We start from the raw sequence: 42,002 nt of genomic DNA on the forward strand, positions 1-42,002 counted from the left end.
GGACGGCGGTGGCTAGCGCCAGCAACTGTGGCAGCGTGCGCACCTCCACCATTCCACCACCGGTCACCGCGTGCAGTGCGACCCGTTCGTGGGCGTCGAGGATGTCGACGTCGCCGATCGGGGTCTCTGGCGCCGCGGTGACCGCATCGACGATCCGGACCAGGCGATCGGCGAACGAGGCCACCATGTTCTCGTCGAAGATGTCAGTTGCATACCCGAGTGCCGCACTGATGCCCGCCGGAATGCCGTCGTCGCCGGTGTTCTCCCGCAACGTCAACTGCAGGTCGAAGTTGATCGTGTCGAATGCGAGGTCGAGCGGTTCGACGTGCAGACCCGGCAACTCCACCTCGGGACGCTCGGTGTTCTGGAATTCGAGCATCACCTGGAACAAGGGTGCGTAGGCCGTCGAACGAGAGGGACGCAAACTCTCCACCACACGTTCGAACGGAACGTCGGCGTGCGTGAACGCCCCGAGATCGGTTTCCCGGACCTCCGCGAGGAGTTCAGTGAACGTACGGGCGCCGTCGACGCGCGTACGGAGTACGAGGGTGTTCACGAACATGCCCACCATGTCGTCGAGTTCAACTTCACCGCGCCCCGCGATCGGCGTACCAACGGCGATGTCGTCCGACGAACTCAGCCGCGCCAACAGGACCGTCAATGCGGCATGCAACACCATGAACACCGTCGACCCGTGCCTGCGAGCCGCCTGCACGACGCTCTGGTGGAGTTCTGGACCGATCTCGAACGCGACCCGCCCACCGCGCAGGGTCCGTTCCGAAGGTCGAGGACGGTCCGTCGGCAAGTCCAGCACCTCGGGCAGGTCGGCTAGAGTCGTGGTCCAGTAGGCGATCTGATGCGCCAGCGGCGAAGCATCGTCACTCTCGTTGCCGAGCCAGTCCCGTTGCCACAGGGTGTAATCGGCGTACTGCACCGGAAGCGGGGACCAGTCGGGCGCCGATCCACGATGCCGGGCGGTGTACGCGGATAGGAGGTCCCTGGCCAAGGGTGTCATCGAAAAGCCGTCTGCCGCGATGTGGTGCACAACCACAGCCAGCACGTGTTCACTCTCGCCAACCGCGAACAGACGGGCCCGCACAGGCGCCTGAGTGGTCACGTCGAACCCTGCCGACCGCAAGCGATCGACCTCGGTGTGAAGATCTTCCGGGGCAACCGCATGCCGATCGAGAACCGGGGTCGCATCGCCACTCGGGAGGATCACCTGCCGTGGACCTCGATCGGTCAGCGGGAAAATGGTGCGAAGGGACTCGTGGCGCTCGACTACGTCGGCGGCGGCCGCCCGCAACGCCTGTGCGTCGAGTGTTCCAACCAAACGCAGCGCGATCGCGACGTTGTATGCCGCACTGGTCGTGTCGAATTGATTGATGAACCACATTCGCTGCTGTGCGAGCGAGACGGGGACCACCCGCGACGGCTCCCTCGGGGACGGAGACGGTCGGGACCAGTCCTGCGATTCCCGGGCCTCGGCGCGGGTGGCCAGTGCGGCGACGGTCGGGGCATCGAACACATCACGCACCCCGAGGCGGTCACCGACGGCTGCATTGACGCGGGCTACGAGTCGAGTCGCGGTCAGCGAGTTCCCGCCGAGCGCGAAGAAACTGTCGTTCGCTCCTACCCGGGGGATGCCGAGCAGATCGGCGAACACTGCGGCGACGATCTCCTCCACCGGGTTCCGCGGGGCGACAAAACCGACCGTAGACATGCCGAAGTCCGGTTCTGGTAGAGCTTTCCGGTCAAGTTTTCCGTTGACCGTCAGGGGCAGTGTGTCAAGGACCACCACGGCTGTCGGCACCATGTACGAGGGCACCGTCGCCCCGATCTCGTCGAGGACCGCCACCGCATCGACGTCGGCGCCCGACTCCGGGACCACATAGCCCACCAACCGGTCGCCGTCCCGATCCCCGCCGCGGATTGTCACCACCGACTGTGCGACTCCCGTGCACCCGGATAGGGCCGCCTCTATTTCGCCCAACTCCACCCGAAATCCGCGCAACTGCACCTGGAAATCACTGCGGCCCATGTATTCTAGACGACCTTCCGCGCCCCACCGAACGATGTCGCCCGACCGGTACATCCGCGCGCCTGCCCCGTTACCGGCGAAGGGATCGGCAACGAAACGTGCAGCGGTAGACCCGAACCGGCCGATATAGCCGCGGGCTGCCTGATCGCCCGACACGTACAGATCGCCCACCACTCCGGGCGGCACCGGATGCAACCTTTCATCGAGAACGTATAACCGCAGGCCAGGGAGTCCACCGCCGATAACCGACCCCGGCATCGACGACGCCAGCGCGCGGTCGAGAGCGAAGAAGCTGACATGCACAGTGGTCTCGGTGATGCCGTACATGTTCACCAGTACGGGGGAGCGGTCGTCGTGGCGGGCATACCACCGCTCCAACTGCCCGAGGTCGAGAGCCTCACCACCGAAGATAACGTACCGCAACGACAATGCCGTCCCGTCTCGGTTCTCGACAGCACTCGCCGCCCGATCGGCCTCGATCAACTGGTAGAAGGCAGTGGGGGTCTGGCTCAACACCGTCACCTTTTCCCGGCGGAGCAGCGCAAGGAAGGAGTCCGGTGACCGGGCCGTGTAGTAGTCGACCACCACGAGCCGGCCCCCGTGCGCCAGGGCGCCCCACAGTTCCCAGACTGAGAAGTCGAAAGCGTACGAGTGGAAGAGTGTCCACACATCGGACGAGTCGAACCCGAACCGCTCACGGGTGTTCGCCAGCAACGTGACGACACTCCGGTGGGATACCTGCACGCCCTTCGGCCGACCGGTGGACCCCGACGTGAATATCACGTACGCAACGGCGTCCGCTCGCAGCGGACGCAACCGGTCCGAGTCGGTCACCGGCAGCCCGGAGAACGCCGCCACCGCTCGATCAATTTCCGGGTCGTCGATCACCACCACCGGAATCCCGTCCGGCGCCAGCGCCGCATACTCCGCGCTCGCGACTGCGCATACTGGTTGCGCGTCCTCGAACATCGCCGCCACGCGCTCGGCGGGATAGCCGGTATCAACCGGCACGTATCCGCCGCCGGCGGCGAGCACCGCCAGCAACGTCACAACCAGGCTCGGCGTGCGGTCCATCATTACCGCGACCAGCGACTCGGTTCCCACTCCGTGCGCGATCAGCAACCGCGCCAACCGGTTCGTTCGTTCGTTCAACTCCCGGTAGGTCAGCGTCTCGTCGCCGCACACCACCGCTGTGGCGTCCGGGTTCTGCGCGGCCACCTTCGCGAACAACTCGACCAATGTCCGTTCTCCGGCCGTGACCCCCTCACGGTTCCATCGGGACAACAGCAGGTCGCGCTCGCTCGCGCCGAGGACGGCGATGTCCCCCACCACGACCGTTGGGTCGTCGGCAACCGCCCGGAGCACCCTGACGAAGCGGTCCCGAAGTCCCTCCACCGTCGCGTGGTCCCACACATCCGTTGCGTACAGGAAGGACGCTGACATTCCAGCGGCAGAACCTTTTCCGTCGTAGTTTTCCGCCAACGACAGCTGCAGGTCGAACTTGGCGACACCTGGATCGACGTCGACTGCCTCGACGGTTAGGCCAGGCAGTTCGAGATGTGCACGCACGGTGTTCTGAAACTCGATAAGCACCTGAAACAACGGTGAGTGAGATGTCGACCGACCTGGGGCCAACTCGTCGACGACACTCTCGAAAGGGACGTCGGTGTGCGCGAACGCGCCAAGGTCGGTATCGCGCGCCTGCGCCAGAACGTCGGTGAACGCCGAAGCGGACTGCACCCGGGTGCGCAGCACCAAAGTGTTGACGAACATACCCACGAGATCGTCCAGCGCCGCCTCACCGCGACCCGCGATCGGTGTACCCACAGCCACGTCGCCCGATCCGGACATCCTGGACAGCAGAACGGCCATCGCCGCATGCATCACAATGAACAGCGTCGCGTTGTGCCCCCGCGCGAGGGCCAGTAGTTTCCGATGCAGAACAGAATCGATCCTGAACGGCACGGGCGCACCGTGGAGCGACCGGGTAGCTGGCCGGCGCCGGTCCAACGGCAGGCCGCTGACCTCGGGGAGGTCCGCCAGAGCATTGCGCCAGTAGCCCAGTTGCCGAGACATGAGGCTATCCGGGTCGTCTGGGCTGCCGAGGAGTCGACGTTGCCACACGCTGTAGTCTGCATACTGCACCGACAGGGGTTCCCAGTTCGGTTCGGTGCCCGACTGGCGCGCCGAGTAGGCCACCATCAAGTCGCGGGCCAGTGGCATGAGGGACGCCCCGTCAGCCGAGATGTGGTGCACCACGATCACGAGCACATGTTCGTCCGGGCCGCTCCACAGCAGCGCGGCCCGAACGGGAACGGCCACGCTCACGTCGAACCCGTCCGCGAGTAGCCGCGCGATCCGGTCGTTCAGCGACTCGTCCCCGTCGACGTGCGGAGTCAGGTCGGGAACCACCTGCCGCGCATCGAGAACCAATTGACACGGGCCATCCTCTGTCGCGGGATAGACGGTACGCAACGATTCGTGCCGCTCGATGACGTCACCTACCGCCGCCTGCAATGTCTCCGCGTTCAGCGGACCGATGAGACGAACGGTCATGGGGATGTTGTAGGCCACCGACGATGTGTCGAACTGATCAATGAACCACATCCGCTGCTGCGCAAGCGACAAGGGCACCCGGTCAGGCCGCTCACCCGCGACGAGCGGCAGCCGGTCCCCGAGATGGGGACCCTGTTGTCGGATGTAGGTCGCCAACAATTCTGCAGTGGGCGCCTCGAACAGCGCCCGCACGCCCGCTCCCGATCCGAGTGACGCGTTGACGCGTGCAATCACCCGCGTCGCCACCAGCGAGTTTCCGCCGAGATCGAAGAAACTATCGTCGACGCTGATCCTCTCCACCCCGAGCACCTCGGTGAAGACCTGGATGATCGACTCCTCGACAGAGTCGGCGGGTGCCCGGAACGGAGCTTCATCGGACAGGAACTTCGGTTCCGGCAACGCTTCCCGGTCCAGTTTCCCGACCGGGTTGAGCGGAAATTCGTCCAGTACCACGATCACCGCGGGCACCATGTAGGCAGGAAACCTGTTCCGTGCCTGCCGCCGCAATTCGGCCGCCTCGACCGGCTGACCGTTCGCCGGGACGACATAGGAGACCAGGACGGTGTCGCCCGCGGGTCCCGGTCTCCCGATCGTGACGGCATGACGCACTTCCGGTTGCTTCTGCAGCATCGCGTCGATCTCGCCCAGCTCGATCCGGAAGCCACGCACCTTCACCTGGAAGTCGCTGCGCCGCAGGTACTCGAGAGTGCGATCGGCGCGCCACCGCACGATGTCGCCCGTCCGGTACATCCGTCCCCGACCGTACGGGTCGGCCACGAACCGTCCCGCGGTCAGACCGGGCCTCCGGTGATACCCGCGGGCCACGGCCCCACCCGCGATGTACAGCTCGCCAGGAACGCCGAGGGGCACCGGGTGGAGCCGGTCGTCCAGCACAACTTCCTCGACGCCACGGATCGGCCCCCCGAGTGTGATGGGGTCTTCCGGGGTCATCGGGGCGCTGATATTCGCCATGATGGTGGTCTCGGTGGGACCGTACGCGTTGTACAACCGACGTCCCGGAGCCCACCGATCCACCAACTCCGGTGGGCAGGCCTCGCCACCCACGACGACGTCGAGAAAGTGCTCGAGCGCATCAGGCGGGATCGTACCCAGGGCCGCGGTGGTGACGAAACCGTGGGTGACCCGTTCGGTGCGCAGCAAGTCAGCCAGGTCGGGACCGCCGTAAGCCGACGGCGGCACGACCACCATCGTGGCCCCGACACCAAACGCCTGCAGGTACTCGAACATCGACGCATCGAAGCTGGGGGTCGAAAAGTGCAGAGTTCGCGACGATCTCGTAGCCCCGAAACGTTCCTGCTGATCCTTCGCGAACTTGTCCAACCCACGGTGAGTGACGGTCACGCCCTTCGGTTGTCCGGTCGAACCCGACGTGTAGATCAGATACGCCGCATTGTCGAGGTGCAACGACCGGACGCGATCTTCGTCGGTGAGTGGCGCAACGGACTGTGTGGCGCACGCCGCCCGAAAGTCGGGGTCGTCCAGGACGGTCCACGGTATCGAGTCGCGGAGGTTGCCGCGCAGCGACTGCTCCGTCAATCCCAATGCGGCACCGGAATCATCGAGCATGTAGTCGATCCGGTCGCTCGGATAATTTGGGTCGACAGGCACGAAGGCAGCCCCGGTCTTCGCGACTGCCCACACCGACGCGACCGAGCGGAACGAACGCGGCAGTGCCAATGCGACAAAGGATTCTGGCCCCACACCACGCTCGATCAGCAGTCGCGCGACCTGCGTGGACCACCGGTCCAGATCGCCGTAAGAAATCTCCTCCCCCTGCCGGGACAGCGCAGTCGCCCCCGGATCGAGCGCTGCGGCGCTCGAGAAGAGATCCGGCAGGGTGCGCGCGGAGCGGCCTGACCCTCCGCGTACCGGTGTCAGCGCGGACCTTTCCGCGTCGGACAGGATCGGGATGTCCCCGATTCGAACATCCGGTTCCGCTGCTATCGCATCGAGTATGCGCCGGAAACGCTCTATCGAAGCACGGATAGCCTTGGCGCTAAACAAGTCTGCGGCGAAAATGAGTTCGATGGTCACACCCACCGGCTGACCCGAATCGTCTACCGTTTCAGTCATGGACACGTACACGTCGAGTCCGGATACGGGCGGACCGCGCGTGCCGGCCGCGCGTGTATCGAGAAGTACCTGGATGATCGGCGCGTAGGCGTCCGACCTCGAGACATCGAGCTCGCGCACCAACCGCTCGAACGGAACACCCGTGTGCGCCTGGGCTTCGGTGGCGACAGTATGAACGTGCATCAGGAATTCGCGGAACGACGCGTGGCCCGAATACCGGGTGCGGACCACCACCACGTCCGTGCGGTCGCCCCCGTCGACAGTCGTTCCGACGGCGATGTCGTCGCTCCCGGTCACCCGGCCCAGCAGAATCGACAACGCCGCCAAAAACACGGCGTCGGTGGTGGTGCCGGCCTCTTCGGCGACCGCGGTGATGCGGCGGTGCAACGCACCCGGCAGCATCACGGACACCCGATCGCTCGCCGGAGACAACCGCGCAGGCCGCGGCCGCTCGGTCGGTAGCGGCAAGAAATCGGGCAAGCCGGCGAGTTGCTGCCGCCAATACTCGACCTCGGCCGCCTCTCGCAGCAGTCGTTCACCCGTGCGGGCGCTGATCTGGTGAATGCCGTCCAACCGTGCGCGCGGGTCGGCGGTGGCCAGTTCCTCGAGCAGTGCGACGAACTGGCTATGGTGACCATCCAAGTCCGAGTCGTCGTACCGATTCGGATTCGCACGGAAGTCGACGTAGAGCCTTTCAGGTGTGCCGCTCTGATAGACGTTGATCAGTAAATCCTCGACGGGCCCGGACGTCACGATGTTGAACTCGCCCACTAGCGAACCCAACGTCACTGTCTGATGGAAAAGCATGACGTTGACCATGGGCCCGTTCAGTTCGGCACCTCTGCCCTCGCCTACGTCACGCCGGATGTCGTCGAGACTGCACCGCTGGTGGCGCAGCGCACCAACGAGTTCACGTTGCACCCGCGACACAAGGTCTTCGACCGTGTCGTCGGGGTCGACATGCACGGCGAGCGGAGCAACATTGACCATCATCCCGCCGGAGTTTCGCAGCAACACGGTCGTTCGCGCAGACACCGGAATAGTAACGAGCACATCGGATTTACCGGTCATGCGGGACAGGTAGCACGCAAAGGCCGCGATGATGGTGGCGGCCGAACTCGCGGCCGCCGCGGCGTCGGAGAGCGGGGTGCTCACTACCTTGCTTGTCGCGAGAGCAGGCGCCGGGGGGCCACCCAGACTCGAACCGGCGAGACCTTCGACCCTGCTCGCCCAGTACTCGCGGTCCGTGGCAAACCGCGCCGAGGATCGATATTCGCGATCCAACTCGTATAATTTTCGAAGATCCGCCGGCCGGTCCGCGTCCGGTTCGCGGCCCTGAATCTCGGCCGTGTAGCGGTGGGCGACGCTCCGCAGCATCGTCATCGCACCATAACCGTCCAGAGCAACATGGTGAATCCTGCTGTACCACAGATAATGAGAGTCTCCAACGCACAGGATCGTGGTCTCGACGAGACGATCCACCGCGAGGTCCAGCGGTCGCACGTAGTCGGAGTCCATCCAGGCATGCGCGGACGCGACGGGATCTTCCTCACCTCGAAGGTCAATGAAGGCGATGGATGTGTCCGTATCATGGTCGACGTACTGGAAAGGCTGCCCGTCCACGTCAACCACTTTCAGGAACGGCGACTGGAACTCGCGGCCGACCGCTACGGTCGACTCACGCAGCAGGTCGACGTCGAGATCTCCGTTCAGTTCCACATACTGCGCGACGGAGATCGGGACCTGAGGATCGAGTTGCTGGGCGAACCAGATGGCCCGTTGCGCAGCAGAAAGAGGGAAGCGCTCCACGCCTCCCTTACCCGAACCAACCGTTTGCTTCGATTTGGCGGGTGCCACATTCTTTCCTTTCGGAAAGGTATCCCCGACAGGATAAGCGTGCGCTGCGAGTCAGCCGAGACAGGCGAATACCGGGGGTTGCGTAATTCCCCCGCCCCTTCGGTAAGTCACTGCCTAACTCGAGCGCACACCTGATATCGTCCTTCCACTGCCCTTGCAGTAAATTGGGCCAACTGCTTAGAGTATCCGCCAATCTGGTCGCTGGCGTCCAGCGAACTGCAGTCTCAGAGCCACGCAATGGATACTGAACCTCATGACCGAGCGCGTGTACGGCCCTGGCCCCGACCCCACAGACTTCCGCGTCCACGTCGTGTCACAGGCCATCCGGCTATTCGCCGAGAACGGGTACGAAGCGACCACTGTCGAGCAGATCGCGTCGGCAGCTGGTGTGTCGCGTCGTACATTCTTCCGCCAATTCCGCTCGAAGGAGGACGTGATCTTCGCCGATCACGAATCGTTGTTGCAGCAGGCCTCGGACTCCCTGTCTTCGGAGTCCGACGACCCGTGGGCGGCGGTGTGCGAGACTGCGAGCCTTGTGTTCGACCGGTTCCGTGAGAACCGCGAACTGTCGGCCCGCCGGTACCATGTGGTGCAACGCGTCCCCGCCCTGCGCGACCGGGAGATCGTCACCGGCGACCGCTACGAACGGTCTTTCGTCGACTACCTACGCGGCGCCGCTCCCACCGAACCGGTGCTGAAGGTGATCGGATTTGCGGCCGCCGTCACTGCGTGCCACAACTTCCTGCTCCGGAACATGATCAGGGGCGATCCCGGCGCCACGGCCGACGAACTCGAGCGCGCCCTGCTCGACGTGCGTCGAACGTTTGGAGTGGCCCCCGGTGCGCCGATGCAGGACAGGGACGCCGTGCTGGTCGTATCGTATCCACCCGGCACCCCTGTCGAAGAGATCACCGGACAGATCACGACACAGTTGTCCGAGCGTCGCGGATGAGCGGACCGGTGACTACGACCACCCTGGACTGGCACTCAGTGCCGTGGTTGACTGCTCTGTACTGGCGGCGGTATGCCGACTACACGCTTGCAGCTCGCCTGAGCGAGAGCAGAATCTGGCACGTAGTGCCAGTCAGGCTCGGTGTCGCCGAGACTGAACAACAAGACTGAACAAGGAGCGCCCCATGGCCGGAAATCCGGACTTCGATCTGTTCAAGCTCGGTGACGAGCACGACGAACTACGGTCCGCGATCCGCGCGCTCTCCGAGAAGGAGATCGCGCCCTACGCGAAGGAAGTGGACGAGGACGCCCGCTTCCCTGAGGAAGCCCTCACCGCCCTGGTTAACTCAGGGTTCAATGCCATCCACGTACCCGAGCAGTACGACGGCCAAGGCGCCGATTCCGTCGCCACCTGCATCGTCATCGAAGAGGTCGCTCGCGTGTGCGGATCCTCCTCGCTGATCCCCGCCGTGAATAAACTCGGCACCATGGGCCTGATCCTCAACGGCTCCGAAGAACTCAAGCAGCAGGTCCTTCCGCAGCTGGCTTCCGGCGAGGCGATGGCGTCGTACGCGCTGTCCGAGCGCGAGGCCGGTTCCGACGCCGCGAGCATGCGCACCCGGGCTAAGGCCGAGGGTGACGACTGGATCCTCAACGGCTCCAAGTGCTGGATCACCAATGGCGGCAAGTCCAGCTGGTACACCGTCATGGCGGTGACCGACGTCGACAAGGGCGCCAACGGCATTTCCTCCTTCATGGTCCACGAAAGCGACGAAGGATTCGTCGTAGGACCGAAGGAGAAGAAGCTCGGCATCAAGGGTTCGCCTACCGCCGAACTCTACTTCGAGAACTGCAAGATCCCCGGCGACCGCATCATCGGCGAACCGGGCACCGGCTTCAAGACCGCGCTGCAGACTCTCGACCACACCCGGCCCACCATCGGCGCGCAGGCCGTTGGTCTCGCTCAGGGTGCGCTCGACGCCGCCATCGCCTACACCAAGGACCGCAAGCAGTTCGGCAAGTCCATCAGCGACTTCCAGGCTGTTCAGTTCATGCTCGCCGACATGGCGATGAAGGTCGAGGCAGCACGGCTGATGGTCTACACGTCCGCCGCCCGCGCCGAGCGTGGCGAGAAGAACCTCGGGTTCATCTCCGCCGCCGCCAAGTGCTTCGCGTCTGACGTCGCGATGGAAGTCACCACCGACGCCGTACAATTGTTCGGCGGCGCCGGCTACACCACCGACTTCCCCGTCGAGCGCATGATGCGTGACGCCAAAATCACCCAGATCTACGAAGGAACCAACCAGATTCAGCGCGTCGTGATGTCGCGTGCGCTCTTGAAGTAGTCGCATCGCAAGTAGCGCATCAGGCAAATTGCGGGTTAGAAGGAGAATCGTGGAGCTAGTAGGTGTGATCGGCGGCGGCACGATGGGTGCCGGCATCGCCGAGGTATGTATCAAGGCGGGGAGTTCAGTCCTCATCCTCGAGACCAGGCCGGACTTCGCCGAGGCAGCGCAGGCGCGGATCGAGAAGTCCCTGGCCCGTGGCGTCAAGGCCGGGAAAATCGAGCAGGCCAACGCGGACGCGGCACTAGCCCGCGTGCGGGTCACCCTCGACATCGAGGAATTTGCGGACCGTGACCTCGTGATCGAGGCTGCACCGGAGATCGAGTCCCTCAAGGTCGACCTCTTCCAAAAGCTCGACAAGATCGTCAAACCGTCGGCCATCCTGGCGTCCAACACTTCGTCCATCCCGCTGATCAAGATGGCCAACGCCACGCAGCGGCCCGGGCAGGTCGTAGGTGTCCACTTCTTCAATCCGGTGCCGGTGATGCCGCTGGTGGAGATAGTGGTCAGCCTCGTCACGTCGGAGGAGACCGTCGCCGCGGTCACCGATTACGCGAAGAACACGCTTGGCAAGAAGACGGTGCGCGCAGGCGATCGCGCGGGCTTCATCGTGAATGCACTGCTCATTCCGTATCTCACATCGGCCGTTCGGATGCTCGAGTCGGGTTATGCGACCGCCGAGGACATCGACGAGGCTATGAAGGGTGGCTGCGGCTACCCGATGGGCCCGCTGACGTTGATCGACACCGTCGGTCTCGACATCACCCTCGCGGCTGCGGAGTCGTTGTACGCGGAGTTCGCCGAGCCGCACTACGCTCCACCGACGCTGCTCAAGCGCAAGGTGGACGCCGGACACCTTGGGAAGAAGAGCGGCAAGGGCTTCTACGACTACAACTGATCCAGTACCACTGCTATGCCGTGACGGCGTCGGAGGTGAACCGGGTTGCCCTGGTCCGAGAGTGTGATGTGGCCGCCCAGCCCTCGGTGGGTGGGCGGCCACATCACATGCGTGGAGACCAGGTCAGGACGGCCAGTCGATACTGCCCAAACTCCCCCAAGGGGCGGACGGCTCGGCTGTGATGTCGAGAGTGACATCGAGGACCGCGTCGTCACCGACACCGTTGGATGCGGTCACCGTGAAGGTGTACGTCCCGGCGGTGGTCGGGGTACCGGACAGGACACCCTGCTCGGTCAACGTCAGGCCGTCGGGCAGCGCACCCGCTGTGACTGCGGTGGTGGGGGCGGGTTCTCCGGTGAGGCTGAAGGTGTACTCGAAGGGCTGGCCCTCGACCCCGGCCGGCGGTGTGCCGGTGATTGCAGATGGTGTCTTGCCGATCGCAATCACCGATACCGTCTTGTCGCCAAAGTTGGCACTGTAGGCGTGGGTGCCGTCCTTGGTGATCGCCAGCCCGTACGGTTCCGAGCCCACGGGGACGGTGCCGGTGACGGCGTTGGTGGCGGTGTCGATCACCGATACCGAACCGCTTTCCCGGTTGGTGATGTAGGCGTAGGCGCCATCCCCGGTGATCGCGACCCCGAACGGAGCCTCGCCGACCGGAACGGTGGCGGTGACCGCGTTGGTGGCGGTGTCGATCACCGACACCGAGTCGCTCCACATATTGACGATGTAAGCGCGGGCGCCGTCCGGGGTGATCGCCACCCCACGGGGCTGCGCGCCGACCGGAACGGTGGCGGTGACCGCGTTGGTGGCGGTGTCGATCACCGACACCGATTCGCCCGAGAAGTTGGTGATGTAGGCGTGGGTGCCGTCCGGGGTGATCGCCACCCCGTCCGGATTCGTGCCGACTGGGACGGTGGCGGTGACCGCGTTGGTGGCGGTGTCGATCACCGACACCGATTCGCCGAAAAAGTTGGCAGTGTAGGCGCGGGTGCCGTCCGGGGTGATCGCCACACCGTGAGGTCCCGGGTCGACCCGGATGGTGTCGGTGACCGCGTTGGTGGCGGTGTCGATCACCGACACCGAGTTCCCGTTGGCGACGTAGGCGTGGGCCGCGTCCGGGGTGATTGCCACCGCCAACGGTCCCTCGCGGACCGGGATGGTGGCGACGACTGTGTCTGCGGTTGCCGGCGCGACAGCAGAGGTGAACAGGAGTGTGGCTGCGGCGAGAACGGTACCGCCGAGTGCCGCCGATGCCCGCGGAAGTCTGGCGAGCGAGCGTGGCCGATCAGTGGTGGCCATCTATGGTGTGCCCCTTCCTGCAGAATCCGCACCTGCGGCGCGGAGTGGCCACGAGAGGCAACCACAATCGGAACATAACTCACATCTGTCCCAATTGTCCCAAATTGGAACTATCTGGCGGATAGCGGATTCCGTACACAGCAACATAATTCGAGCAGTTCGAGCATGTGAGGGAACGCCCGTGAGGACTGGGGAACACGACGAGCCCGCCGGTGACAGTCGGCCGACTGCAGACGAAGGGACATTCACGCTGATGGTCATCGGAGAGATCTTCACGGTCAGGATCCGGCCGGACAACACGTCCGACTACACATGGGAATCCGGACCGAATAAGGCGTACGGCTTCTCCAGTTCGCGGCGCGTTGCCGGCGACCCATCCGCGGCGTGCCCCGCACCTACCGTGGACGAGCACCGAGAGTCGATCCGCGACTTTCTCGGTCTGATCAACCCTGAGACGGGTTACATCGGAGATTGAGTCGTCCTGATGGAAGCCCGGGAACATCAGACGCGGCCGATGTTTCATGCGACCAGTACGTCAGGAACGCTCTCCATAGACTCGGAACAGGACTTCTACCGCTTGACCGCATACCCCATGTACGAGTTGGCCGTACTCCTGATCTGCCCGAAGTCGAGTCGGCGGCTCAACTCTCCGTAGCTGAGGCGACTGCCGCCCACCCGTACGAGGTCGAGCAGCCGGAGAGGATTTTTCGATCGCGGCCCGAGTCCGACAATCTGGCCGAGTCGTAGACCGTGACGCTCCATTGCCGACGCCAGTTCCGCGGGCCGGACGAACATCGACCATTCGTGAATGGGTGTGTCGAACACCCTGGTCAGCCGCCACTCCTGAAGGATCTTGATCGCCACGAGCTTGCTGATGAACGTGCGGTTGACGGTGTCGAAGAGGTAGAGACCGCCGGGCTTCAGGGCACGTGAGGTCTCGGCGATCACAGCCTCGAGATCCGATACGTGCTCGAGGACGTCGCAGCAGTAGGCGACGTCGAATGTGGCGTCCGGGACTGGCAACCGTTCCCCCGCACCGATCCGGTACTCGATCTCGAGTGCCGAGGCGGCGGCGTGGCGGCGGGCGGTATCAACCGACACCGGCGACGGGTCGACACCGACCACCCGACACCCGATGCGGGTGAACTCCTCCGCAAGGAACCCACCGCCCGAACCTATATCGAGGGCTCGGAGGCCTGTGAAATCGGGGCCCGTGTAGTTGCGGCCGGCGAAATCACGGCCGGTGCGTTCGCCGAGCACCTTGCGGAAGTACGCGAAGCGCCCCGGGGTCATGCTTCCGTGCAGCAGGTTCAGTGGGTTGTCTTCGTCCCACCACGACTCACCAACGCGGTTGTATACGTCGTTGTCGATTCCCACAGGACCACCTCTGTCCGTCGAGCGTCTACATGATCGACAGCATGCCCTCTACTGCGCGCGCGTCACGTCTTAAGGATCCGGAGCTATCAAGGGTTGCGGTACTTCCTGCGCCAACTCGTCCAGCGTTGGCATCTCGCCCAACGGCAGCAACTCGCCCAACTCCAACTCGTCCAACTGTGGCAAGTCCTTGTGGAGGACGAAGCTGCCAATCGGGATGTCGTTGATGTAGAAACTGCCCTCGTAGGATCCGTCTGGTTTCAGAGTGAACCGGTCGGTCAGGAAACTCAGGCCCGCTGGACTGTAGTCGGTGACAATTTCACCGTTCACGTCCCGAAAGGTCATACCGAAGAGATATGGGAAGTCCCCATTGAAGTTGTCTATCACCGTTCCGTACCCGAAGGTCTTTCCCTTCCAGATCAGGTCGGCGAAGGGAAGGTCGGAAAATCCCTGATACGTTCCGAGGGGCAGTGCGGTCGCAATCGGAATTGCGGCCGGATCTGTGACCACCGATTCGAACGGCATTGGGACGGAGTCTCCCGCGACCGGTCCGAATGGCATCGGGCCCAGGTCTACCGTGAGCGGCCCGGACTGCACCGGGTCCGGATCCGCCACGGCTGTCCCAGTACCGACGAAACACAAGCCCCCCGCTGCAACGGCTCCGAGGGCGACCTTGCGCATCATGTCCATGAGTTCTCCGTCTATCGCGGTATGGATGGCGGAAGTGTCGCACAATCCGGAACCCCACGGTGTCCAGAAGCGATCTCTGAGACGCTTTCGTATCCTGTTTGGGTGGCAGCTTCAGATACCGACCATACAAGCGTTCGGGTCGACAGCTGGATCTGGGCGGTCCGACTGTTCAAGACTCGGTCGGCTGCGGCTGCGGCGTGCCGTTCGGGCCATGTGCGTGTCAACGGCACCACCGCTAAACCCGCGCAACCCGTCAAGATCGGCGATGACGTGCGAATCCGTGCCGCCGGGACCGAGCGCATCGTGGCCGTCACCCGTCCGATCGCCAAGCGCGTGGGAGCGGGAGTGGCCGTCGAATGTTTCACCGACAACACACCACCGCCCCCGCCACGCGAAGTGCTGGAGTCACTTCCCCGACGCGATCGCGGAGCAGGCCGGCCCACCAAACGGGAACGCCGAGAGATGGACCGGCTCCGCGGTCTGTGACGATGGACCGCGGTGCGGTCGGTGACACTGGACAGCGGTGCGGTCGGTGACACTGGACAGCGGTGCGGTCGGTGACACTGGACAGCGGTGCGGTCGGTGACGATGGACCGCGGTGCGGTCGGTGACTCAGGCCGGCGCGTGGCTCAGGATGTGCAGCGCTGACGGGACCGCCTCGATCGTCACCGGTAGGGGCCCGACCCTGTCGCCGTCCGCGTAGGCGGTGATGTCGTCGCACTGCAACCGCACACTGCGCGAACGGTAGGTCTGCACGTCGGGCAGCTCCACATGCGTGCCCTTGTAGACCCGCGGGAACAGCCGAATCAGCCTCGATCGACGACCGTACTCGACGACCGTGACATCGAGCAGACCGTCAGTCTTGTCCGCGTTCGGGCAGATCTGCATTCCGCCACCGTACGAGCGGCCGTTGCCGACGGCGACGAGCGTGGCGTCGACCTTCACCGTCTCCTCGTCCAACTCGATCTCGTAATGCAGGGGCTTGAGCTTCGTGAGTTCCACGAGCATCGCCAGGTTGTACCGCATCGGCCCCTTCGGCCACGACATCCGGTTGGCCCGATCCGTGCACAGCGAATCGAAACCGCTGGCAATGATGGTGCCCGCCCACACGACCGAACCATCGGTGAGCGTGATCCGGGCGAGGTCGGATTCCTGCACCTCACCGTCGGCGATCACATCCGCCGCAGCGGCGGGGTCGTCGACGGGGATACCGAACTCACGCGCATGGTCGTTGCCCGTCCCTGCCGGGATCAGCCCGATCGGCACCCCGGACTGTGCGGCCGCCTGCAACCCGATGCTGATCGCACCGTCGCCGCCCACCACGACGAGTGCGTCGGTGCCCTCATCGATGGCCCGCCGGGCCAGTGTGCGGGCATGATCGGCGTCCGTCCCGATGATTTCGGTGACCGCGACTCCCCGCTCACGCAGGCGCGCGACGCCCTTGCGACCGGCGGTCGGTCCGTTGCCGTGCCCGGCCAGCGGGTTGATCAGGACGGTGACCTTCTCGATCGCCTTCTGTTCGCTCATGGAATCAACTTGCCCGGGTTGAGGATTCCCGCAGGATCGACGGCGTTCTTGACCGCACGCAGGACCGTGACGCCCAGGTCGCCGATCTCGTCCCGCATCCACGGGCGGTGATCGACGCCGACCGCATGGTGGTGGGTGATCGTTCCGCCGGCGGCGATGATCGCGTCACCGGCGGCGGTCTTGGCCTTGCTCCACTGGGCGATCGGGTCGTCGTTCTGCGCGCACACGATGGTGAAGTACAGCGACGCACCCGTCGCGTACGTGTGCGAGATGTGGCACAACACCAGCGGCGGGGTCCCCTGCCCGGACAACGACTCGGTCAACGCCGTCGTGACCGCGGCACGCAACGTCGCGAGGTTGCCCCAGCGAGTTGCCGTTTCGAGGGTCTCGGCCAGCGCACCCGCATCGAGCAGGGCGTCGCGCAGGTAGGGGGCGTCGTAACGGCCGTGTTCCCAACCGTTTCCGGGTTCCTCGCCGAGCGAGGTCGCACCGTTGGCCTGCAGGACGGTGCGGGCCTCGGCCACCCGCTCCGCGGTGTGTTCGGCAGTGCCCTCGAACGTGGTGATCGCCAGGCAGCCGCCGGTGACGGTCTCATCGCCGATCTTGTCGTGGGTGGCGAGGTTGACGCCCGTCTCGGCCTCGTCGGACAGTCGCAGCACGGTCGGCACCGCGCCTTCCTGCCGGAGGGCGCGCAGTGCTGCCGCGCCGGTCTCGAAGTCGGGGAAGCGCCACCCCTCGCGGACAACGGACTCCGGGACCGGGTGCACCTGCACGCGGACCTGGGTGATGACGCCGAGGGTTCCCTCGGATCCGACGAACAACTCGCCGAGGTCCGGACCCGCGGCGGACGCCGGTGCACGCCCGGTGTCGAGAATGCCTGCGGGGGTCACCACCCGCAGACCCTGCACCATGTCTTCGAACCGGCCGTAACCTGCGGAAGCCTGGCCCGAGGAGCGGGTTGCTGCGAATCCGCCGATGGTCGCGAACATGAAACTCTGCGGGAAATGCCCCAGCGAGAAGCCGCGTGCGCCGAGTAGTTCCTCTGCGGCCGGGCCGGACAGTCCCGCCCCCAGGGTCGCGATTCCGGAGTCGATGTCGAGGTCGATCAGCGAGTCGAACCTGCGTAGGTCCAGCGAGAGGACTGCGTCGAACTTCTCACGCACCGGGTCGAGTCCGCCCACAACGCTGGTACCGCCGCCGAACGGCACGACGGCGATCGAGTTGTCGGCGCAGTATCCGAGGATCTCGGTGACTTCTGCCTCGGTACCCGGGGTGACCACGACGTCGGGGGCGTTCTGCGTTTCGGTGCTGCGACGACGCAGCATGTCGAGCGTGCTCTTACCACCGGCCCTCAACAGTCGATCATCGTGTTCGGTGCTGCAGAACTTCTCGCCGACAATCCCGGCGAGCGCCGCAAGTTGCCCTTCGGATACCGCGCTCGGAGCCAGGACCACGTTTGCTGCTACGCGGTCGGGAGTCTCCCGAATCGTGACCCCGAGGGCTTGCCGTAGCAGGCCCTTGATGCCGTCCGAGAGAACCTTGCGCTTCTCCGGTGCGCCCCAGGCATCCCACTTCATCGGGGGTGCGGTCAGGACGGCTTGATCTTCGGATCGCTCATTGCTCATGCGTTGTAGTGTTACACATCGTGCAAGAGTGTAACTAGGCCCTCCAGCGACCGCTGCGTTCTCGCCACACCTGACGAATAGGCCGCAACACCACTCCCATCTGCTTGCGCACCTTCCTTCGCGTCACGAGCACCCCCACGATCGCCACGCCCCAGACCGGGTACTGCACCAGCCATGCCACACGGAATGCGTCGAATGAATATCCGCCCATCACCTCGAGGATGATGCCCATCGCTTGAATCACCAGCAACGACGCAAGGAACCCGCCGATATTGACCATTCCCTGAGCGGTTCCCATGCTGGTGTTGGGATTGAACATGCGGGCATAGTCGAATCCGATCATCGAACCCGGGCCACCCACCGAGATCACCATCACCAGGAGCACCAGCAACCAACTCGGCGCCGGACCCGGTAGCGCCAGCACAATGGTCCACATCACCGCGCTGCTGATGATGATCGACAGCACCAGATACGAACGGCGCATCGGAAAGCGGCCACTGAGAATGCCGATGACCGGGCCCGCGACAATCGCCGACAGTACTGACAGCGTGAGCAGTGAACCCGCTTCCGCCGGGGACAGTCCTTGCGCCGATCTCAGGTACGGGATGCCCCACAGCAGGGCGAAGGTTGTCGTCGAGAACTGCGTTCCCATGTGGGTGAAGAATCCGAGCCTGGTGCCGGGCCGCCCCCACACCAGGCGGATCTGCTTGCCCACCTCCCGCAATCCCGCGGGTGCGGCGACTGGCTCGAGTCCGGGCGGGGCGTTCCGGATGACGGTCAGGGACAGTACGAAGGCCAGCATCCCCAGTGACGCCGCGCTGCCGTATGCGAAACTCCAACCCGGCCCGTTCAACAACAGCATCAGCGGCAAGGCCGACAGGATCTGGCCGAGTTGGCCGAAGATTCCGGTCAGCTGCGATACGAGCGGGACCCGTCGCGGCGCAAACCACTGCGGCACCAGACGCAGCACCGAGATGAATGTCAGCGCATCGCCAACCCCGACGAGAACACGGGCGGCGTACGCAAGCGGCAACGATTCGGTGAATGCGAGCATCATCTGCGCTGATGCCATGATCAGCGCGCCCGACGCGATCATGGCCCGCGAACCGTACCGATCCAGCAGCGCGCCGGCCGGGATCTGCATCCCTGCGTACACCACTATCTGCAAGACGACGAAACCCGACAGCACGCTCGGACTGATCGAGAATCGTTCCGCGGCCACCAGACCGGACACACCGAATGAGGTGCGCTGCAGCACGGCCACGATATACGCGGCGACACCGACACCCCACACCAACCACACTCTGTTCATCGCAGATCAAATTACCCCCCAACAGGGGTTTTCCGCTGGTTGAGATCACTCCCGACGGCGCGCGCGCCGATACAGATCGACTGGACGGTCACTGGCGGTGAGGTCTTCATCTTGTGTCCGGCGTGGAGGTTCGCGCCTACTCTGGGACGCATGACTATTCCGGATCCAAAGCCCCGCAGCCGCGACGTTACCGACGGACTCGAGAAGACCGCTGCGCGCGGAATGCTCCGTGCGGTAGGCATGGGCGACGACGACTGGGGTAAATCACAGATCGGCGTCGCCTCGTCCTGGAACGAGATCACACCCTGCAACCTGTCCCTGGACCGGCTTGCAAAGGCCGTCAAAGACGGCGTCCACGCCGCCGGCGGCTACCCCCTCGAATTCGGCACCATCTCCGTCTCCGACGGCATCTCGATGGGCCACGAGGGCATGCACTTCTCGCTGGTGTCACGAGAGGTGATCGCCGACAGCGTCGAGACGGTGATGCAAGCCGAGCGCCTCGACGGGTCCGTGCTGCTGGCGGGCTGCGACAAGTCGTTGCCCGGCATGCTGATGGCAGCGGCCCGCCTCGATCTCGCGAGTGTGTTCCTCTACGCCGGTTCGATCCTGCCTGGCGTCGCGAAGATGTCCGACGGCACCGAGCGTGATGTCACCATCATCGATGCGTTCGAAGCGGTCGGTGCCTGCGCTCGCGGTCTGATGAGTCGCGAGGACGTCGACGCCATCGAACGTGCGATCTGTCCCGGCGAGGGCGCCTGCGGCGGGATGTACACCGCGAATACCATGGCCAGCGCCGCCGAGGCGCTCGGGATGTCACTACCGGGCAGCGCGTCTCCGCCCGCGACCGACCGCCGCCGTGACGGATTCGCGAGGCGCAGCGGTGAGGCCGTCGTCGAACTCCTCCGCCGTGGCATCACCGCCCGGGATGTCCTCACCAAGGAAGCGTTCGAGAACGCCATCGCCGTCGTCATGGCGTTCGGCGGATCCACCAACGCCGTCCTGCACCTGCTGGCTATCGCCCACGAGGCCGAGGTGGAACTGACACTCGACGACTTCTCACGGGTCGGTTCCCGCGTCCCACACCTGGCGGACGTCAAACCGTTCGGCAAGCACGTGATGCAGGACGTCGACCACATCGGCGGCGTCCCCGTCGTCATGAAAGCTTTGCTCGACGCCGGATTGATGCACGGCGACTGCCTCACCGTCACCGGCAAGACCATGGCCGAGAACCTGTCTGATATCACACCGCCCGACCCCGACGGCAAGGTGCTGCGCGCGATGAGTTCACCGATCCACCCCACCGGGGGAATCACGATCCTGAAGGGTTCCCTCGCCCCGGGTGGCGCGGTCGTGAAGTCCGCCGGCTTCGATTCCGACGTCTTCACCGGCACCGCCCGCGTCTTCGAACGCGAACGGGCCGCTATGGACGCTCTCGAAGACGGCACCATCACGAGCGGCGACGTCGTCGTGATCCGCTATGAAGGACCCAAGGGTGGTCCCGGCATGCGCGAGATGCTCGCGATCACCGGTGCGATCAAGGGCGCCGAACTGGGTAAGGACGTGCTCCTACTGACCGACGGACGCTTCTCCGGCGGCACCACCGGCCTCTGCGTCGGGCACGTCGCGCCGGAGGCGGTCGACGGTGGCCCGATTGCGTTCGTCCAGGACGGGGACCAGATCCGGTTGGACGTCAGCAAGGGCACACTGGACATACTCGTCGACGAAGAAGAGTTCGCTGCTCGTCAAAACGGATGGGAACCCCTTCCCCCGCACTACACCCGCGGCGTCCTCGCCAAATACACGAAACTCGTCGGCTCCGCCTCGTCCGGCGCGGTCTGCGGTTAGGCGCCATACAGGAAAAGCAAACGAGTCCTCTGGAAGCAAGTGGCGCACGGAACTGTCGTTCCGTGCGCCATGGAGAGGAGCCATACGCGGGTGTAGCGCTGTGGATCGTCGAACAACGGGATTGTCGAACAGCGTCAGTGGAATTCAGTCGAACCGATGGAGAACAGCACCCCTAGACGGGCTGGAATCCCGCTCCGGGACCGCCGTTCGCGTTCATGTCATTGACGATCGCGCTCAACGTGGTACCGATCTCCGGGCCGATACACGGTGCGGCCAGGTATGCATTGACCATGGCCACCAGCGTCGTCCCGACCACCATCGGCGCACCCGAGTCGCCCTCGATCACGCAGGCCTGGGTCCATGTTTCGTGCGATTGCAAGAGATCGCCGTAGACGATACCGCAGGTGTTACCCGTGGTCCGGCCTTCCTTACACGCAATCTGAGGGAAGGTCGCCGGAGCACCGATCTCGGTAATAGTGACGCCGCCAACGCTGTTCACCGGGGTGACCTTCGCTGGATCGAACTGGATCACCGCATAGTCGAGAGCGGGATTGGAGACGACGAACTGACCGACGACGCCGCTGTCCGGATTCGCCTCCGACACGACTTGCGCACCCACCTCACCACAGTGCCCCGCTGTCAAGCCGACGAGCCGACCCGAATTGTCGTGACCGATGGTGGTGAGTGAACAGAGCAGTTCGTCATTCACCACGAGCCCCGAACCGCCGCCCATAACAGCGGCCGGAGCTGCTACTGAGGACCCAACTGCGACGAAACCAAGAATTCCCGCCGTCACTGCGACAACCGCTGCGAATCGCTTCAACATTTTCAAACCTTCCAGGAATGAGCCCCGACGGCCGCGTGCCTCCCTCTCAGAATCCCACCCTACGCAAGGCTGGTGCGGCGGAATGGCGATGTAGAATTACCAACTTGATGACTATCCGGTGATCACTCGCCGGTGCCGAGCGCCTCCAGCGCTTTGCGAGCGTCCTCCAGTTGCCGGCTCAACTCGTCCACACGGGCCGCGGCGAGGTTGCGCGCCGCGACGATGACTGACTCCACTGCCTCGATCGCCGAATCTTCTCCGAGTTCTCGAACTGCACGCTCGACGGCTTCCGGCGAGACGGGAATCGCCTTGCCTGGTCTCTTCGCTCCGGTCGCGACGGTGACGCTCCAGTCGTTGTCGGTGCCGGCGTGAATGGTCACGCTCAGTCCCGCGGGTACCTTCTTGCCGGTGCGTCGCGATGGTGCCGCGGCGGGGTTCGGAACGGCGGCTGGGTGAGGTGTCGCGGCGGTCTTGACTGTGGGCTCCTTTGGAGCGGCGGGCGGTCCGGGCTCGATCTCCTGATGCACGACCGGCGCTGCCACGGCCTCGGGCTTGGGCGCCGGAATTCGTCTCATCAGAAGCTCCTCTGCTTCGAAAGGAAGCTCGTCGTCCACCCCCTTAGGTCGAATCACTATCGTATTGCCTTGCACTGAAATGACTTTCGCCGAGGCTCCAGCCTCTAGCGCAAGGCTGGGCATAGCCTCGCGCAGATACACGGTTGCCCGCTTGCCTTCCTCGATCGCGGCAGTGAGGGCCTCGAGATTCTCCGCGGTCAGGTGATCCGGTGCGGCGGCATCGGAACGTCTACGGGGCGGCATTCGATGTCCTTTCTGGGTTGTCTCTTGATTGCGCTCGTAAGCCTCGCAACTCTTGCACACTGTGCCGACGTTTCCGGCGCTACCCGTCGAGCATCCACGCGCCACGCCGATGACAGCCCCCGATCGAACCTTGCCCTTGCGTCCGCCGTCACAGTAGCGTTGAGTATCAGTTACTTGCCGTCACATTCACTGGACCGCCCCAGCCATTGATCGAGAGGTAGTCATGAAAGCACCGATTGTCGTCTCCGATCGGGAAGAGACCGCCACTCGCCTATTGGCGTCGCCAGCTCGCAAGTCCTACGACCCGATGGTCGAGGTCGATTGGGAAGCACCCATTCCCGATGACAAGTTCGGCCTCACCCCCGAGTGGAGCACGCTGTACGGCACCGCACTGTGGGAAGAGATGACCGACGAGCAGAAGGTCGAACCCACCAAGCACGAGGCCGCCAGCATCTCGAGCGTTGGCCTGTGGTTCGAAATCCTGCTGATGCAAATGCTCCTGCGCGACGTCTATGGCCGCGATAAGCATTCCCGCCACGTCCAGTTCGCCCTCACCGAGGTGGCCGACGAGTGTCGTCACTCCGTAATGTTCGCGCGCGCCGGGGAACGGCTCGGCATGCCGAGTTACGGCCCCCACCCAATGATCCATAAGCTAGGACGCATCTGGGGTGGATTTTTCAAGGGTGCAAACGCTTACGCCAGCGTGATGGCCGCCGAGGAGATCCTCGACATGATGCAGCGCGATTTCATGAAAGACGAGCGCGTTCAGCCCCTCACGCGCACGGTGAGCAGGATCCATATTGTCGAAGAAGCCCGCCACATCCGCTTCGCCCGAGAGGAAGTGGGCCGCCGAATCGAGGGCGCCGGTTGGGTGAGACTCCAGATCGAACGGCTCAACACCGCCGCGGTCGTGTACATCGTCATGAAGAGCATGATTCGCAGCGAGGTCTACGAGAACGCAGGTCTCGACCCGAAGCGGGCCATCGCCGAGGCCAGGAGCAACCGGCACTACAAGGACACCGTTCGTACGTCCGGTTCCAAGCTCATGCAGTTCCTCGACAGCGTCGGTCTCGTCGGTGGCCCATCGAAGCGCCTCTACCAGAGAGTCCACCTCCTCTGAATCGCCCCACTACCGCGCAGGTGGGACACCCGGGCTGAGGTGCCGCTCAGGTTTACGCCCTCTTGCCGCAAGTGTCCCCGGAACGGCGGAAGCCCTCACAATGGCACTACCCCATGTAGATGAGAATCGGCTGCTCGAAGGAGAACACGGTGAGAGAACCACACGTCGTTGCAATCAACGGTAATTCGCCGCAGGCGGACGAAACCGCCTGGGTAGCGCCCACCGCGGCGGTGATCGGTGCCACGACGATCGGCGCGGAGGCCAGTATCTGGTATGGCGCCGTCCTTCGCGCGGATTGCGATTCGATCACTCTCGGCGAAGGCAGCAACATCCAGGACGGAGTGGCGGTACACGTCGACCGGGGATTTCCCGTCACGGTCGGCCGGGGGGTCAGCGTCGGACACAACGCGGTCCTTCACGGGTGCACCGTGGAGGACGGCGCACTCGTAGGCATGGGGGCGACAATTCTCAATGGCGCGGTAGTCGGCGAGGGGGCACTTGTCGCGGCCGGTGCACTGGTACTCGAGGGCACGCGGATTCCAGCTCGTTCGCTTGCCGCTGGTGTGCCGGCGAAGGTGCGTCGAGACCTGACCGACGACGAGGTGGCCCACAACGCCGATAACGCGTCGGTGTACCGTGAACTGGCACAGCAACATCGGTCGGCAGAGGTCATCACCTTCAATGCCCCGTGAGCGGAATTCCCTGCTTCCTCACTCGGGTCGCACGCCGCACAAGTGGCGTGCGGCGGCGACCTGCGAGCATGACTAGCGCGCCTGTGGGGACATGCGAGTACTCACAGCGATGCGATTCCAGGCGTTGATCGTGAGCACCAGCGAGATGAGCTGGGCCAACTCCGTCTCGTCAAAATATTCCTGGGCCCCCTCGTACACCGAGTCGGGGACGAATCCGTCAGTCAAGACGGTGATTGCCTCGGCGAGTGCGAACGCTGCCCGCTCCTTCTCTGTGTAGAGGCCTTGCGCCTCCTCCCAGGCATTGAGCAGGAATAACTTCTGTTCACTGACGCCGATCTTGCGTGCGCCGGCGGTGTGCATGTCGATACACCAGGCGCAGTGATTGATCTGGGAGCAACGGGTGAGTACCAACTCGACCAGTTCCGGCTCGAGCCCCTGCCTCGCTGCAGCGTCGAGAGCGATCATTGCCTTATAGACGGCCGGGGCGTTGCGTGCGAGATCGACTCGGGTCTTGCGCTCTGTGGTGGTCATGCCCGAACACTAGGCGCCTAGTAGCCCAACTTCATGGTTCAATTCGATCATGGAACCTTGGGCCAATTCGGGTTTGGGACGCGACCTCCACCTCGATCTGACCGTGTCCGGCGGCGCCCGTTCGTCCGGCGTACGCGCACATCTGGTTTCCGCACTGCGCGAGTCGATTCGGTCGGGACGGCTTGCCGCCGGCACCACTCTGCCGGCCTCACGCACGCTTGCCGTGGACCTCGGCATCGCCCGAAACACGGTCGCCGAGGCGTATTCCGAACTCGTAGCCGAGGGTTGGCTCACCGCCCGGCAGGGATCTGGAACCCGGGTCGCCGACCGCGCCGGCCAGCCCTCACACGGACCGCGCGCCCACACCACCTCGTCGCCCGGTCCGGCACTGAGCCTGGCGCCGGGTTCGCCCGATGTCGGCGAGTTTCCCCGTACCGCCTGGATTGCATCCGCCCGCCGCGCTCTCAGCGCGGCGCCCAACGAGGCGTTTGGGCACGGCGACCCGCGGGGCAGGATCGAACTCCGTCGCGCTCTGGCCGAGTATCTTTCGCGCGCAAGAGGGGTACGTACCGATCCCGAGCACATCGTGGTCAGCGCGAGTTCCGGGCACGGACTTTGGCTGCTCGCCCGCTCCCTGAAGGGGGCGTTCGCGGTCGAGGAGTACGGGCTACATCTGCATCGTGAACTCCTCTGCGATGCCGGCGTCGTCACCATCCCGATGGAACTCGATAGCCGCGGTGCGCGACCCCCCGATGTCGGGGGACGGCGCCCGTCCGCGGCGCTCCTCACCCCGGCTCATCAATTCCCCACGGGAGGTCCGCTCCACCACAGCAGGAGAACGGCTTTCGTGGAATGGGCGCGCACCACGGGTGGAATCGTGATCGAGGATGACTACGACGGCGAGTTCCGCTACGACCGCCAACCCATCGGGGCCCTGCAAGGCCTGGCGCCCGAACAAGTGGTTTACCTGGGCACCGCAACCAAGTCCCTCTCCCCTGCAATCCGCGTGGGCTGGATGGTGTTGCCGGAAAATCTGATCGACGGCATCCTCGCGGTCAAGGGCATCTACGAGAGATGGGTCAGTGCCACGGATCAACTCACGCTGGCAGACTTCGCCGAGAGTGGTGCGTTCGACCGGCATGTCCGCAGGATGCGCACTTCGTATCGCCGGAGACGCGACACCCTGGTCGCGACCCTCGCCGAACAGGCACCGCACGTGCACGTCACCGGAATCGCGGCGGGTTTGCATGCCGTCCTCGAACTACCTGAAGGAACGGAGACTGCCACGGTAGCTCGGGCGACCGCACTCGGACTCGAGGTCCTGGGCCTGCGCACGTTCCGACACCCGGATGCGGTCACAAATCGGGTCGATGGTCTCGTCGTCGGTTACGGCACACCGTCGTCGAGCCTGTTCGCTGAAACGATCGACGTTCTGTGCCAGGCACTTCCCACCCCCCACTCACCGATTCCCTAGATCATGGCCCGCATCATCCCCCGCGGTTCGCCCCCGAGTTGAGTAAGAGCGCTCGCGTGGTTGGTGGGGCCGGGCACATGGACCGCGTGAGCCAGACCGGCGTGCGCGTCACGCCAGAACCGCTGCATCGGTGTGCTGTAGTGCAGCGCGGCGCCCCCGGCGCGCGCGAAGATCTCGTCCACCGCACGCACCGCACGCCACGCGGCGGCGATCTGGGTTCGTCGGCCGATCGCACGCTCCTCGAACGATATCTCCTTGCCCGCGTCTACCTTGTCGTAGAACCGGTCCGCGGTCTCGATGAGGGATACCCGCGACGCATTGATCTCGGCGGCCGACTCCCCGATCGCACTCAATACGTACGGGTCTTCCTTGATCTTCTGGCCGGTGATCGCCACGCGATCCCTCTGCACAGCGATGTGGCACGCGAGCGCACCCTCGGCGATGCCGATGACGGCAGCCGTGATGCCCAGCGGAAACATGCAGGAGTACGGCATGTTGAACAGCGGTTCCGGCCTTCCCGCCTCCTTCTGAGCGCGTCCGTCCATCACCTTCGACGCATCCAACGTCCGGTAGTTCGGGATGAAGGCCCCGTCGACGATTAGATCCTTGCTTCCCGTTCCGCGCAGACCGATGACGTCCCATGAGTCCTCCACGATCTGGTAATCGGTGCGCGGCAGGATCACGTGCAACGAAGACGGCGGCACGGCGACGCCACCCTCACCGTCGCCGACCATCGCCCCCAGGAACGCCCACTGGCAGTGGTCGGTGCCCGAGGAGAAGGACCATCGCCCCGTCAGAACGTAGCCACCGTCGACTGGGGTCGCGATACCCATCGGTGCGTACGGCGATGCCATCCATGTGTCGTAGTTCTCACCCCAAATCTCGTCCTGCACCTGCGGATTAGCGAAGGCTAGTTCCCATGGGTGCACGCCGACGATCCCAGCAACCCAACCGCTTGCACCGTCGAGCGCCGAAATTCCCATGACGGTTTCGGCGAACTCATGAGGATGCGCCTCGGAGCCGCCGTAGAGCTTGGGCTGCAACAGTCGGATCGCCCCGGACTCGCGCAGAAGTCCCGCAGCGGTATCGGTGAGCCTGCAGGCAGCCTCGGATCGGCCTGCTTGCCCGCGAATCTCTTCGGCGACACCCTCGATCCTGTCGAGAACCTGACCCATCGGGACTCCCTTTCACCGAAAGTGGAACACGTTCTAGACAATATAGCTCCAAGAAAAGGGTTCCAAGACGAACCGGTTACCGCAACTTGAAAGTTTGTATCGCCTAACTCTATAGTCCGGAGAGACGAATCATCTGGCAGACCCGCGCGATCACGATCAGGAGACCAGTGAGTATCGAGGCCCCCAGTCCCCTCCTCCCTCGCCGCACCACGCGCAAGGGCAGTTTGCGCGGGATCGCGCTGCTCGGACCCGCCTTCGTGGCGTCCATCGCCTACGTCGACCCCGGAAATGTGGCTGCCAACCTCACTGCGGGTGCGAAGTACGGATATCTGCTCGTCTGGGTCCTCGTCCTCGCCAATGCCATGGCTGTGCTGGTGCAGTACCTGTCCGCCAAGCTCGGACTGGTCACCGGCAAGTCGCTGCCCCAGATGCTGGGAACACGCATGCGGACCGGCAACCGACGCGCGTTCTGGCTACAGGCAGAGGCGATGGCGATCGCCACCGACCTCGCCGAGGTGATCGGCGGCGCTATCGCACTCAACCTCCTGTTCGGAGTTCCCCTCTTCCTCGGAGGCCTGATCACCGGGGTCGTGTCGATGGGCATCCTCTCCATCCAGAACCGGCGCGGTCAGCGAACATTCGAGTTCGTGGTGATCGGACTCCTACTGATCATCACCATCGGGTTCCTCACCGGCCTCGCGTATACGGATGTCTCGGGTCCGGGCGCGCTTGCCGGCCTGATGCCGCGCTTCGAAGGTACCGAGACGGTGCTTCTGGCCGCGAGCATGCTCGGCGCCACGGTGATGCCGCACGCGATCTACCTGCACTCCGCACTCGCCCGCGACCGACACGGACACCACCCCGAGGGCCCCCGTCTCTCGCGACTGCTGCGGGCGACGAAGTGGGACGTGGTAGGTGCCCTGATCGTGGCGGGCGCAGTGAACATCGGCATGCTGCTCCTCGCCGCCTCCGCGCTCCGCGGCATTCCCGGCACCGACTCCATCGAAGGCGCACACGCCGCCATCGAGAACTCGCTCGGCCCCACGGTCGCGGTCGTGTTCGCCATCGGCCTGCTGGCTTCGGGTCTCGCCTCCACGTCTATCGGTTGCGCCGCGGGGTCCGAGATCATGTACGGCCTACTGTCGATACGGATCCCGCTGCTGCTGCGCCGCGTGGTCACCCTCATTCCCGCGCTAATCGTGCTGGCGATCGGCGTCGATCCGACCTTCGCGCTCGTCCTCAGCCAGGTGGTACTGAGTCTGTGCATCCCGTTCGCCGTGATTCCGCTCGTACGGATGACGTCGAGTCGTGATCTGATGGGCGTCCACACCAACGCAGCGGCCACCACGATCGCCGCCTGGGTAACTGCCGGGCTGATCGTCATCCTCAACGGGTCGCTGCTCTGGTTGACGTTCGCCGGCTGATCACTCGCGCCGGTGGCTATCCGCGACCGGAATCCGGAGGGAAGCCGCCGGTGGCGATGGGTCCCCACTCCTCGATGGTGATCCGGATCAAGCTCTTGTTCTGCTTGCGCATGGCGTCGCGGTACTCGTCCCAGTCCGGGTGTTCACCGGAGATTCCGCGGAAGTACTCCACCAAAGGCTCGAGCGCTTCCGGCATGTCCAGCACCTCCCCGGTACCGTCGATCTGCACGTAGGCGCCGCCGAACTCGTCCGAGAGGACGCACACGCTCACGGCCGGATCGTGCCGCACGTTGGCGGCCTTGGCGCGCTGCGGGTAGGTCGAGACGACGATCCGGCCTTCCTGGTCGAGCCCCGACGTAACCGGGGAGATCTGCAACCCTCCCGCGCGCTTCCGGGTGATCAGCACGCTTTCGTGGCGCGGACGGACGAAGTCGAGCAGCTCTTCCCTCGTTGCACGATCAGCGGTGGCGATGGCCATGGTCTTACCTCTCCTCTTCTGCGAATCCCAGTCGAAGATCTCTCCGACTCAGCCTATGCTCAACGCAGTCATCAGAGGTCTGAGGACTGTGTTAACGTCGCGGAATGCCCCCACATCACAGCCTCCGGAGCGGCCCACTTGTGCCTCAACTCGAAGATCTGCTCACCGAGTGGATCAGTGCGGGCAAGTGGCCCCTGGGCACTCGCATCCCCAGCGAAGCAGAACTGGCTGCCGAACTGGGCGTCGGCCGATCGTCCGTGCGCGAAGCGGTCCGACTCCTCGCCCGCGACGGTCTACTCGACGTGCGGCACGGTGTGGGCACGTTCGTGGCGCGCCCACCCACAGCCGGTGCTGGTCTCGAGCAACTACTGCGCCGCGCGCGACTCCTCGAGGTGTACGAGGTACGGCGCGCCCTGGAGATCGAGGCGGCCCGGCTGGCGGCAGAACGCGCACGCCCCGAAGACCTTCGTCGGCTCCGGGCAATGCTGGCCGCCCGCCACTACAGCACTGAGGAGGCCACCGCGGTGTTCGTAGCGGCAGACCTCGACTTCCACGCGACGGTCGTGAACATCGCGGGCAACTCGATCCTCTCTGCCCTATTCGAATCGGTCCGGCCCGAGTTGGTGGAGGCGCTCGCCGAACTGGTCGATCACGAACCCGCGCGGCCCGACACCGGGTGCGCTCACGACGATCTCCTGCGGGCCCTGGAAGCAGGCGACGTCGAGGCGGCCGTCGCCGCCACCGCCGCCAACCTCGATCCCGTCATGATGCTGCTGCGGAAAGGTGAAGCCCAGTGACCACCACCGATTCGGTCGTCAGCGCCGAACACGTCGACCTCGTGCGGAGCGGACGGTATCTACTCAGCGATGTGACACTCCGCATCGAACGAGGCCAGCACTGGGTGCTCCTCGGCGCGAACGGGGCAGGCAAGAGCACGCTGCTGAGCATGCTCGGTGCCTTCGCTCATCCGACACACGGAATCATTCACGTACTAGGTCACCGACTCGGTCGAGTGGATATGAGGGAGTTGCGCGCCCGCATCGGTCACGTGAACCCCCGGCACACGGTCCAGCGGCCCCTGACGGTGCGCGATGTGGTGCTCACCGGCCTCACCAATACTCCCGAATTCGTTCCCCGCTGGTCGCCCACCAAAGAGCAGGTCGCCCGCGCCGATGAACTGATCACCTCGCTTGGAATGCATGATCGCTCAGATGCTCTGTGGCCGAACTTATCTCAAGGCGAACGCGGCCGCGCCCTGATCGCTCGCGCACTGGTCGCCGAGCCCCAACTCCTCCTGCTCGACGAGCCCGCCACTGGACTGGATCTGGCTGCGCGCGAACAACTCCTCACCGCACTGGATGAATTACGAGTCCGCCTCCCGAATCTCGCCAGCATCCTCGTCACACACCACCTCGAGGAGATCCCGATGACCACCACCCACGCGGTCCTCGTCCGCGACGGTCGGGTGATCGCGCACGGTGAGGTGTCGGATGTCCTCACCACGGCACACATCAGCGAGTGCTTCGACCACCCCATCGAAATCACCCGGCAGCGCGGCCGATGGGGCGCGCAGACGCAGGTGCCCGAAACGGTGGGATGATGCCTACTGGCGCATTCGGCAAGGGGCGATCATCCTCAGCCGCACCCCACTCCACGGTGCCGTCCTCATCGTCACCGCGACGGCGTTCCGCGGCCTGTCATGACCGTTCCAGCCAGTCCTAGCCCCCGATGACCGGCGGCGAGAATTCGCACGCGGCAACGGGGTAGCTCGGGTCCAGCGCGTTGAGTACGTGGCTGAGAGCGAGCCTGTCGAACGCCAGCGAAAGGTGATCGGACAAGTTCTGCGGGCATTCGTCCTGCAACAGAATGTTCACGACGTTCGGGCCTGTGAGAAACGCCAACGTATAGGGCGCGACGATCTCGTCGTACCGAGTGGCGATCACGGTGTACGAGACGCCGGGCATCGTTTCGCCGCCCGCGTTCAATTGGTTCAGGAAGTCGGAGCGCTCCGACTGCTCGAACCCCGCGGTACCAAACGCCTCGTTGGCTCCGGGGATCTGTCCGAGCGCCTCCGACGAACCGGGGTGATTCGATGGTGCGAGCGCGATCAACTTGTCCACCGACGTCGCTCCACCGAGATTCTTCAAGTAGTAGCGGGGCATCGAACCGCCCTGCGAATGCCCGACGATGTCCACTTTCGGGGCACCTGTCGCCGACTTCACTCGTTCGACGAAGTCGGCCAACTGGGAGGCCGAACCCTCCATCGAACCGGTCGCGCCGGCTTTGCTCGCGCCCGGTAGACCGACGTAGTTCGCGTCGAACTCCTGACCGAAGTTGAGGGCGAACACGCAGTACCCGTTGTTCGTCAACAGCGGGGACAGCGTCGCCCAGTTGATCGTCATGTTCGCCAGGGTGCCGTGCGTCAACACTACGGGCCGCGGGTGGGCCTCCGTGGGGCGGCAGGACCAGTCGTTCGCGCCGGGCGGATCCGAATCCGGGTTCACCACCGCCGTCCCCAGCGCCGGGAGCGAGGAATAGGACACCGGCAACGGCGCGGGATCAGCACTCGCCTGAGCACCCCCGACACTCAGCGCCACCGTGGCGACCGCTGCCACGACCGCCGACAACCGACCCGATTTCTTCCACCGCATCCGGCTACTCCCTCACGCCTCGGTCCAGCCATCGGCCACAGTTGCGCCGCCGAGCACAATAACAGGAGGAAGAGAAGACCAACCTACGGGACGGCCGTCGGCGAGCGGGTTTTAAATCGCCACACACCGTCGGGGTGAATGATGTTGCTAAAGAATAGGTGCTAGGGGCAGCAATTCGGATCCAGGACGAATCGAAGAGCCTCGAGCGCATCGGGTTGCGCCCGGTAGTAGACATTCATTCCGCGCCGGGTCGGGATCACCATGCCCGCCTTCTTGAGTTGCCCCAAATGATGGCTGATCGTCGACTCCGACAGACCGAGTCCATCGGCGAGATCGCACGTACAGACTTCCCCATCGCTGGTGCAGAGCAGGATCGACATCAGCTTGATCCGTACCGGATCGGCGAGGGCCTTCAGCCGAACCGCTACCTCGAGGGCTGCGCCATCTGAAATCGGCCCCGATGCGACGGGGGTGCAGCAAATCGGTGCGGTCGCGTCGATCAGGGGCAGGGTCTTGGGCATGCACCTATTCTGCCTACCTTCTTGACATACGTCAAAAAGGTAGTGCATAGTCGAGGAGTAATTCAACATATGTCGAATAGGTGGAGGTTCTCATGTCACGCGTACAGCTCGCCCTCAACGTCGACGACCTCGGTCAGGCCGTCGAGTTCTACTCGAAGCTTTTTGGCACGGCACCTGCGAAGGTCAAGGAGGGATACGCCAATTTCGCGATCGCCGAACCGCCGCTCAAGCTCGTCCTCTTCGAAAATCCAGGAACCGGCGGCACCATCAATCACCTCGGAGTCGAGGTCGACTCCAGCCAGACGGTGCACAAGGAGATCGCCAGGTTGAGCGACGAAGGGCTCTTCACCGCAGAAGAGATCGGCACCACCTGTTGCTTTGCCACCCAGGACAAAGTGTGGGTCACCGGTCCTGCGGGTGAGAAATGGGAGGTTTACACGGTGCTGGCCGACAGCGACACGTTCGGCACGGCAGCGGCAGCGGCAGCGGCAGATGAGCAGGACTCCCCGGCCGCGTGCTGCGGTTCATCCGATGAACAGGACTCCCCGGCCGTGTGCTGCGGTTCGTCATAGCGCTGACCGGCAGATCGGCTGAGACCCCGCCGCCCACCGTGGTGTCAGCCGATCTGCCGGCGCTTGCCGACCCACCGAACCGGGCTGATCGGCGCGGGGTTCTCACTTGTCACGCGAGGTCCGGTAGTCCGACGTCGAATAGCCGCGCCGCATTGTCGTGACATACCGCACGCAACCACGCCTCGCCGAGGTCGAATCGGGTGAGACCCTCGAGCGCGTCCACGTACGGATACGGAATATTGGGAAAGTCGCTGCCGAACACGATGCGGTCCTGCAGATCCGCCAGTCGGTGCACCTGATCACGCGGAAACGGCGTCATCTCTTCGGTGAAGTCGGTAAAGACCATGGTGGTGTCGAGGTAGACGCCGGCGTACTTCGCAGCCATTTCCAAAAAGTCCCGATACTCCGGCAGTCCCATGTGCGCAATGATCAGATGCAATCCGGGATACCTCGCCAGCAACTCGGCAATGGGCTCAGGACCGGTGTATCTGCCGGGCGCGGGCCCTGAACCGCAGTGGATGACAACGGGGGCGCCGGACTCCTCCAGTACTCCCCACACGGGGTCGAGGAGAGGGTCGTTGGGCGAATAATCACCCACCTGGATGTGCGACTTGAAGACACGGGTACCCGACTCGATCGCCTGGGCGACATACGCCGCCGCGGACTCCTCCGGGTAGAACGTGGATGTCAACAGGCAGTCGGGTGTATGGGCTGCGAACTCAGCCGACCATTGGTTCAGCCACACAGCCATGTTCGGCTTGTGCGGATAGATCATCGACGTAAATCGCCGGACACCGAACCCGCGAAGGTGTTCGACGCGGACATCTTCATCGTGCCGGTAACGGATCGGCCACTCACGCCCTGTGAGGGGGCCGGCTGCGTCGAAGTAACTCCACACCTTATCCATCACGTTCGCGGGCATGAAGTGGGTGTGGACGTCGATGATGCCGGGAAGCCCCAGGCCACGCCAGAATTCCTGCACCCGCAGATTCTCGGTCACTACTCCTCCGCAACGGGTGTGTTCAGAATAGTGTGAACGCGTCGTCAGCGTCGGTGCGGGACGGTCCGGCGGATGCCGACACCGGCGTAGTTGCGACCGTCGTCGTGGGAGCCATCTCGCCTGACGCGACGGCGCGCGCTGCCTCGCCTGCGAGCACGTCCGCCATCTCGTTGTAGTGGTTGCCGACGTGACCGCGCACCCAGCGGAACCGAACGGGCCCGGAGCGTTCGCTGATGGCCCGATCAATGGACTGCACCACTGCGAGGTTCTTGACGGGAGTGCCGCCTGCAGTCTTCCACCCCTTGCGCTTCCACCCGGGAAGCCACTCGGAAGCACACTTGATGGCGTACTGGGAATCGGACTCGATCAACAGCGGATCCGATCCGGGATGCGCTGTGATCGCCTCGAGCAACGCCCGCAGTTCCGCGATCTGGTTGGTACCTGAGGGCTCACCACCCGATTGACTGGGACCCTCGTGATTGACCCACGCCCAGCCGATCGCCCCACCGGGATTGCGGAGGCAGGATCCGTCGGTACTCACGATGATCATGGTTGGGACTTTACGTGCGTACCCCGACGTCCCCCGGTAGTGGTATGCCTCGCGGTGGCTACGCTCCAGTGGATGACAGCTTCGCTGGAAGTGGCCGAGGCCACCGTGACCGCGCGACGTCCCCTGGACGTCGCCATGACGTTCCAGCCTCTTCAGCATGGCAAAGGCGACCCCTGCCACCGGAAAGCCGTCGACGGTTCGATCTGGCGGACCTCGGTGCAGAACTCCGGACCTGTCACGTATCGCCTCACCCAACCCGACCGCCACACCGTTCGTTGCGAGGCCTGGGGAGCCGGGTCTGAGGAACTGGTCGCAGGACTCGGTCACCTCGTCGGCGACCACGACGACTGCCAGGATTTCACCCCCGAACACCCAATCCTCGTCGAAGCACACCGCCGCTTCCCGCACCTGCGCCTGGGCCGCACGGACCGACTGATGGAAGCCCTGGTGCCTGCGATCCTCGAACAGCGCGTGCACGGCATCGCTGCATCCGCCTCGTGGCGGCGCCTCGTCTGGAAGTTTGGCGAGCCCGCTCCCGGCCCCGCCCCGGACGGCATGAGGCTTCCGCCGACGGCGGAAGCGTGGCGACGAGTGCCTTCGTGGGAGTTCCATCGCGCCAACGTCGATCCGAGCAGGGCTCGCACCATCGTCCGGTGTGCTCAGGTCGCGGATCGCCTCGAAAAGGTCATCGACCTCCCTCGCGAAGAAGCGAATCGGCGGTTGATGTCCATCCCTGGTGTCGGGATCTGGACGGCGGCCGAGGTGGCGCAACGTGCGCTCGGCGACTCCGATGCCCTTTCCGTCGGGGACTACCACCTCGCGGCGGTGGTGGGATGGTCACTGCTCGGCAAACCCATCGACGACGCAGAGATGGTGGCCTATCTCGAACCGATTCGGCCGCACCGGTATCGCGCCATCCGGCTGCTGCAGGTCAGCGGTAGCGCCGTCAAACCCAAGTTCGGGCCCCGGACCGCGCCGGTCGATCACAGCCGGCACTGAATCAGACCCGTGAAGAGACGAAGTGGTCATGTCGAGTCGGTATCCACACATCGCCGTGGGGTTTTCGATACCCCACCCATGCCCCTTTCGCCTGGCGAACGAACCGTGACACCGCCTGCGCGGTAGCTCACGATGAAATAACGAAGCTCCGCCCCGCACTCCGACCGGAGGTCAGCGATGTCCACCCCCGCATCCGAAGCCGAAGCCGTTTCCCAGCGAATTCTCGAGACTTCACTCGGCACGATCGACCTGCTCTCCATCCATCTGGGAGACCGTCTCGGCTGGTATCGCAGTCTCGCGACGCACGGCCCGGCGACGGCGGACGAGTTGGCGGACCGCACCTCGACCCACCCGCGGTACGCACAGGAGTGGCTCGAGCAACAGGCCGTATCTGGACTTCTCTCGCTGATGGACTCCACCGAACCCAGGACATTCGCATGACCGCCGGTGCCGCCGAAGTCCTCACGAACGAACGCAGTCTCGCCTACCTCGCGCCGCTGACACGCATCTTCGTCGGTGCGGCCATCCAGATGCCCGCATTGCTGGAGGCGTATCGCACAGGCGGCGGGGTGGGGTGGGCGCAGTACGGTGCCGATGCCCGCGAGTCACAGGCCGACATGAACCGGCCCTGGTACGAGGGAGCTCTGCCCAGCGCCCTCGCGTCGGTACCGGAGGTGGACGATCTACTGCGGACGCCCGACGCCGTCATCGCCGACATCGGCTGTGGCGGGGCATGGTCCACGATCGCCTTGGCTCGCGCATACCCGAACGCTCGACTCCACGGCTACGACATCGACACCGCGACCGTCGAACTCGCGAAGACCAACGTCCGCGCCCAGCCCGACGTCGCCGAGCGGATCACCATCACGGAATCGGACGCCGCGGGAATTGCCGAAGACAGTTGCACCGCGGCTTTCGCTTTCGAGTGCGTCCACGACATGCCCGCGCCGGTGGAGGTGCTGGCCGCGGTTCGAAGGTCTCTCAAACCTGGTGGAGCACTGATCGTGATGGACGAAGCAGTGGACGACGAGTTCTCTGCACCCGGAAGTGACATCGAGCGACTGATGTACGGGTTCAGTCTCACCGTCTGCCTACCCGACGGCATGAACCACACCCCCAGCGCGGGAACCGGAACCGTCATGCGACCGAGCACATTGCGCGGCTACGCCGAAGCCGCTGGGTTCGGCACCATGGACATCCTACCGATCGAGGATTTCGGGTTCTGGCGCTTCTATCGCCTCACCGTGTAACAAGAGGCCGGGCACCCCACTACATACGTGTTTTTCGGAAACACCGAAAACTGGGACACCCGACGGGGGAAGATGACAACAGTAGGCAGGTTACGGGCGCGTTCACCGGTCGGGGTAACTGTGGAGCGTCAGGTCGAACCAGATTAGTCGATTGTCATCCGCTACTACCGGGGACACACCATGAAACTGCATAGAGTGACAGCGCTGGCAGCGCTGCTGATCGCAACCTTGTGTGTAGGAGTGGGCACCGCTTACGCCGCCCCCACTCCAGTCGGCCAGACCGTCACCTCGCACACCAGTCTGAGCGCCGACGGTCGATCGGTAGATACTTCAATCGACTCGGGGGCCTTCACCTTGGCTACGACGGCCGCAGCCGTCGACGTCACCAACGGTTCCGGAGCGAGGGTGGCCACGATCCCACTTCGGTACTCGATCGCAGGCGTGCAGTTCGCGATCGACCCGATGGTCAGCGAGGACGGCAAGTTACTCAGCCTGACGCCTACGACGACACCCGTCGCGGGAACCCTCGCCCTTACGCCGGTCGACCAGGACGCAGCTTACGCCAACATGATGAACGAGATCCAGATCGGTTGGGTGAACGGCGGCGAGACGGCGACTGCTGTAGGCGCCGGCATCGGCTTTGTCGTCGGATGCATCTTCTTCGTCATCGGCGGTTGTATCCCCGGTGCCGTGGTAGGCGCGGCGATCGGAGCCGTCACCGGAATCAGCAACGCCAACCCCGCTGTGACGCCGGCGGTCTACGAATACCTCGGAACCCTGTAATTCCTCGGAACCCTGAAAGATGGTTCCGTCTCACTGCGAGAAACGATTCCGGGAGGGCTATGACGTAGCTGCAAGACGGGGAGCATCACTGCGCACCCACATCTTCATGTAGCCGTTCGGTTTCCAGCGAATATGGTCCACGCACAAGATGTTCGGTGCACTCAGGTGAGGTCCGTGTTCGAACTACGACATGGCGGGATGTCCATGAAACTCTTCAGATCTCTAACGTTGTCCGTGTTGGTCGCCTGTGCGATGGCCGTCGGTGCGGGAACGGCGCACGCCGAGCCCGCACCTCAGGAAATCGACTGGTCGCAACCTTTGATGACCCCGACTTCCGACGGCGGTAGCAGCCAGGTGGCTGAACAGTTCTTTCCGGAGAACGATGCCAAACAGGCCGCCTTCGACAACATGACCAACGAAGTCAACATCGGCTGGAACAACGGGGGCTTGCCGGGCCTTGCGATCGGTGCCAACGTCGGCTCGGTTGTCGGGTGCGTGTCGATCTTCCCGAACATCCTCGCCGGCTGCATTCTCGGCACCGCTATCGGCACCATTGCGGGTGCTGTCATCGGTATTGATATGGGAAATCCCGATGCGCAGGCCGCAGTTGAGCAGTTCTTCGCCATACCCTGAGCGAAGAGCGAGCTGCCGCCCCGGCCTCACTCGGGCCGGGGCTGTGGCGCGTCCGGTCACTGGCGGCTCATGGCCACCCTCGCGACTTCTACCGGGTCGATCAGGTGAGAGTGGTCGTCGTCGCCGACGTCTATCTGCACGACCTCGATGCGTCCGTTGAACTTGGTGGCGCCGTTGTAGTCCGCGCTGACGGGCATCCCGTAGTCGTCGCCGATGTCAGTTGTCTCGTCCGCGGAGAAAATCATCGGGTGGGTCTGTTCAACCCGGCCGGTGCCGACACTGCGGCCGTCGTAATAGAGAGTGACGTCACCACCCTTTGCGAGACCGCCGCCGTCGTAAGTGAACTCGGCTCGGACCTGACGGCTTCCCGCGGCGACGTCCTCGTTCGCCGTGATCACGAACTCCGTCAAGCCGAGCAGGTTGTAGACGAACTTGGCACGGCCCGCATCGACGTGCAGAGCCCATCCGCCGAAGCGACCGCCCTGTGCGATGATCACACCATTGGTGGCACCCTTCTCGGGTGTCTCGATCGCCGCCGTGACCGTGAACGACCGGTTCTTGATGTCGAGGATACTGTTCTCGCTGAGCCGCTTCATTCCGGGAAACAGCACCTGCTTGTTGCCCGAAATCAGTTGCGGACGGCCGGAAATGGTCGCGTTCAACCGTTCGTACCGGCGGTCGTCTATCGGCAGCACGTTATATTTCACTGCCTCGATCAACCACAGCCTCTGCAACGCTGCGAGTTTCTCCGGCATCTCGGCGGCCAGGTCGCGAGCCTGCGTCCAATCGGTGGTTCCGTCGTAAAGTTCCCACACGTCATCGTCGAGCGCGGGCGGAACCTCGTTCGCCAGCCAGGGCGTGTTGTGCTTGGTCACGGCGCTCCAGCCCTTGTAGTAGATGCCGCGGTTACCGAACATTTCAAAATACTGCAGGTCGTGTCGTTCCGGCGCGGCTACCTCATTGAAGCTGTACAGCATGCTGGTGCCCTCGATCGGCGACTGCTGAACACCGTTGACGAAGGTGGGCTCAGGAAGGCCCGCCGCCTCGAGTACCGTTGGCGCCACGTCGATGACGTGGCTGAACTGGGACCTGGTCTCACCTTTGGCGGTGATCCCGGCGGGCCAGTGCACGATGGTGCCGTTACGGGTGCCACCCCAGTGCGAGGCGACCTGCTTGGTCCACTGGAAGGGTGCGCACATGGCCCACGCCCAGCCCACCGCGTAGTGGTTGTGGGCCTCGGTCGTTCCGAGTTTGTCCTTGACCTCCACCATGAACTCCGGCGTCTCGATTGCGCCGAGTCCGTTCAAGCTCGCAATCTCGTTGAATGCTCCGTTGAGCGTTCCCTCTGCGGAGGCTCCGTTGTCACCGATGATGTAATAGACGAGTGTGTTCTCGAGAGCACCCAGCGCGTCGATCGCGTCGATGATGCGCCCGACCTGAAAGTCGGTGTGCTCGAGAAATCCTGCGTACACCTCCATCTCACGTTCGAGCACCGACCCGAGGGCATCATCCATCTCGTCCCACGCGGGGATCGCCTCCGGACGAGCGGTCAGTTCGGCGTCTGGGGGAACAACCCCTCGCTGCTTCTGCTTCTCGAGTGTCGATTCACGCTGCGCGTCCCAGCCGCCCGCGAACTTGCCGGAGTATTTGTCTGCCCACCCTTTCGGCACGCTGTGCGGTGCGTGCGTGGCGCCGGGAGCGAAGTAGACGAAGAACGGCTTGTCGGGCGCGAGTGACTTCTGGGTGCGCACCCAATCGATGGCGTGGTCGGCCAGGTCTTCGGTGAGGTGGTAACCCTCCTCGGGTGTCTTCTCCGGTTCCACCGGGGCGAAGCCCTCGTAGAGCGCCGGGTAGTACTGGTTGGTCTCGCCCCCGATGAATCCGTAGAAGTGCTCGAATCCTCCGCCACCGGAGGGCCAGGCATCGAATGGGCCGACCGGCGAGGTCTGCCACGGCGGCACCTCGTGGCACTTGCCGAATTGGGCTGTCGAGTAGCCGTTGAGTTTCAACGTCATGGGCAGGGCAGCCTTGGTGTTCGGGCGCAGGCCGGACGAACCCGGCGCCGAGGTCGACATCTCGGTGATCGCGCCCATCCCGACCGAGTGATGGTTGCGGCCGCTGAGCAGCGCGGTCCGGGTCGGCGCACACAAAGCAGTGGTATGGAACCGGGTGTAGGTGAGCCCGCCACCCTGCAAACGTTCCGCGGTGGGGGTGTTTACCGGCCCACCGAAGGCGCTGCTTGCCCCGTAACCCACGTCATCGAGCAGGATGACGAGCACATTCGGGGCACCCTCGGGTGGTAGGAGTGGCTCGATCGGCGGAAAGGTTGTGTCCGGGTCTTTCGCGTCATACGTCACCAGGCCGACATACTGCCGATCCGGAATCGGAAGTACCCCGCGACCATCGCGTGTTCGATCGACCATGGCTACCCACCCCTTGTCGTACATCGAAACGCCCGACATTGCATGTTGAATCCAAGAATAGTCGCTGGCCCCACGGCTCCGAGAGCGAATAGACCGAGCGGAGACCACCCGTGCGCCGACTGTCACGAGGCCGTCGAATTCACTGGTGCCTGAGTCAACTACTCGGCCCTGAAGGGCCAAGCTTGCAGCTATAGCGCCTAGCTGGATGCTAGACGTTACGCCGCACTAGGGACCGTTGACTGGGCCCGGTAGTTTTCGGCGGCTCGATGTGCAATGTTGATCGAGCCGACAATGTCTGCGTGTTCAACGAAACCGCAGTCGAGGCAAGCAAACCGGTCCTGACGGGGCCGGTTCTTCTTGTCGATGTGACCGCACCGGATGCAGCGGCGGCTGGTGTTCGCCGGATCAACCGACGCCACCGGCACCCCTGCCCGAGCGGCCTTGTATGCGATGAAGGCCCCGAGCTGCGCGAACGCCCAGCTCGAGTGTGTGGCCCGTTGGGGCTTGCGGAGCCGTACCCGTTTCCAGGGCGATGCCGCGTCCGGTGCGTTCAGCTTCGGCCACGATCTTCTTCGAAATTTGGTGGTTGACGTCGGCGGCGAATCGGGCTTCCTTCCGAGCCCTGCGCCGCAGCAGCCGTGTCGCGGATTTGGTGTTCTTCCTT

Annotated in this window: 34 protein-coding genes and 2 pseudogenes (1 of these 36 cut by a window edge); 17 read left to right on the forward strand and 19 right to left on the reverse strand. The window is 64.3% G+C overall.

The genetic code is table 11. The features are described from left to right. Positions 1-8,548, reverse strand: the beginning of a protein-coding gene (locus tag RM2_RS10985; RefSeq protein WP_072689019.1) for a non-ribosomal peptide synthetase. The gene continues 18,179 nt to the left of window position 1, outside the view; only the first 8,548 of its 26,727 coding nucleotides appear in the window; the start codon lies at positions 8,546-8,548; its stop codon lies off the left edge, out of view. Positions 8,549-8,801: 253 nt separating this feature from the next. Between RM2_RS10985 and RM2_RS10990 the strand changes: the two genes are divergently transcribed. The 3 genes from RM2_RS10990 (at position 8,802) to RM2_RS11000 (ending at position 11,743) form a co-directional block, all read left to right on the forward strand. Continuing rightward, complete coding sequence (locus RM2_RS10990; protein WP_072689022.1) at positions 8,802-9,500, forward strand: TetR family transcriptional regulator; 699 nt, start codon at positions 8,802-8,804, stop codon at positions 9,498-9,500. A 184-nt stretch (positions 9,501-9,684) separates the two neighbouring features. After that, a complete protein-coding gene (locus RM2_RS10995) occupies positions 9,685-10,845 on the forward strand; it encodes an acyl-CoA dehydrogenase (RefSeq protein WP_072689024.1) in 1,161 nt (386 codons plus the stop codon). 49 nt (positions 10,846-10,894) lie between these two features. Further along, positions 10,895-11,743 carry a 3-hydroxybutyryl-CoA dehydrogenase gene (locus RM2_RS11000; RefSeq protein ID WP_072689026.1) on the forward strand — a complete coding sequence of 283 codons (849 nt, stop codon included), beginning with the start codon at positions 10,895-10,897 and terminating at the stop codon, positions 11,741-11,743. 123 nt (positions 11,744-11,866) lie between these two features. On the opposite strand, the gene RM2_RS11005 is transcribed toward RM2_RS11000, so the two are convergent. Further along, on the reverse strand, positions 11,867-13,045 hold the full coding sequence (locus RM2_RS11005; protein ID WP_072689028.1) for a YVTN family beta-propeller repeat protein: 1,179 nt from the start codon (positions 13,043-13,045) through the stop codon (positions 11,867-11,869). A gap of 181 nt (positions 13,046-13,226) precedes the next feature. Here RM2_RS11005 and RM2_RS11010 point away from each other — a divergent pair, with 181 nt between their 5' ends. Further along, complete coding sequence (locus RM2_RS11010; protein WP_072689030.1) at positions 13,227-13,520, forward strand: hypothetical protein; 294 nt, start codon at positions 13,227-13,229, stop codon at positions 13,518-13,520. A 95-nt stretch (positions 13,521-13,615) separates the two neighbouring features. Here RM2_RS11010 and ubiG read toward each other — a convergent pair whose 3' ends face one another. Further along, complete coding sequence (gene ubiG, locus RM2_RS11015) at positions 13,616-14,422, reverse strand: bifunctional 2-polyprenyl-6-hydroxyphenol methylase/3-demethylubiquinol 3-O-methyltransferase UbiG (protein ID WP_072689032.1); 807 nt, start codon at positions 14,420-14,422, stop codon at positions 13,616-13,618. Between the two features lie 69 nt (positions 14,423-14,491). Beyond that, positions 14,492-15,109 carry a hypothetical protein gene (locus tag RM2_RS11020; RefSeq protein ID WP_072689034.1) on the reverse strand — a complete coding sequence of 206 codons (618 nt, stop codon included), beginning with the start codon at positions 15,107-15,109 and terminating at the stop codon, positions 14,492-14,494. Positions 15,110-15,211: 102 nt separating this feature from the next. Between RM2_RS11020 and RM2_RS11025 the strand changes: the two genes are divergently transcribed. After that, complete coding sequence (locus RM2_RS11025; protein ID WP_072689036.1) at positions 15,212-15,595, forward strand: RNA-binding S4 domain-containing protein; 384 nt, start codon at positions 15,212-15,214, stop codon at positions 15,593-15,595. A 126-nt stretch (positions 15,596-15,721) separates the two neighbouring features. Here RM2_RS11025 and RM2_RS11030 read toward each other — a convergent pair whose 3' ends face one another. The 3 genes from RM2_RS11030 to RM2_RS11040 are packed head-to-tail and all read right to left on the reverse strand — an operon-like array spanning position 15,722 to position 19,573. Beyond that, positions 15,722-16,636 (reverse strand): diacylglycerol kinase, encoded by a 915-nt coding sequence (locus tag RM2_RS11030; RefSeq protein WP_072689038.1) that lies wholly within the window; start codon positions 16,634-16,636, stop codon positions 15,722-15,724. Beyond that, the gene (locus RM2_RS11035) at positions 16,633-18,261 is read right to left on the reverse strand and encodes an FAD-binding oxidoreductase (RefSeq protein WP_072689040.1); all 1,629 of its coding nucleotides are present in this window, start codon (positions 18,259-18,261) and stop codon (positions 16,633-16,635) included. Before RM2_RS11035 ends, RM2_RS11030 begins: the two co-directional genes overlap by 4 nt. Before the next feature lie 34 nt (positions 18,262-18,295). After that, complete coding sequence (locus tag RM2_RS11040) at positions 18,296-19,573, reverse strand: MFS transporter (RefSeq protein WP_072689043.1); 1,278 nt, start codon at positions 19,571-19,573, stop codon at positions 18,296-18,298. A 150-nt stretch (positions 19,574-19,723) separates the two neighbouring features. Between RM2_RS11040 and ilvD the strand changes: the two genes are divergently transcribed. Continuing rightward, positions 19,724-21,418, forward strand: a complete 1,695-nt coding sequence (gene ilvD, locus RM2_RS11045) for a dihydroxy-acid dehydratase (RefSeq protein WP_072689045.1) — start codon at positions 19,724-19,726, stop codon at positions 21,416-21,418. A gap of 172 nt (positions 21,419-21,590) precedes the next feature. On the opposite strand, the gene RM2_RS11050 is transcribed toward ilvD, so the two are convergent. Together RM2_RS11050 and RM2_RS11055 are read right to left on the reverse strand one after the other, a co-directional pair. After that, the gene (locus RM2_RS11050) at positions 21,591-22,244 is read right to left on the reverse strand and encodes a S1 family peptidase (protein WP_072689047.1); all 654 of its coding nucleotides are present in this window, start codon (positions 22,242-22,244) and stop codon (positions 21,591-21,593) included. Positions 22,245-22,366: 122 nt separating this feature from the next. After that, the gene (locus RM2_RS11055) at positions 22,367-23,062 is read right to left on the reverse strand and encodes a DUF6319 family protein (protein WP_072689049.1); all 696 of its coding nucleotides are present in this window, start codon (positions 23,060-23,062) and stop codon (positions 22,367-22,369) included. 223 nt (positions 23,063-23,285) lie between these two features. On the opposite strand from RM2_RS11055, the gene RM2_RS11060 reads away from it, so the two are divergent. Both RM2_RS11060 and RM2_RS11065 read left to right on the forward strand, forming a co-directional pair. Continuing rightward, entirely contained in the window at positions 23,286-24,182 is an 897-nt protein-coding gene (locus RM2_RS11060; RefSeq protein WP_072689051.1) for an AurF N-oxygenase family protein, read from the forward strand. Positions 24,183-24,331: 149 nt separating this feature from the next. Beyond that, on the forward strand, positions 24,332-24,874 hold the full coding sequence (locus RM2_RS11065; protein ID WP_218017220.1) for a gamma carbonic anhydrase family protein: 543 nt from the start codon (positions 24,332-24,334) through the stop codon (positions 24,872-24,874). 72 nt (positions 24,875-24,946) lie between these two features. Here the strand turns inward: RM2_RS11065 and RM2_RS11070 are convergent, their stop codons facing one another. Further along, positions 24,947-25,405: a carboxymuconolactone decarboxylase family protein gene (locus RM2_RS11070; RefSeq protein WP_072689053.1), complete on the reverse strand. Its 459-nt coding sequence runs from the start codon at positions 25,403-25,405 to the stop codon at positions 24,947-24,949. A 49-nt stretch (positions 25,406-25,454) separates the two neighbouring features. Between RM2_RS11070 and pdxR the strand changes: the two genes are divergently transcribed. After that, entirely contained in the window at positions 25,455-26,879 is a 1,425-nt protein-coding gene (pdxR, locus tag RM2_RS11075) for a MocR-like pyridoxine biosynthesis transcription factor PdxR (RefSeq protein WP_072689054.1), read from the forward strand. Here the strand turns inward: pdxR and RM2_RS11080 are convergent. Next, a complete protein-coding gene (locus tag RM2_RS11080) occupies positions 26,876-28,054 on the reverse strand; it encodes an acyl-CoA dehydrogenase family protein (protein ID WP_072689055.1) in 1,179 nt (392 codons plus the stop codon). The two genes, pdxR and RM2_RS11080, sit on opposite strands and share 4 nt — an antisense overlap. A gap of 167 nt (positions 28,055-28,221) precedes the next feature. Here RM2_RS11080 and RM2_RS11085 point away from each other — a divergent pair, with 167 nt between their 5' ends. Next, positions 28,222-29,478, forward strand: a complete 1,257-nt coding sequence (locus tag RM2_RS11085) for an Nramp family divalent metal transporter (RefSeq protein WP_072689056.1) — start codon at positions 28,222-28,224, stop codon at positions 29,476-29,478. A gap of 16 nt (positions 29,479-29,494) precedes the next feature. Here the strand turns inward: RM2_RS11085 and RM2_RS11090 are convergent, their stop codons facing one another. Then, complete coding sequence (locus tag RM2_RS11090) at positions 29,495-29,956, reverse strand: PPOX class F420-dependent oxidoreductase (RefSeq protein ID WP_072689057.1); 462 nt, start codon at positions 29,954-29,956, stop codon at positions 29,495-29,497. Between the two features lie 104 nt (positions 29,957-30,060). On the opposite strand from RM2_RS11090, the gene RM2_RS11095 reads away from it, so the two are divergent. Both RM2_RS11095 and RM2_RS11100 read left to right on the forward strand, forming a co-directional pair. After that, a complete protein-coding gene (locus RM2_RS11095; RefSeq protein WP_072689058.1) occupies positions 30,061-30,753 on the forward strand; it encodes a FadR/GntR family transcriptional regulator in 693 nt (230 codons plus the stop codon). Continuing rightward, positions 30,750-31,556, forward strand: a complete 807-nt coding sequence (locus RM2_RS11100; RefSeq protein WP_072689059.1) for an ABC transporter ATP-binding protein — start codon at positions 30,750-30,752, stop codon at positions 31,554-31,556. The genes RM2_RS11095 and RM2_RS11100 overlap by 4 nt, the downstream gene beginning before the upstream one ends. Before the next feature lie 118 nt (positions 31,557-31,674). On the opposite strand, the gene RM2_RS11105 is transcribed toward RM2_RS11100, so the two are convergent. Beyond that, entirely contained in the window at positions 31,675-32,607 is a 933-nt protein-coding gene (locus tag RM2_RS11105; protein ID WP_072689060.1) for an esterase/lipase family protein, read from the reverse strand. 161 nt (positions 32,608-32,768) lie between these two features. Next, positions 32,769-33,128: an Rv2640c family ArsR-like transcriptional regulator gene (locus tag RM2_RS11110; RefSeq protein WP_072689061.1), complete on the reverse strand. Its 360-nt coding sequence runs from the start codon at positions 33,126-33,128 to the stop codon at positions 32,769-32,771. Between the two features lie 92 nt (positions 33,129-33,220). Between RM2_RS11110 and RM2_RS11115 the strand changes: the two genes are divergently transcribed. Then, a complete protein-coding gene (locus RM2_RS11115) occupies positions 33,221-33,700 on the forward strand; it encodes an ArsI/CadI family heavy metal resistance metalloenzyme (RefSeq protein WP_072689101.1) in 480 nt (159 codons plus the stop codon). Positions 33,701-33,809: 109 nt separating this feature from the next. Here the strand turns inward: RM2_RS11115 and RM2_RS11120 are convergent, their stop codons facing one another. Continuing rightward, a complete protein-coding gene (locus RM2_RS11120) occupies positions 33,810-34,700 on the reverse strand; it encodes an amidohydrolase family protein (RefSeq protein WP_072689062.1) in 891 nt (296 codons plus the stop codon). A 22-nt stretch (positions 34,701-34,722) separates the two neighbouring features. Beyond that, a complete protein-coding gene (locus RM2_RS11125; RefSeq protein ID WP_072689064.1) occupies positions 34,723-35,250 on the reverse strand; it encodes a ribonuclease H family protein in 528 nt (175 codons plus the stop codon). Between the two features lie 72 nt (positions 35,251-35,322). Here RM2_RS11125 and RM2_RS11130 point away from each other — a divergent pair, with 72 nt between their 5' ends. From RM2_RS11130 to RM2_RS11145, 4 genes and pseudogenes are all read left to right on the forward strand, one after another. Beyond that, positions 35,323-36,249 carry a DNA-3-methyladenine glycosylase family protein gene (locus tag RM2_RS11130; RefSeq protein ID WP_072689103.1) on the forward strand — a complete coding sequence of 309 codons (927 nt, stop codon included), beginning with the start codon at positions 35,323-35,325 and terminating at the stop codon, positions 36,247-36,249. Between the two features lie 177 nt (positions 36,250-36,426). Continuing rightward, positions 36,427-37,499, forward strand: a pseudogene (locus RM2_RS11135) (class I SAM-dependent methyltransferase). 180 nt (positions 37,500-37,679) lie between these two features. Then, the gene (locus tag RM2_RS11140) at positions 37,680-38,282 is read left to right on the forward strand and encodes a DUF8020 domain-containing protein (protein WP_072689065.1); all 603 of its coding nucleotides are present in this window, start codon (positions 37,680-37,682) and stop codon (positions 38,280-38,282) included. 174 nt (positions 38,283-38,456) lie between these two features. Further along, a complete protein-coding gene (locus tag RM2_RS11145; protein WP_245813842.1) occupies positions 38,457-38,915 on the forward strand; it encodes a complement resistance protein TraT in 459 nt (152 codons plus the stop codon). Positions 38,916-38,971: 56 nt separating this feature from the next. Here RM2_RS11145 and RM2_RS11150 read toward each other — a convergent pair whose 3' ends face one another. From RM2_RS11150 to RM2_RS25170, 3 genes and pseudogenes are all read right to left on the reverse strand, one after another. After that, complete coding sequence (locus RM2_RS11150; RefSeq protein ID WP_072689107.1) at positions 38,972-41,338, reverse strand: arylsulfatase; 2,367 nt, start codon at positions 41,336-41,338, stop codon at positions 38,972-38,974. A gap of 215 nt (positions 41,339-41,553) precedes the next feature. Next, positions 41,554-41,763: a zinc ribbon domain-containing protein gene (locus tag RM2_RS25165; protein WP_307718086.1), complete on the reverse strand. Its 210-nt coding sequence runs from the start codon at positions 41,761-41,763 to the stop codon at positions 41,554-41,556. Beyond that, a pseudogene (locus RM2_RS25170) lies at positions 41,744-42,002 on the reverse strand (hypothetical protein); the annotation flags it as partial. The pseudogene RM2_RS25170 and the gene RM2_RS25165, both read right to left, overlap by 20 nt.

Source organism: Rhodococcus marinonascens NBRC 14363 (assembly GCF_001894885.1).
GTDB lineage: Bacteria > Actinomycetota > Actinomycetes > Mycobacteriales > Mycobacteriaceae > Rhodococcus_F > Rhodococcus_F marinonascens.

Coding starts and splice junctions, on each gene's coding strand:
- RM2_RS10990 (WP_072689022.1), top strand. CDS start 8,802: ATGACCGAGCGCGTGTACGGCCCTGGCCCCGACCCCACAGACTTCCGC.
- RM2_RS10995 (WP_072689024.1), top strand. CDS start 9,685: ATGGCCGGAAATCCGGACTTCGATCTGTTCAAGCTCGGTGACGAGCAC.
- RM2_RS11005 (WP_072689028.1), bottom strand. CDS start 13,045: ATGGCCACCACTGATCGGCCACGCTCGCTCGCCAGACTTCCGCGGGCA.
- RM2_RS11020 (WP_072689034.1), bottom strand. CDS start 15,109: ATGGACATGATGCGCAAGGTCGCCCTCGGAGCCGTTGCAGCGGGGGGC.
- RM2_RS11030 (WP_072689038.1), bottom strand. CDS start 16,636: ATGAGCGAACAGAAGGCGATCGAGAAGGTCACCGTCCTGATCAACCCG.
- RM2_RS11035 (WP_072689040.1), bottom strand. CDS start 18,261: ATGAGCAATGAGCGATCCGAAGATCAAGCCGTCCTGACCGCACCCCCG.
- RM2_RS11040 (WP_072689043.1), bottom strand. CDS start 19,573: ATGAACAGAGTGTGGTTGGTGTGGGGTGTCGGTGTCGCCGCGTATATC.
- ilvD (WP_072689045.1), top strand. CDS start 19,724: ATGACTATTCCGGATCCAAAGCCCCGCAGCCGCGACGTTACCGACGGA.
- RM2_RS11050 (WP_072689047.1), bottom strand. CDS start 22,244: ATGTTGAAGCGATTCGCAGCGGTTGTCGCAGTGACGGCGGGAATTCTT.
- RM2_RS11055 (WP_072689049.1), bottom strand. CDS start 23,062: ATGCCGCCCCGTAGACGTTCCGATGCCGCCGCACCGGATCACCTGACC.
- RM2_RS11060 (WP_072689051.1), top strand. CDS start 23,286: ATGAAAGCACCGATTGTCGTCTCCGATCGGGAAGAGACCGCCACTCGC.
- RM2_RS11070 (WP_072689053.1), bottom strand. CDS start 25,405: ATGACCACCACAGAGCGCAAGACCCGAGTCGATCTCGCACGCAACGCC.
- pdxR (WP_072689054.1), top strand. CDS start 25,455: ATGGAACCTTGGGCCAATTCGGGTTTGGGACGCGACCTCCACCTCGAT.
- RM2_RS11080 (WP_072689055.1), bottom strand. CDS start 28,054: ATGGGTCAGGTTCTCGACAGGATCGAGGGTGTCGCCGAAGAGATTCGC.
- RM2_RS11090 (WP_072689057.1), bottom strand. CDS start 29,956: ATGGCCATCGCCACCGCTGATCGTGCAACGAGGGAAGAGCTGCTCGAC.
- RM2_RS11095 (WP_072689058.1), top strand. CDS start 30,061: ATGCCCCCACATCACAGCCTCCGGAGCGGCCCACTTGTGCCTCAACTC.
- RM2_RS11105 (WP_072689060.1), bottom strand. CDS start 32,607: ATGCGGTGGAAGAAATCGGGTCGGTTGTCGGCGGTCGTGGCAGCGGTC.
- RM2_RS11110 (WP_072689061.1), bottom strand. CDS start 33,128: ATGCCCAAGACCCTGCCCCTGATCGACGCGACCGCACCGATTTGCTGC.
- RM2_RS11115 (WP_072689101.1), top strand. CDS start 33,221: ATGTCACGCGTACAGCTCGCCCTCAACGTCGACGACCTCGGTCAGGCC.
- RM2_RS11125 (WP_072689064.1), bottom strand. CDS start 35,250: ATGATCATCGTGAGTACCGACGGATCCTGCCTCCGCAATCCCGGTGGG.
- RM2_RS11130 (WP_072689103.1), top strand. CDS start 35,323: ATGACAGCTTCGCTGGAAGTGGCCGAGGCCACCGTGACCGCGCGACGT.
- RM2_RS11140 (WP_072689065.1), top strand. CDS start 37,680: ATGAAACTGCATAGAGTGACAGCGCTGGCAGCGCTGCTGATCGCAACC.
- RM2_RS11150 (WP_072689107.1), bottom strand. CDS start 41,338: ATGGTCGATCGAACACGCGATGGTCGCGGGGTACTTCCGATTCCGGAT.